Here is a 56,784-nt window from a genome sequence, read left to right as displayed (position 1 = left end):
CGCTCACCGGGACCACCGGACGCGACGTGGCCGCCGTCGGGGCCGGGTTCGCCGATGCCGCGGGACCGGTGTGGCTGACGCTGGTGGGGCTCGGCCTGCTCATCGGCGCGGCCGCGCTGCTCAGCACGACCGCCCGGGCGCGGCGCAGTGCCGGATCGGTCCGGTCGCTGCTCGACGGACCCGACGCCCACCCCGCCGGCGCTTGACCGGGTTCACGCAGCGGGCAGGAAGTCCGGCGCCCCCATCGCCGCGAACAGCCGGGTGTCCAGGAAGGTGGTGAGGGCGCCGATCCGGCCGTCCCGGATCTCCAGCACGTGCACCGCCCACGGTCGCCGGGTGCCGTCGGCGGCCGGCTTGTACTGCGCGAAGGCCGGCTGCCCGCTGGCCCGCACCGGCAGCAGCACCGAGTCGCGGCAGGCGGCGCCCGGACCGACCATCCAGGCGGCGACGTCGGCCGGCCCCTCCAGCCACAGCTCGTACGGCGGCATGTTCTGGGTGACGTCCTGGTGCAGCAACGCGACCAGCGCGTCCATGTCGTACCGCTGGAAGGCGTCGACGTAGGCGTCCAGCAGCTCCCGCTGCTCGGCGTTCAGCGGGTCGAAGACCTCACCGATGCTGGCCGGGCGGCCGGCCAGGGTGGCGTGGGCGCGCTGCAGGGCGCTGTTCACCGACGCGGTGGTCGTCTCCAGCAGGTCGGCCACCTCCGCGGCCGGCCAGCGCAGTACGTCCCGCAGGATGAGCACGGCCCGCTGCCGGGCCGGCAGGTACTGCAGCGCGGCGACGAAGGCCAGCTTGATGGACTCCCGCTGCACGGCCAGGTCGGCCGGGTCCTGGGTGTCGGCCAACACGCCGGCCTCACCGATCGGCTCGACCCAGCTCTCGTGCCCGCGACTGGCGGCGAGCGATCCGGCCACGGGCTGCCAGGGGTCGGACGACAGGTCCATCGGCCGGGCCCGCCGGCCGCGGCTGTTCAGCGAGTCCAGGCACACGTTGGTGGCGATGCTGTACAGCCAGGTCCGGGTGGACGCCCGTCCCTCGAAGCGGTCCTGGGCCCGCCAGGCCCGGACCATGGTCTCCTGCACCGCGTCCTCGGCGTCGAACGCCGATCCCAGCATCCGGTAGCAGTAGCCGGTCAGCTCGCGCCGGTGCTGCTCCAGCTCAGGATCCAGCGCGCCGGTGCGCGGCTCGGCCGCGCGGTCCGTCCCGGTGGTGGTCGACACGGTGCTCGTCATCGGAACTCCAGGGGTCGGTCCTGCTCGGCAGCGGGCGTGCCCAGCGTAGGGGCGACCCCCGACGACCGGCAGGCCCGGTGCGGCCGGGAGCCGGCACACCGGACCGGACCGGTCCGCGACTGCTCCGGCCGACGCCGGAGCGGGCCTCACAGGGCGATGCCGACGTACTTCGTCTCGAGGTACTCGTCGATGCCCTCGGCGCCGCCCTCACGGCCCAGTCCGGAGGCTTTGACGCCGCCGAACGGGGCCGCCGGGTTTGACACGACGCCCTGGTTGATGCCGACCATGCCGGTCTCCAGGCCCTCGGACACGCGCAGCGCGCGGGACAGGTCCTGGGTGAAGGCGTAGGCGACCAGCCCGTACTCGGTGCGGTTGGCCAGGGCCAGACCCTCGTCCTCGGAGGCGAACGTGGTGATCGGCGCGACCGGCCCGAAGATCTCCTCGCCGAACATCCGGGCCTCGGTGCTCACGCCCTGCAGCACGGTGGGCGCATAGAACCACCCGCGATCGCCGATGTTCTTCCCGCCGGTGAGGACCCGCGCGCCGCGGTCCACGGCGTCGGCGACGAGCTCGGCGACCTTGTCCCGGGATCGGCCGTCGACCAGCGGGCCGACCTGGCTGCCCTCGGCGTACCCGGGGGCCACGGTCAGCGCGGCCATCCGCGCCGCGAACCGCTGGGCGAAGTCCTCGGCCACCGACTCGTGCACCAGGAACCGGTTGGCCGCGGTGCATGCCTCGCCGATGTTGCGCATCTTGGCCAGCATCGCGCCGTCCACCGCCCGGTCCAGGTCGGCGTCGTCGAACACCAGGAACGGGGCGTTCCCACCCAGCTCCATCGACACCTTGAGCACCCGCTCGGCGGACTGCGCGATGAGCGTGCGGCCGACCGGAGTGGAACCGGTGAAGGTCAGCTTGCGCAGCCGCGGGTCGGCGATGATCGGCTCGGACACCGCCGCCGAGCGCGAGGTGGTGACCACGTTGACCACCCCGTCGGGCAGCCCGGCCTCGGTGAGCACCGCCGCCAGGGCCAACGTGGTCAGCGGGGTCAGCTCGGCCGGCTTGATCACCACGGTGCACCCGGCGGCCAGCGCCGGGCCCAGCTTGCGGGTGCCCATGGCCAACGGGAAGTTCCACGGCGTGATCGCGTACACCGGCCCGACCGGCTGCTTCATGGTCAGCAGTCGGGTCCCGCCGGACGGCGCGACGGCGTACCGGCCGTGGATGCGCACCGCCTCCTCGGCGAACCAGCGCAGGAACTCCGCGCCGTAGACGACCTCGCCCCGAGCCTCGGGCAGCGGCTTGCCCATCTCCAACGTCATCAGCAGCGCGAACTGCTCGGCCCGGGCGTGCACGAGTTCGAACGCGCGGCGCAGGATCTCGCCCCGCTCCCGCGGATCGGTGGCCGCCCACGACACCTGGGCCGCCACCGCCGCGTCCAACGCCGCCATGCCCTGCTCCGGCGTCGCGTCGGCCACCGTGGTCAGCGTCTCGCCGGTCGCCGGGTTCTCCACCTCGATCCGCTCCGCGGCGGCCACCCACTGACCGCCGATGAACAGATCGGTGGGCACCGCGCCGACGACTCGATCGATCTGCGCGCTGATGTCCTGCGCGGTGACGGCCATGGGAACTCCTCGGGACGGTCGGGCAGCGGAAGGCGCGACGAGCCTACTGAGCCCCCGGCCCGGCGGCGACCCGCACGGATCGGGCGATCTACCATCCGCGGGCATGTCACCGCAGCCGACGTCCATCGCCATCGACGGTTCCAGCCCCGAGGTCGACGCCTCGGCGTGGGTGGCGCCGAACGCCACCCTCATCGGGGCGGTGACGCTGGGGGCCGACTCCGGCGTCTTCTACACCGCGGTCGTGCGGGCCGACCAGGCTCCGATCACCATCGGCGCCGGCAGCAACCTGCAGGACGGGGTGGTCGTGCACGCCGATCCGGCCTTCCCGGCCACCATCGGCAGCGGGGTCAGCGTCGGGCACCGGGCCGTGCTGCACGGCTGCACCGTCGAGGACACCTGCCTCATCGGGATGGGCGCCATCGTGCTGAACGGCGCCGTCATCGGGACCGGTTCGCTCGTCGCCGCGGGCGCCGTCGTGCTCGAGGGCACCGTGATCCCGCCGCACTCCCTGGTGGCGGGCGTGCCGGGCAAGGTCCGGCGTCAGCTCACCGACGACGAGCACCAGAAGGTCGTGCTCAACGCCACCCACTACGTCGGGCTGACCCGGGCCCACCGGGACGCGCTGGCCGGTTGACCGGCGAGCGCGGTCAGCTCACTTCGGTCCGCGGGTGCGACGCAGGTCGAGCAGCACCCACACGCCGAACACCATGAACCCGGCCGCGATGAGCAGCTGCCACCAGTGTCGGCCGGAGAAGAACCACAGCGCCAGGAAGGCGATCCCGATCGCCACGTTGGACGAGGCCGTGAGCAGCAGCCGTCGACGTTCCATGGGTGAGTAGCGGGAGGACGGCGGCGGGATCACGGCGACGAGTCTGGCAGACCGGACTCCCGGCCCGGGCCGGGCAGCTCCGGCAGCAGCTCGGCCCGGCGGGCGGCCACCTCACGCCGGATGGCGTCGAGGACGGCAGTGGCGGCCGGCCGGCGCAGCACCCGGGGCGCCAGCAGGGCGCGGAACTGCAGCACCACCGACACCTCCGCCGGCAGGATGCGCTGCAGGCCCGGCTCCCGGTCGGCCAGGAACGCGGGCAGCATGGCGATGCCCCCGCCGGCCAGCGCCGACTGCAGCTGGGCGTGCACGCTGGTCGAGCTGATCTCGGCGCCGCCGCCGGGGAACAGGTCGCGGAGCAGTTGCAGGTCGTCCACCCGCAGCAGCGAGTCGACGTAGTAGATGAGCGAATGACCGGCCAGTTCGCCGGTGCGGGTTGGGCGGCCCCGGTCGGCCAGGTACTCAGCCGAGGCGTAGATCCCGAGGCAGTACTCGGTGAGCGGCACCGTCTCGATGCGGGGCGACGCCGGGAGGCCCACCCCGATCTCGATGTCCGACCCGACGCCCTGCACCAGCGGCCGGGTGGCGGTGACGAGCTCGACCTGCAGGCCGCGGTGCCGACGGTGCAGGCGGGCCACCACCGGCGCCACGAACCGGGCGCCGAACGCCTCGGGCGCGGCGATCCGGACCAGCCCGGTCAGCGAATTGGACGACCGTCCGCTGCCCGCGTCGCCGGCCCGCTCCCCCACGTCGGCCAAGGCCCGCTCGATGCGTTCCGCGCTGTCCAGCAGGTCGCGGCCCAGGTCCGTCACCGTGCAGCCACCGGCGCCCCGGATCACCACCGACCGACCGAGATCGCGCTCCAGGGCCGAGATCCGCCGCGCGACCGTGGTGTGGTCGACGCCGAGCATGGCCGCCGCGCCGACGAAGGATCCGGCCCGGGCCACCTCCAGCAGCACCACCAGGTCGTCCGCACGCGTCATGCCCTCGTCCCTCCGGTCCCTCGTGTCGCCGTCCCGCGACGCCGAGGGTTGCTGTGCAGGATCGCACAGCACCTGGGTGTCCTTGCCCGTTCCGGACGGGAGCGGTCAGGAGGAACATGTCCGGTCGGACACGCACATCGGCACCGTCGTCGGTCCCTCGCGCGGTGCCCTGCACCGAACGACACGACCGAACGAAGGAGCGCACCGATGAAGGTGGCGTGGATCGGCCTGGGCAACATGGGCGGCCCGATGGCCGGGAACCTGGTGGCCGCCGGGTACACGGTGACCGGCTACGACCCGAGCGAGCAGGCGCAGCGGTCGGCCGCCGAGCACGGGGTGAGCGTCGCGACCGTGCTGGCCGAGGCGGTCGCCGGCGCCGACGTGGTGTTCACCATGCTGCCCAACGGCCGCCTGGTGTCCTCGGTGCTGCTGGACGCGGACGGCGTGCTCGACCACCTGCCCGCCGGGGCGCTGGTCGTCGACTCCTCGACCATCGACATCGCCACCGCCCGTGAGCTGCACGAGGCGGTGACCGGACGGGGCTTCCGCTTCCTGGACGCCCCGGTGTCGGGCGGCGTCTTCGGCGCGGCCGCCGGCACGCTGACCTTCATGGTCGGCGGCACGGGCGAGAACCTGGAGGCGGCGCGGCCGCTCATCGAGGTGCTGGCCGGCCGCGTCTTCCACGCGGGCGGCCCGGGGGCGGGCCAGTCGGCCAAGCTGGCCAACAACATGATGCTGGCCATCAACACCGCCGGCCTGGCCGAGGGCGCCACCCTGGCCGATCGGCTCGGACTCGACCCGGCCGTGTTCTACCAGATCGCCGAGGTCTCCTCGGGTTCCAGCTGGGCCCTGAAGAACTGGTACCCGTCGCCGGGCGTGGTCGAGACCGCCGCGGTGAACCACGATTTCAACGGCGGCTTCGCGGTCAGCCTGATGCGCAAGGACGTCGGCCTGGCCCTGGAGGCCGGGGCCGGCGCTGGCCTGGACCTGCCGTACGCCAGCCGGGCGCTGGCCGACCTGGACCGGCTGATCGAGGCCGGCTGGAGCGGCAAGGACACGGCCTCCATGGTCAAGCTGGTCGACGGCACGCTGCCCGACCCCGGCAGCACGGCCGACGCCACCGCCGACTGACCACCCGCAGACCCCCGGCTCGACCCGCGAGGGCGGGCCCGACATGCACTGTCGGGCCCGCCCTCTCGTCGTCCCTGGCGGTGTGGGTGTGACCCCGGCCTCGTTCGCCTTGACGCCCGTCCGACGCCCGACACTAGGATGACCTACTGTCGGAGCGGTGACTGTTCCTCGGCGCGGAGGTGGACGGTGTTCGAGCTGACCGACGACCAGCGCGCGCTGGTCGAGGTGTCGCGGGACTTCGCCGCGGAGTTCCTCGCGCCGGACGCGCTGGAATGGGACCGCACCAAGCACTTCCCGGTCGACGTGCTGGCCAAGGCGGGCGGGCTGGGCATGGGCGGCATGTACGTCCGGGAGGACGTCGGGGGCAGCGGGTTGTCCCGGCTGGACGCGGCGCTGATCATCGAGGCACTGGCCGCCGGCTGCCCGACCGTCGCCAGCTACATCTCCATCCACAACATGGTCGCCTGGATGATCGACCGGTACGGCAGCCAGGAGCAGCGCGAACGGTTCCTGCCCGAGCTGTGCGAGATGACCGTCCTCGGGTCGTACTGCCTGACCGAGCCGGGCGCCGGCTCCGACGCCGCCGCGCTGACCACCCGGGCGGTCCGGGACGGTGAGGAGTACGTGCTGGATGGGGTCAAGCAGTTCATCTCCGGGGCCGGGGCCAGCGGTGTGTACATCGTCATGGCCCGGACCGGCGACGCCGCCTCCGGGGCGAGCGGCATCACCGCGTTCCTGGTCGAGCGGGACGCGGCCGGGCTGTCGTTCGGGCCGAACGAGGCGAAGATGGGCTGGAACGCGCAACCGACCCGTCCGGTGATCCTCGAGGGCGTGCGGGTCCCGGTGACCCATCGCCTCGGCGGCGAGGGCCAGGGGTTCCGCATCGCGATGAGCGGGCTGAACGGCGGCCGCATCAACATCGGCGCGAGCTCGCTGGGCGGCGCCCAGTCGGCGCTGGACCGCACGCTGCAGTACATGAGCGAGCGCACGGCGTTCGGCAAGCGGCTCGACCAGTTCCAGGCGCTCCAGTTCTCGGTGGCCGACATGGTGACCGAACTCGAGGCGGCCCGGTTGCTGCTGTGGCGGGCGGCCGACGCGCTGGACCGCAAGGCCCCGGACGCGGTGCGGTGGTGTGCGATGGCCAAGCGACTGGCCACCGACACCGGGTTCGCGGTGGCGAACCAGGCGCTGCAGCTGCACGGCGGGTACGGGTACCTGGCCGAGTACGGCATCGAGAAGCTCGTCCGGGACCTGCGGGTCCACCAGATCCTGGAAGGCACCAACGAGATCATGAAGATGGTCATCGCCCGGGACGTGATCGGCCGATGACGGCGCCGGCCGCCCGCGCCAGCACCGACCACCCCTCGCCGGCGCCCGCGTCGCCGGTGCGCTTCGAGGTGGCCGGTGGTGTCGGCACCATCACCCTCGACCGGCCCCGCGCCATCAACGCGCTCACCCACGAGATGGTCGGGCTGATCGACCGCGCGCTGCGCGACTGGGCGGTCGACGACGCGGTGCGGACGGTGGTGCTGACCGGCGCGGGCGACCGGGGTCTGTGCGCCGGCGGCGACATCCGCGCCGTGCACGCCGACGCCGTCGCGGGAGGGTCGGCCTCCGTTGATTTCTGGCGGGACGAGTACCGGCTCAACGCGTTCATCGGGACGTACCCGAAGCCGTTCGTGGCGATCATGGACGGCATCACGATGGGCGGCGGGGTGGGCCTGGCCGGCCACGCCGCGCACCGGGTGGTCACCGAGCGGTCGGTGGTCGGCATGCCCGAGGTCGGCATCGGCCTGTGCCCCGACGTCGGCGGCACCCTCCTGCTGGCCCGGGCGCCGGGACACCTCGGCACCCATCTGGGCCTGACCGCCGGGCGGATGGACGCCGCGGACGCCGTCCTGGCCGGCTTCGCTGATCTGGTCGTGCCGTCCGGGCACCTTCCCGAGCTGCTCGACCGGCTGACCCGGCAGGACGTCCCGACCGCACTCGCGGCCGTGGCCCAGCCGCCGGGACCCGGTGCGCTGGCCGCCGACCGCGACTGGATCGACCGCTGCTACGCCGCGGGCACGGTGCCGGAGATCGTCGCGGCGCTGCGGGCCGCCCCGGAGGCCGGCGCGCGCCGGGCCGCCGAGGCCATCACCACCGCCAGCCCGACCGCGGTGACCGTGACCCTGGCCGCCCTCACCTCGGTCCGGACCATCGGCGCCTCGCTGGAACAGGCGCTCAACCAGGAGTTCTCGCTGTCCTGCGCGGCGCTGCGGCACCCCGACCTGGCCGAGGGGATCCGGGCGCAGATCATCGACAAGGACCGTATGCCCCGCTGGTCTCCGCCCACGTTCGACCAGGTGGACCCGGTCGTGGTCGCCGGCTGGTTCACCCCGCGCCCGGACGCCCCGTTCCCGGACCAGCCGTTCCCCACCTCCGAAGGGACCCAGTCGTGACCGAGTACCGGACGATCCTGCTCGACCGCCCGGAGTCCGCCCCCGGGGTCGGGGTGATCACCCTGCACCGGCCGGAGGCGCTGAACGCGCTGAACCGCGAGTTGATGACCGAGGTGGTCGACGCGGCAACGGCTCTGGATCGCGACCCGGGCATCGGGGCGATCGTGATCACCGGGTCGGACCGGGCGTTCGCGGCCGGTGCGGACATCAAACAGATGCAGCCCCAGACCTACCCGCAGACCTACGTCGACGACCTCTTCGGCGACTGGGACCGGTTGGCGTCGCTGCGGACCCCGCTGATCGCGGCCGTGGCCGGGCACGCTCTGGGCGGCGGCTGCGAGCTGGCCATGCTCTGCGACCTGCTCATCGCCGCTGACACCGCGGTCTTCGGCCAGCCAGAGATCAAGCTCGGGGTCATCCCCGGCATCGGCGGGTCCCAGCGGCTCACCCGGGCCATCGGCAAGGCCAAGGCGATGGACCTGATCCTGACCGGTCGCCCCATGAAGGTCGACGAGGCCGACCGCGCCGGCCTGGTCTCCCGCGTCGTGCCCGCCGCCGACCTGCTGGAGGAGACCCTGCGCATCGCCGCCACCATCGCCGGGTACAGCCACCCGGTGACCGCGATGGCCAAGGAAGCCGTCAACCGCGCGTTCGAGACCACCCTGGCCGAGGGCATCCGCTTCGAGCGCCGGGTGTTCCACGCCGTGTTCGCCACCGCCGACCAGAAGGAAGGCATGGCCGCCTTCACCGAGAAGCGGCGTCCCGACTTCACCCACTCCTGACCACCCACACCCTCCGGAAGGATCACCGTGGACATCGCGGTCCTGATCAAGCAGGTACCCGACACCTACGGCGAGCGCAGGCTGCACGAGACCGACTGGTCGCTCGACCGCGCCGCCACCGACGCCGTGATCGACGAGATCGACACCCGCGGGGTGGAACTCGCCCTCACCCTGACCGAACAGCACGGCGGCGAGGTCACCGCGGTGACCATGGGCCCCGACGGCGCCACCGACGCCCTGCGCAAGGCGCTGGCCATGGGCGCCGCCAAGGCCGTGCACATCACCGACCCCGCGCTGGCCGGATCCGACGCAGTGGCCACCTCCGCCGTGCTGGCCGCGGCCCTGCGGCAACTGGACGTCGATCTCATCGTGACCGGCAACGAGTCCACCGACGGCCGCTCCGCCGCCGTCCCGGCCATGCTCGCCGAACGCCTCGGGCTGCCGGCGGTCACCTCGGTCCGCGCCCTCACCGTCGACGGCGACACCCTCACCGCCGAACGCGTCGTCGAGGGCGGCTGGGCCCGCATCCAGGCGCCGCTGCCCGCTGTGGTCTCGGTGAACGAGAAGATCGCCGAACCGCGCTACCCCAACTTCAAGGGGATCATGTCGGCCAAGAAGAAGCCGGTCACCACCCTGACCCTGGCCGATCTCGGCGTCGACGCCGACCGGGTCGGCGCGGCCGGATCCGCCACCCGCGCCGTGGACGGCGCCCCCCGTCCGCCCCGCACCGGCGGCCACACCATCACCGACGACGGCAGCGCCGGCGCCCAGGCCGCCCGGTACCTCATCGAGCGGAAGGTGCTGTGATCCAGCCCAACCACGAGCCCGTTCACGAGTCCGCCGCACGATCCGCACCGGAAGGGAACTGACATGCCCCAGGCCCTGGTCCTGGCCGTGACCGCCGACGGCGCCCTGCGCCCGGTCACCGCCGAACTGCTCGCCGCCGCCGCCCGGGTCGGCGACCCGGCCGCCGTGCTGGTCTGCGACCCCGCCGAACGGGACACCCTGGTGACCGCCCTGGGGGCGGCCGGCGCGACCACCGTCCTCGTCGCCGCGCCGCCGGCCGGCGCTCCCCTGCTCACCGGCGAACTCGCCGCGCTGACCGCCGCCGTCACCGCTACCGGGGACGTGTCTGCCGTGCTGATCGAGTCGACGTTCGACGGACGGGAGCTGGCCGGGCGGCTGGCCGTCCGGCTGGACTCCGGTGTGCTGGCCGAGTCCACCGACGTCGAACTGCTCGACGGGCAGGTGGTCGTCACCCAGCCCGCGTTCGGCGGCGCCTACTCGGTGCGCTGGACCACCACCCGCGGCGTCCCGGTCATCACCTGGCGCGGCAACTCCATCGAGGACACCGCGGCACCGGCGGACGCCCCGGCCGTCGTCGAACTCACCGTCGAGGCACCGGCTCCGGCGCCGACCGTTCTCGAGGAGCACCACGAGCCGGTCGGCGACCGTCCCGAGCTCACCGCCGCCTCGGTGGTCGTCTCCGGCGGCCGCGGCGTCGGCTCGGCCGAGAAGTTCACCGTGGTCGAGCAGCTGGCCGACACCGTCGGCGGCGCGGTCGGCGCCTCCCGAGCCGCGGTGGACGCCGGCTTCTATCCCGCGCAGTTCCAGGTCGGTCAGACCGGCACCAGCGTCTCGCCCCAGGTGTACATCGCCCTGGGCATCTCCGGCGCCATCCAGCACCGCGCCGGCATGCAGACCTCCAAGACCATCGTCGCGGTCAACAAGGACCCCGACGCCCCCATCTTCGAGATCGCCGACTTCGGCGTGGTGGGCGACCTGTTCACCGTGGCGCCGCAGCTCACCGAGGCGCTCGCCGAACGGTGAGGCACCGGCGCGGACCGTCGCTCAGGTCAGCTCGCCGGCCAGCAGCTCCATGAGCAGGCCGTCGTGCCAGCCGGACCGGTCGGCGTTCCGTTCGTAGGAACGCATGACGCCGACCGGCCGGAACCCGGCCTTGCGGTAGGCGGCAATGGCGGCCGCATTGGCTGCGGCGGGATCGATGACCAGCCGGTGGTGGCCGATGTCGTCGAACAGGTGGCCGGCCAGCAGCCGGATCGCCTCGCTGCCGTACCCCTGGCCGTGGGTCTGCGGATCGAGGAACAGGTCGATGCCGGCGTGCCGGTACATCGGGTCCGTCTCCTCGGCGTACTGGATCATGCCGATCGGCCGACCGTGCACCAGGACCGCGAACTGGACGCAGTCGGCGTCCAGGAACTCGTCGTCGTAGCCCCACCAGCGGGACACCTCGTCGGTGGCCCGGATCCGGCTCAGCGCGGCGTGGTCCTGCGGCGACACCGGACGCAGCACCACCCGGTCCCCCGTCAGCGTCGGTGCCGGCATCGTCCGAGCGTACGACGAGTGGTCGACCGCTGGCCGGGCGTCTCAGGACGCGGTGGTGGTCCGCGCCGGGAACTCGGTGACGGCCTGCCGTTCGAAGAAGTGGTCGTCGAGGTCCTGCACCCGGTCGCCACCCGGACGCAACGCGCCGAGCACCCGCTCCAGCGACTCGCACTGGCCGCCGTAGGTGCGGTAGCCGGGGGAGGTCACCAGCCAGATCCGGCCGGTGGCCCGCTGGGAAGCGGCCACGGCGATGTCGACGACCGACGCCGACTCGTTCCGCTCGGTGTAGTCGACCCAGTCCACCCGCTCCGGCGGCCCCAGCGTCGGGTACACCGCTTGGTCGAGGTCGGCCGGCAGGTACCGGTTGACGTCCGGCGCGATCTGGTCGGGACAGAACAGCACCAGGTCCCCCGGTCCCGCGCCCGCGGCGATCAGCTCGGCCGTGTCCCGGCCCTGGGTTCGGTCGTCGGCGAACGGCAGTGGCACCGACATGCCCAGTCCGAGCAGGCCGACGACCACCAGCGCGCCGAGCCGGAGCCGACCGGACAGGCGAGCGGCGCCCACCGCGGCCAGCAGCAGCGCCGGCACCACCATGGCCGAGGTGTAGCGGATGGCGTAGCCCGAGTGGATGGCCCAGCTGATCACCACCCCGATGAGCAGCGCGCCGAACGAGCCGACCAGCAGGGCGATCGACACGGTGCGCAGCTCGGGGCCGTCATCCCGGCGCCGCCACGGCACGAACGCCAGCACCACCAGGGCCAGCACGACCAGGCTCATCCCGCCGGCCACCCAGCCCTGCCCGCCGCCCCAGTCGCGCAGCGTGTCCGGGAAGGCGGTCCAGTTGGTCCGGTCCGCCCACGGCGTGCCGGTGTGCTCGAGCTGGAACAGGAAGCCGCCCAGCCACGGGCTGAACACCACCAGCGATCCCACCCCGGCCAGCGCGAGCTGGCCGATGAGCCGGGGCCGGCGCCGCCGGATCGCCTCGGCGACCACCCACAGCCCGGCCGCGGCCAGTGTGAACGCCGTCCAGTAGTTGGTGAGCAGCATGATCCCGCCGAGCAGCGAGACCAACACCCACCGGCCGGCCGTGGGCGAGTGGGCCACCCGCAGCGCGGCCCAGGCGAACAGCAGGGTGAGCAGCGCGACCAGCGCGTACATCCGGGTCTCGGTGGCGTACCGGACCAGGAACGGATTCACCGCGACGAGCACCAGCGCCGCCCACCCGCACCGCGGACCGGCGAACCGGCGCCCGACGTGGTAGGCAACCGGCAGGGAAGCCACCGAGAACAGTGACGACAGCAGCCGTACGCTGCCGTCAGTGGTCCCGAACACGGCCATCCAGCCGTGCAGCAGCAGGTAGTACAGCGGGGGTGAGCCGTCCTGCCTCAGGGCATCGAACAGCTCGGGCAGGGGCAGCCGGGCGATGTTGACCGAGAGGGTCTCATCGAGCCACAGCGCCGACCTGCTGAAGGTGCGCACCGCGACCCCGAGGGCGACGACCAGCACCACGGCGACCACCAGAGCCCCCCGGGCACGAGCCCCGCGACCGTGGCGGCCACCGTCCGGTCGCCCGGGGATCCGCGAGTCCTCGATCGAGTCGTCGAGGGCGGACACCTGCGTCATGAACGGCGGCTCCTCATCTCACGGCGGTGGTCGCGGTGGGCCGGGACCGTCCGGGACCGGGCCGCGGCCCGGTCCTCCGGCACTGGCATTGTCACCCGGACCGACCCGGCGACGGCGGCAGGCTGGTGGCCCGCGTTCCGCGCCGTGGTGGACGCCCAACCGTGGCGCCCGGTTCTGTTGTCGTTCGTCACCGCCCGGGTGCTGGTGCTGCTGGCCCTGGCCGTGGCCCAGCTGCTGCCCGCGCCGGTCGGCCGGACGGACCTGCTCGGCTGGGACGCGAAGTGGTACCTGGACATCGCCCAGGACGGCTACGACGGGGTGGCCGCCGAGGGCCGGCGGTTCTTCCCGGCTCTGCCGCTGCTGGTGCGGTTCCTCGGTGGCGGCGGCGACCACCTCGGCCCGGTGCAACTGCTGGTGGTCAACCTGGCCGCGCTGCTGTACGCGTTGCTGGCCCACCGGGTCGCGCTCGACGCGGGGCTGAGCCGGGCCGCGGCGGACCGCGTCCCCTGGCTGCTGGCCCTCAACCCGGCCGGGTTCGTCCTGGTCATGGGATACACCGAGTCGATGTTCGGGGTGCTGCTGTGCGTGGTGCTGCTGGCGTCCCGGCGGGCCCGGTGGCCGCTGGTCGCGGTGGCCGGCTTCGCCGGCGGCTTCCTGCGCCCGACCGGCGTGCTGCTGGCGTTGCCGGTCCTCGTCGAGGCGTACCGCAGCGCCCGGGCGGACGGCTGGCCGGGCGCCCGGCGGGCGCTGCGCAGCCCGCGGTGGCGCCGTCGGCTCGGCGCCCGGACCTTGGCCGTCGCCGCGCCCGTGGCGGGCGCGGGGGCATACCTGCTGTGGTGCTGGTCCCGGTGGGGTTCGGCGTGGGCGCCGTTCACCGCCCAGTCCGACCCGGACCTGCGCGGTGGGCTGCTGGTCAACCCGTGGCACGCCATCGCCGACGCCCTGCAGGTGCTGGCGGACGGCGAGGTGGTCCGGACCGCGCCGGTGCTGCACCTGTTGTGGGTGGCGGTGACGGTGACGCTCCTGGTCGTCGGGCTGCGGTGGCTGCCGCAGTCCTACCGGGTGTTCACCGTCGCGATGGTGGCGCTGGCACTCACCGCGCAGGGGCTCAACTCGTTCGAGCGGTACGCGGCCAGCGCGCTGCCGCTGCTGCTCATCGCGGCGGTGCTGTTGCACACGCCGGTGCGGCGCCGGGTGGCGCTGGGCCTGGGGATCGTCGTCACCGTGGCGTACGCGGTGTGGGCGTTCCTGTACCTGGCCGTGCCCTGATCCGATCATGGGGTTGCCTGACGGGTCGATCACCCGCACAGTCAGCGGCATGGCCACGTATGACGTCCAGGACCGTGTTGCTCTCGTCACCGGCGCCGCCTCGGGGATCGGCCGCGCCGTCGCCACCCTGCTGGCCGCCAACGGTGCCGCCGTGCTCGCCGCCGACCGCGCCGCGGAGGCGGCGGAGGCCGTCGCCCGGGAGATCACCGAGGCCGGTGGGGTGGCCCGCTCGTTCGCCGGGGACGTCACCGACCCCGAGTCGGTCGCGGCGATGGTCGCCGCGGCCGGTGAACTGGGCCCGTTGCGCATCGCGGTGAACAACGCCGGCATCAGCGGCGAGGGCAACGCCATCGGTGACTACTCGCTGGAGGGCTGGAAGCAGGTCATCGACATCGACCTGAACTCGGTCTTCTTCTGCCTGCGGGCCGAACTGCCGGCCATGGCCGCGGCCGGCGGCGGCGCGGTGGTGAACATGGCCTCGATCCTGGGCAGCGTCGCCACCGCGAACGCACCGGGCTACGTGACGGCCAAGCACGGCGTCGTCGGGCTGACCAAGACCGCGGCGCTGGAGTACGCGTCACACGGGGTGCGGGTCAACGCCGTCGGCCCGGCGTACATCGCCACCCCGCTCATCGAGGGTCGCATCGAGGGCGAGCGACTGGAGGCGCTGCGGCTGCGGCACCCGCTGGGCCGGCTCGGCGACGCCCACGAGGTCGCGGCGCTCACCGCCTTCCTGGTCAGTGACGCCGCCTCGTACATCACCGGGTCGTACCACCTGGTGGACGGCGGCTACACCGCCCAGTGACGGGACTGGGCCCGGCGCGGATCCGCGCCGGGTCCCGAGGTCAGCGCCTGCCGGCGACGGCGCGGCTGCGCTGCTCGACGCCCGGTCCGCCGTACGGGTAGTCGGCCGCCCCGGGATCGGACAGGGTGCTCAGCGCGGCGGTCTCGTCGGCGTCCAGGTGCAGGTCGGCAGCGCCCAGGTTGTCCCGCAACTGCTCGACGCTGCGTGCGCCGAGGATGACCGAGGTGACGGCCGGCCGGTCCACCAGCCAGGCCAGCGCCACCTGGGCCATCGAGACGCCGCGGGCCTTGGCGATGCGCTGCACGGCGTCGATGACGTCCCAGGTGCGCTGCTGGGCCGAGCGCCGGTCGTAGGCCTCCATCCCGCGCCCCGGATCCTCGCCGAGCCGGGTGTCGCCGGTGGGCCGGGCGTCGCGGGTGTACTTGCCGGTGAGCCAGCCACCGCCGAGCGGTGACCACGGCAGCAGGCCGAGCCCGGCGTCCTGGCAGGACGGCACGATCTCCCACTCGATCTCCCGGACCAGCAGGCTGTACTGCGGCTGCAGGGTCACCGGCGGCGTCCATCCGTGCGCGGCGGCGACGGCCACCGCCTTCTGCACCTGCCAGCCGGTGTAGTTGGACAGGCCGTGATAGCGGATCTTGCCCGCCTGCACGAACCCGTCGAGCGTGCCGATGGTCTCCTCGATCGGCGTCACCGGGTCCCAGGCGTGCACCTGGTACAGGTCGATGCAGTCGACGCCGAGCCGGGTGAGCGAGGCGTCCAGTGCCTGCTGCAGGTGCCGCCGGGACAGGCCCAGGTCGTTGGGGCCGTCGCCCATCGGGAAGCGCCCCTTGGTGGCCAGCACGATCCGGTCGGTGATGTCGGTCGGCCGGTCCGCGAGCCAGCTGCCGATGATGCGCTCGGACTCCCCCGCCCGGTAGACGTCGGCGGTGTCGACCAGCGTGCCGCCGGCCTCCACGAAGGTGTCGAGCAGCCCGTGTGAGGTCGCCTCGTCGGCTTCCGCGCCGAAGGTCATGGTGCCCAGGGTCAGGCTGGAGACGGCGCATCCGCTGCGCCCGAGGGTCCGGAATTCCATGATGGACATGGTGCCCGGCCCCGATACCGGCCAACCCGGCCGCGCGGTCCGGAGGTGTTTCGCGACTTCCGGCTCGGGCACCCAGAGCGTGACCGTCCGGGACCACGTCGACCCTCCTGGGACGGCGTCGCCCCCCGCCCGACACCTGCACGCCCGACCGACGGCAGAGGAGTCCCCGATGCGCTCGCTGTGGCTGGACACCGACCGACCGGACCACCGCGCCGAGGTCTCCGGTCAGCACTGCGACATCGCGGTGGTGGGCGCCGGGCTCACCGGTCTCACGGCGGCGGTGCTGTTCGCGCGGGCGGGGGCCTCGGTCGCCGTGCTGGAGGCGCGATCGGTCGGAGCCGGCGCCACCGGCAACACCACGGCCAAGATCAGCGTGCTGCAGGGCGCCCGGCTGGCCTCGATCGCCGCCCGTCAGCCGACCGAACGGCTGCAGCAGTACGTCGAGGCCAACCGGGAGGGCCAGGCCTGGTTGCTGCACTACTGCCGTGAGCACGGCATCGACCACCAGATCCGGGACGACCACAGCTACGCGTCCACCCCGCGCGGCCGGAAGACGGTCGACTCGGTCCTGTCGGCGGCCCAGCAGGCGGGTCTGCCGGTCGAGCCGGTCGACGAGCTCGAGCTGCCGTACCCGACGCACGGCGCGGTGCGGCTGCGCGAGCAGGCCCAGTTCGACCCCATGCCGGCGCTGGACACGCTGGCGCGCGAACTGCTGGACCGCGGCGGGCTGCTGGCCGAGGGCACCCGCGTCCGGGAGGTGGGCTGGCGCTCCCCTGCCACGATCCGCACCTCGGCGGGGACGCTGACCGCCGACCGGGTCGTGCTGGCCACCGGCACGCCGATCCTGGACCGGGGCGGATTCTTCGCCCGGCTGGAGCCACTGCGTTCGTACGCCCTGGCGTTCCGCACCCCGGCGGCCATCCCGTCCGGCATGTACCTGAGCGTCGACCAGCCGACGCGGTCGCTGCGGTCCGTGCCGGCGGCCGACGGTTCCGAGTTGCTGCTCGTCGGCGGCAACGGTCACGTGGTGGGGCGGGACGGGTCGACGCAGACCCTGGTCGACGACCTGACCGAATGGACCGCGCGGTGGTTCCCGGGATCGCAGCGCACCCACGCCTGGTCCGCGCAGGACTACCGGCCGATCGACGAGCTGCCGTACGTCGGCCCGTTGATGCCCGGCAACGAACGGATCCTGGTCGCCACCGGGTTCGACAAGTGGGGCATGACCAACGCCGTCGCCGCCGCCCTCGCCCTGTCCGGTGCAGTGCTGGGCGGCTCGATGCCCTGGGCCCGGGCGCTGCGCAGCTGGGATCCGCATGAGGTGCGCGGGGTGCCGTCCGGGACGCTGCTCAACGCCAAGGTCGGCGCCCGGATGGCCACCGACTGGCTGCGCCCCCGCCCGGCCGCGGGCAAGGACGACCCGGCCGAGGGCACCGGGCGGATCGAGCGCGACGGCGTCAAGCCGATCGCGGCCTGCACCGTCGACGGGGTCACCCACCGCCGGTCGGCGGTGTGCCCACACATGCACGGCATCGTGAACTGGAACAGCGCCGAGCAGACCTGGGACTGCCCGCTGCACGGCGCCCGGTACACCGCGACCGGCCGGGTGCTGGAAGGCCCGGTGACGAACGATCTCTCGCCCGCCTGACCCGGCGGAGCGGGTCAGTCGCGGTTGTCGATGGGCAGCAGGCCGAGCTCGCCGAACACCCGGCGCGCCGCACCAGCTCGTCGCGGCAGGAGACGTCGCCGAAAGCCCAGGAGACCACCTGGTCGCCCAGGGCCGCGAGATGTCGGCGACCGAGTCGACGAACCGCTGCGCTTCGGGGTTCACCGCGCTCAGCACCTGGAAGCCGTGGTCGTAGCGCTGCTGACGGTGCTCGGCGGCGTGCGGGTCGGCCATCGGTGTTCCTTCGCGCTGCGGGTGACACGGGATCCGCCGACCCTCTCCTCCGCCGCACACGGACCGGCGATTCGATCACCCGAAGTCCTCCGGTGGGGTGAACTGGCTGACGCTGAAGGTGGCGCCCTGCGGATCGCGCAGGCGGGCCCAGCTCGCCCAGACGCCGTCCTGTGCCCCGAGGACCGTCGCACCGAGCCGCTCGGCGGTGGCCACGGCCGCATCCCGATCGGCGACCGAGAAGACGACGTGCCAGTCCGAGGACTCGTCGCCCTCCGGCGCCCGGATGCCACCGATGACGTCGGCGAAACCGGCCGGCGCGCCGGCCTGCCGCTCGTGGATGCCGGGATCCGACGTCGACGCCAGGTGATCGCCGTATCCCGGGACCTGCAGCATGGCGCCCGCACCCGTGCCCATGTCGGCGGTGACGATGCCGAACACCGCCCGGTAGAACGGCAGGACGGCGTCCGGGTCCGCGGTGACGAGATCGCTGAAGTTCCAGCTGCCCGGGCTGTTGACCAGTTGTGCCCCGAGGCGGCGCCGCGCCTGCCACAGCCTGAAGGAGATCCCGCCCGGGTCCAGGCACCCGACGGACCGGCCGCCCGGCCCGGCGTCCTGGGGTGGGCTGGTGACTGTGCCGCCCTGCGCGATCACGGCGGCGGCGGTGGCGTCCGCGTCGTCGACCGCGAAGTACGTGTTCCACCGGGCGGCGCCGTCCTGCGCCGACGCCATGGCGGCCACGTCCTGCCCGTCGAGCGTGGCGATCAGGTAGGAACCGGGTGCGCCCGGTGGCACTGCCTCGGTGAACTGCCAGCCGAACAGCTGACCGTAGAACCGTTGGCCCGCGCCCGGATCGGGCTGCTCCACGTCGATCCAACTGGTGACGCCGTGCGGGTACGTCTTGGGCGGAGTGGGAGGCGTGGGCGTGGCAGCGGAGGGCGTCGATGCGTCCGTCATGGTCGGCTCCTCGGGCCTGCTCGTCGTCGGTGATCGGTCCTGGCGGCACGGTAGCGACGGGGTCCGACAGTCGCCCGACAGCGCTGCGGAGCGGGTGTCCGGCGGTGTCACCACTCCGAGGTACCCGCACGACCGGCCGCGGCGACCATCGGTGACCAGGCAGTCCCGGATCGGGCGAATTCTCGCGAACCGGACATTCCGCACCCGCGAACGGTCCTACCGTGGTGCGATCCGACCGGACGAGTCCCGGCCCGGCAGCGATGCCGGCGCCCGGAGAGAGGAGTCCCGATGGCCGTCGCCGCCGGATCCTCCTCGTCGCGGTGGCGTCGGGTCGCCCTGCGCGCGGCGGTGGTCGCCGGGTTCGGCTTCGGGATGTGGGCGGCCGGCACGGCCGCGTCCGCCTCGGAAGCGCCGATCACCGGCCCGGTCTCGGGTCTGGTGGCCACCGTCGAGGACACCGCCGACGGCGCGGTGAGCGGGGTCAGTGACACCGTCGACACGGTGAGCGGCACCGTGCGCGACGTGGCCCGGCCGGCTCCCGCCCCGGAGCACCCGGCGCCCGACCGGACCGGGCCGCTCCACGCGGTCACCGCGCCGGTCGTCGACACGGTGACGGACACGGTGGCGCCGGTGGCGGACACGGTCGCGGAGCCGGTGGTCGACACGGTCGCCGAGACAGCAGCTCCGGTCGTCGACACCGTCACCGACGTCGCCGAACCCGTCGTCGACACGGTCACCGACGTCACCGCACCCGTCGTCGACACGGTCACCGATGTCGCGACTCCTGTCGTCGACACGGTCACCGACGTCGCCGCCCCGGTGGTGGAGACCGTCGCCGAGGTCGCCGCTCCGGTGCTGCCCATCATCGAGACCGTGACGGACACCGCGGCTCCCGTGACCGACACCGTCGCCGACGTCGTTGCGCCCGTCGTCGACACGGTGCGACCCATGGTCGAGCCGGTGATCGACGCCGTCGTCCCGGTCGTCGAGCCGGCCCGCCCCGTGGTCGAGCCGGTGATCGACATCGTCCGCCCGGTCACCGATCCCGTCACTGCTCCGGTCGATGTGCCCGCCCCGGTGGTCCCGAGCCGCGATGCCGCGCTCCCGACCGTCGTCGACGCGTCGGCCCTGATCGGGGTCCCGACCGCGACCACGACCGCGATCCCGACCACGACCGCGATCCCGACCACGACGGCGTCCGCGGCACCGATCGCCGCCGACGCCCCGGTCGGCCAGCCGAGTGTCGCCGTGGTGGTCACCGAGCAGGCACCCGACGGCGACTCGGCGACCCCGGTGGTGGACCCCGAGGTCCGCCCGGCGGTCAGCACGGTCATGCCGCCCACGTGGACGCGCGCCGGCCCAGCCGCGCTCGCGCCGTCCTGGCAGCCCGTGACCCAGCCCACCACCGGGCAGCTCACCACCGTGGTCGCCGCTGACCCGACTCCCGCTCCCGTTGGTACGCCGGGTGTTCCGGCGGCGGGGTGCGGAGCCGGCGCCAGCGGCGGTCCGTCCGGCGGCACCTCCGGCTCGGCGACCGCGGCGGTGCTGCCGTCGTCGATCGTCCCCACCTCGACCGGCGGCTCGACCTGCCGGCCGTCCAGCTCCACCACCCCGCTCAGCCCGGCCGTCGAGCCCGGCGTCTCGCCCGACTGACCTCCCTCCGCACCGGTCGCGGCGGTCCGTTCCTCGGACCCCGGATCCGGTGCCGCAGCGTGCCGTCCGCATCTGTCAGCACTCGCTGATCCACGGATGCTGCGCCCGAGTTCCGCGCAGCGCACCCACATACGCTCGCTCAGGGGAGATCACCCACCATGCACGCTTGGATTCCGCGCGGCCTGCTGCTCGCAGGCGTCAGCGCCGGCACGTTCCTGATCGGCGCCGGCATCGCTGCCGCCGACGACCATCCACTCGTCGACGTCGCGATCGACGTCAGCGACACGACCATCGCCGTCCTGGACGGTGGCACCGGCTCGTCCGGTTCCCAGGCCGACAGCCTGGTCCGGCTGCCGATCGAGGTGTCCGGCACGGACATCGACGTGCTGTCAATCCGGGGCACCGACGACGGTGCTGATCGCGCACTGATCGACGTCCCGATCACTGTCCACGACACCGACGTGGACGTCCTGACCGACCAGGACACCGCCACCCCGGCACCGAGCACGCCGTCGTCCGACGCACTGGTGTCCGCGCCGATCACCGTCACCGGGACCGACATCGACGTGCTGACCGACGGGAACGCCGACGCCGCACCGGTTCCGGCATCCGCTGATCCGGGCAGCACCGACGGCCTGATCGACCTGCCCATCACCATCACCGACACCGACATCGACGTCCTGACCGACCAGGACCAGGACACCACCGCGCCGGCGCCGACCACACCGACGGGGTCGGACACGCTGGTGTCCGTGCCGGTCACGGTGACCGACACCGACGTCGACGTCCTCACCGATCAGGGATCGGACACCGCCACCGCGGCACCGAGCACGCCGTCGTCGGACGCACTGGTGTCCGCGCCGATCACCGTCACCGGGACCGACATCGACGTGCTGACCGACGGGAGCCCCGACGCCGCACCGGTCCCCGCTCCCGCCGACCAGGGCGACACCGACGGTCTGATCGACCTGCCCATCACCATCACCGACACCGACGTCGACGTCCTGGCCGACCAGGACCAGGACACCGCTCCGCCGGCTCCGACAGCTCCGACGTCGTCCGATGCGCTGATCTCCGTGCCGGTCACCGTCTGTGGAATCTCCGTCGACGTCCTCTCGGACGGCGCCACCGACTGCGCCGCGCCCGCCGGACCGGCTGACGCGCTGGTGTCCGTGCCGGTGAACGTCTGCGGCATCGGCGTCGGCGTCCTCGGCGACACCACCGGCGACTGCTCCCCCACCGCCGACGGCACCACCGACCCGAGCACCGACGGCGGCCTGATCACCGCACCCATCACCGTCTGCGGCATCACCGCCGGCATCCTCGGCGACACCACCAGCGACTGTGAGGTCGGCACCTCGGGCACCGGGGGCGTCATCGACCTTCCCGTCAACGTCTGCGGCATCTCCGTCGGCCTGCTCGGCGACGCCAGCGGCAGCTGCGTGACTGCGGCCCAGGAGCCCACGGATCCGACCCAGCCCACCGACCCGACCCAGCCCACCGACCCCACCGACCCGACTCAGCCCACCGAGCCGACCGAGCCCACCGACCCGACCAATCCCACCGTTCCCACTGATCCCACCGTTCCCACTGATCCCACCGTTCCCACTGATCCGACCGTTCCCACCGACCCGACTGATCCTGCCCAGCCCACCGACGAGGCACCGGGGATGACCATCGGCATCGCCACCGACCGGGTGCTCCCGGCCGATGACGGGTTCCGCGCGAGCGTCGCCCTGACCGGACCGCGCACGATGCCGGCATCGACGGTGGCCGTGGCGTTCGACGCGACCTCGTCGTCCGGGACCATGCCCGCGGCAGCGATGTCAGCGCCGTCGAGCGACCAGGCCGGGACCGGCGCGCTGGCCGCCACCGGCATCCGCGTCGGCGATCTGACCTTCGCGGCGCTGCTCCTGCTCGCCGGCGGTGCCCTCCTGATGATCCGGAGGCGCCCCTCGACCCGCTGATCCGCTGACCGCGCCGCGGGCATCCGGCCGCTCCGGATGCCCGCGGTTCGCGGCGTGTCAGCGCCCGAACAGCTCGCGCAGTTCCCGCTGGTAGGTGGCCACGTCGTGGTCCGCCGGGTCGTACAGACCCGCACCGTTCTTGCTGCCGAGCTTGTCCTGCGCGACCAACGCGTCCAGCCGCGGCGCCCGCTGGGCGTCGTCCAGGGTCGGGAAGATGCGCGCGGTCACCGCCGCCCAGGTGTCCAACCCGCCCATGTCGGCGATGGCCATCGGACCGGCCAGCGCCCACCGTGGGCCGATCCCGCTGGTGACGATGGCGTCGAGCGCGGCCACCCCGACCACGCCCTCGTCGACCAGGTGCAGCGCCTCGCGGACCAGCGCGGCCTGCAGCCGATTGGCCACGAAGCCCACCGACTCGCGTCGCAGCAGCACCGCCACCTTGCCGGCGTGGCGCAGCAGCGCGACGACCCGATCGGCCAGCGCCGGGTCGGTGTCGGGCGCCGGCACCACCTCGACCAGGGGCACCACCTCGGCCGGGTTGAAGAAGTGGGCGACCAGCACCCGGCCCGGGTTCGGCACGCCGGGCTGCAACTCGGACGGCTGGTAGGTCGACGTGTTCGACGCGATGATCGCGGTCGGGTTGAGCTCGCCGATCTGCCGCAGCAGCGGTTCCTTGATCGCGAGGTTCTCGGTGACGGCCTCGACGATCACCTCGACGTCGCGCACCGCCGCCTCGATGCTGTCGGCCGCCGCGACTCCGGGCAGCTGCTCGGCGACCACCTCCGCCCGCTCACGGTCGGCGTCGAAGACGGTGACGGCATGCCCGGCCCGGGCGAAGACGTCGGCGATGCCGGCACCCATGATCCCGGCGCCGAGCACGCAGATGCAGGTCGGGGCGACCTCGGTGGCCGGGAGGGACGTGGGTGGCTCGGGCGTCGTCGACATGTCAGGGATTGTCGCCGGGCCTGCTGGGTGCCCAAGCACGGGCCTCCGACTCACCCGGCGCGCCCGGCCACCGAACGGCAGGACACGGGAATCTCACCCGGACGCTGGGTAGGTTGCCGACGACACGTCGCCCGGCGTGCGGTCGTTCCCCGGCCCGGGCAGCCGTTCCGACCGCCCGGAGGAAGCACGTGAACGAGTACATCGTCGAACTGGCCGACGTACACCGCCACGTGTCCCGGGAGTCGAGCGACGCCGGCGAGCTGGTGCGGGTCACCCTGCGCCGGCCGTTCGCCGCGGAGACGCACGACCTCTGGCACGCCGTCACCGACCCAGACCTCATCTCCCGGTGGTTCATGCCGATCTCCGGCGACTTCCGCGAGGGCGGCCATTTCGACCTGCAGGGCAACGCCGGCGGCGACATCGAGCAGTGCGATCCGCCGCGGACGTTCCGCGTCACCTTCGGCGACGCATCCAGCGTGGTGACGGTGACCATGCACGAGCTCGCCGGCGACCGGACCGAGCTGGTGCTGGACCACACCGTCCCAGTCACGGTGGCCGGCAGCACGGCCGGCGCCCTGTACGTCGGACCGGGGTGGGACGGGGCGCTGGTCGGCCTGGCCCGTTTCATCGACGGGCGCGCCGAAGGTGACCCCGTGCAGGCGATCAACTCGCCCAAGATGATCCAGTTCTCGCGCCAGTCGGTCGCGCTGTGGGCCGACGCTGCCGCCATGGGCGGCGCCTCGGCGCAGGAGGTCGAGACCGCCCGCCAGGTCGCGCTGGCCCAGTTCGCCCCAGACCCGGCGCTGGGAAACTGACCGGTCAGGACTTCGGCGTGATGACGACGTGCCCGGTCGATGTCGGTCGGCGCACCGTTGACGCCCCTGAACAGCCGGCGATCACCACCCCGGCGACCATGATCTCGGCGGCGATCGGGACCCGCGCATGCGTCCCCCCGCCGAGTCGGCGGTGATCGGGGCGGGGAGCTCGTGGGCTCCACGTCGGGTGACGCTGCGGTCGGCGCGGTCCGGGTTCAACGGCCCGGAGGACGGGCGGGTCCACCTCGATACGATCGGCGGATGAGTCACGCCGACAACCCGGACGCGATCCGCATCGGCGACCGCGAGCGCGAGATGGCCATCGCCATGCTGCACGACGCGGTCGGCGGCGGATATCTGGACCTGCGGGAGTTCGAGGAGCGGTCGCGCACGGTGTACGCGGCCAAGATGCGCGGTGACCTGCGGCCGGCGCTGGCCGACCTGCCGGCCGGCGCAGCGTTCTTCGCTCCAGCCGTCCCGAACACCGCCCTGGGCGCGGCGCTCGGGCCGGCCGAGACCATGGACGTCTCCTGGACCACCGTCAAGAAACGCGGCGAGTGGCAGCTGCCGGCCCGGCTGATCATCAGCGGTTCGATGGGCACTGCCGATCTCGACCTGCGGCAGGCGCTGGTGCCTCTGACCGGGTGCGTCATCGACGTCCAGGCGTCGTGGACCACCGTCAAGATCCGGCTCGGCGATGCGATGGCCGCCCGGACCGACGGCTTCACCGGCGGCTCCCTGTCGGGTGTCAAGGACAAGGCCGGTCCGCCGACCGCCCCGGGTGGCCCGGTGCTGGACATCCGCGGCAACGCGGACTGGACGACGGTGGTGCTGCGCCGCGACTGACCGGCGTGCTGTCGGAGCTGGTCGCCGACTCGCCGCTCGACACGGAGCACTGCGGCTGCTCACCCACGGCACACCGCTCGCCGTGGTGGACCGATCCGGCACCCGACCCGCCGGTACCGGTACCGGTACCGTCATCGGCCGGCAGGTGGGTGAGCGCAGGGGTTTCCGTGAACGGATGACCGACGACACTGTGCGGATAGCCGGAGCTCCTGTGGCGCCCGTAGCGTCCCTGACATGGCTTCCGCCACCCTCGAACCCGGATCCACCAGGATCGCCCGGCCGACACCGGGAGCCCTCGACGGCATCCGGGTGCTCGAGATCGGGACCCTCATCGCCGGTCCGTTCGCCGGTCGCCTGCTCGGCGACCTCGGCGCGGATGTGGTGAAGATCGAGGCACCGGACCGTCCGGACCCGCTGCGCACCTGGGGACAGGCTGAGCGCGACGGGCACCACGTGTTCTGGACGGTGCATGCCCGGAACAAGCGCTGCATCACCCTGGACCTGCGGCAGCCGCGCGGACAGGAGGTGTTCCTGCGCCTGGTCGAGCGGGCCGACGTCGTGATCGAGAGCTTCCGACCGGGAACCCTGGAGCGGTGGAACCTGGGCTTCGAGCAGCTCGCCGCTCGCAATCCGGGCATCGTGCTGGCCCGAGTGTCCGGCTACGGGCAGACGGGTCCGTCGGCCCGCCGGCCCGGGTACGCCTCCGTGGCCGAGGCGGTGAGCGGGCTGCGTCACATCAACGGCTTCCCCGGCCAGGCCCCACCGCGACTGGCTGTGTCGTTGGGCGATTCGCTGGGCGGGATGTTCGCTGCCCAGGGCGTCCTCGCTGCGCTGATCGCTCGCGGTCGCACCGGTCGTGGTCAGGTGGTGGACGTCGCGCTCACCGAGTCCTGCCTGGCCGTGCTCGAGTCGACGGTGCCGGACTACGACCTCGGCGGAGTGGTTCGACGCCCCTCGGGCACCCGGCTCGAGGGCGTCGCCCCGTCGAACCTGTACCGCTCGGCCGACGGCTGCTGGGTCGTCATCGCGGCCAACCAGGACTCGTTGTTCCGACGGCTGTGCGCGGCGTTCGACGAACCCGAGCTGGCCGACGACGCGCGCTTCGCCGACCACGTCGCCCGAGGTCGCAACCAGGACGAGCTGGATGTCGTCGTGGCCGGCTGGGCGGCCTCCCTGGACGCCGATGCATTGCTGGCACGGTTGGACGCTGCTGGCGTGGTGTGCGGTCGGGTGAACACGGTGGCCGAGGTGGTGGCCGACCCGCAGTTCCGGGCCCGGGGCATGCTGGTACCGCACCACGACGACCGGATCGACATCGACGTCCTGGGACCCGGTGTCGTGCCGGTCCTGTCGGCGACCCCGGGAGCCGTCCGGTGGGCGGGACCGCCGCGGCCGGGCTGTCACAACGAGCCGGTCTACGGCGAGCTGCTGGGCATGACGGAACCCGAACTGGCAGAGCTCACTGCGGAGGGTGTGGTGTGACCGGCGAGCAGCGCCCGGCGGTGCCGACGGCGGTGGACATCCGCGAGGTCGGGCCGCGGGACGGGTTGCAGATCGAGGCACCGATCTCCACGGCGGCCAAGCGGCAACTCCTGCAGGCATTGGCCCGGACGGGCGTCCGGCGGATCGAGGCCACTGCGTTCGTCTCCCCGACGGCGGTGCCGGCCATGGCCGACGCTGCTGCGGTCGCGGAGGTCGTCCAGGAGATCGATGCCGGGCGCGCCGCCGGCAGTCCGCCCATCTCCTGGTCGGCGCTGGTGCCCAACCTCGCGGGGGCCCGGCGGGCGCTCGCCGCCGGGTTCACCGAACTCGAGTACGTGGTGTCGGCCGCCGACGGCCACAGCCTGGCCAACGTGCGGCGTCCCACGGCCGACGCCTTGGCCGCCGTGGCCGAGGTGGCGGCCGCAGCGCACGAGGCCGGCGGTCGTTGTGAGGTCATCGTGGCCACCGCCTGGGACTGCCCGTTCGACGGCCGGACACCGGTCGTCCGGACGGCCGAGCTCTGTGCGCGAGCCGTCGAGCTGGGCGCCGACCGGCTGTGTCTGGGCGACACCATCGGCACGGCCACTCCGGGTCGGGTGATCGACCTGCTGGATGCCGTCCGGGCCGCGGTGCCCGCCGTCGACGTCGGCGCCCACTTCCACAACACCCGTGGCGCCGGCCTGGCGTGTGCCTGGGCGGCCGTCACGGCCGGCGTCACCAGCCTCGACGCCTCGACCGGTGGGTTGGGTGGGTGTCCGTTCGCGCCGGGGGCGAGTGGCAACATCGCCACCGAGGAACTCGCTCTGCTCCTGGGCGACAGCGGCGTCGACACCGGCATCGACCTGGATGCGGCGCTGGCCGCGGCCGGTCTGGCCGAGGAACTCGTCGGTCACCCCGGATCGAGCAATCTGCTGCGGGCGGGGGGCCGGTCGCGCCCGCGAGGTCGGCCGCGGTCGTGACGTCTGCACTCGGCGGACATCCGACCGCGCTGGAAGGCTAGGCGGCGACACTCGGCGGGCCTACCGTCATGCACTGTGTCCGGCGCCACAGGCGGCCACGCTCGTGGACCGGCACCCGACTCCGAGGGCACCGTCGCCCTCCACGAGGTACCCAGGAGGCGTCAGGTGCCCATCAGCACGGAGCCGAGGCCCGAGGTGGCGCCATGGACCGGCACTGATGTCGGGCCACAGGTGTGGCTCGCCCACTTCCCGGTGTTGGGCACCGCCGATCTCGAGGAAGCCCGCGACGCCGTCACCCGGATCTACCTCGAGCACGAGCTGACGGCGGCGGACGACCGCATCGACATGACCTTGAACGCGGTGAACGACCACCGCTTCACCCTCGGCTTCCTGACCTACCAGGCGCCCACGCAGCTGGTGATGCCGCCGACCGTCGACTGCTATCACGTGAATCTGACCGTGGCCGGCAGCACGGAGGCATCCCGGACCGACGGCACCCGTGCCGCCACCGCAGCGGGACGGAGCGGGGTGGTGCTGAACCCGCTGCAGCGCAACACGGTTCGATGGAGTCACGACGCTGAACAGCTGATCCTCAAGATCCCGCGGACCAGCCTGGAGCAGCACCTCGGCGACCTGCTGGGCCGCTCGGTGGCGCAGGTCATCGACTTCGAGTTCGGCCTCGACCTGCGCTCGCCCACCGGCCAGACCCTGCTCAGCGCGGTGCGGTTCCTGGCCAGCGAGCTCGACCGGCCCGGCGGTCTGGCCGACATGCCACTGGCCCGCGAGCAGCTGGAGGCGTTCGTCATGACCCAGCTCCTGCACGCAGGGCGGCACCAGTTCACCGACGCGCTCGCCGCCCCGGTCGCGCCGGCTCGGCACGGCCGGTTGGCCCCCGTCATCGAGTACATGGAAGCCAACGCCGACGAGGCGCTCACGCCGACGGAGCTCGCGCGCGTCGGCTGCATGAGCGTGCGGACCCTGCACGCCTCCTTCCAGCAGACTTTCGGCGAGAGCTGCATGAGCTACTTGCGGCGACTACGCCTGGACCACGTCCGGGCCGAGCTGCTGCGCAGCGATCCGATGGAGGTGCGTGTCGTCGACATCGCCTCCCGCTGGGGCTTCCTGCACCAGAGCCGCTTCGCGCAGCAGTACCGCGAGCGCTTCGGAGAGCTGCCGAGCGCCACGCTGCGCCACTGACCGGGCTGCGCACCGCGAGTCGGCGCTGCCCGGTCACGGGTCCGCGCTCCGGGGATGGCCCGCCATCAGCGAACTCCCTAGCGTGTGACGCAGCGACGGAGCGGTCCGACTGAGACCCCAGATCGGAGCAGTCGCAAGCATTCTGGCGAACATCTCAGACGACGAAGGAGTCGGCCGATGACGACCACCACCAGTGCCCGGCAGGCCGGGACCGACGCTGACCTCGAACGGTTCGGCCTGTTCATCGACGGCCGGTCGGTCCCGGCCAGCTCGGGCCGCACCTTCACCTCGCTCAACCCGTATCTGGGACGGCCGTGGGCCGAGTTGGCCGACGGCAGTCCCGATGACGTCGACCTCGCCGTGACAGCCGCCCGGCGCGCCTTCGAGGGCGAGTGGGGCGCGATGACCGGCTTCGCCCGGGCCGCCGTGCTGCGGCGGTGCGGAGACGCCATCCTGGCCAACGCGGAACGACTGGCCCTGCTGGAGGTCAACGACTCCGGCAAGCTGCTCCGCGAGATGCTCGGTCAGCTCAAGGGTCTGCCGCAGTACTACTGGTACTTCGCGGGTCTGGCCGACAAGATCGAGGGACGGACCGTCCCTCCGGTCAACCCGAACTACTTCTGCTACACCACGCGTGAGCCGGTCGGCGTCATCGGCTGCATCACGCCTTGGAACTCACCGCTGCTGCTGCTCACCTTCAAGCTCGCTCCGTTGCTGGCCGCGGGCAACACCTGCGTGGTCAAACCGTCGGAGCACTCACCGGCCTCCACCGTCGCCTTCGCCGAGGTGCTGCACGAAGCCGGTCTGCCCGACGGCGTGTTCAACGTGGTCACCGGTCTGGACCGCTCCACGGGTGAGTCGCTGGCCGGGCACCGCGGCATCGACAAGGTCGCGTTCACCGGGTCGTCGGCGACCGGTGCCCGGGTGGCGCAGGCAGCCGGGGCCAACCTCAACCGGGTCACCCTGGAACTCGGCGGCAAGAGCCCGCAGATCGTCTTCCCGGACGCCGATCTGGACGCCGCGGCCAACGGACTGGTCGCCGGGGTGTTCGCCGCCACCGGGCAGACCTGCATGGCCGGTTCCCGCCTCATCGTGCACGCCGACGTGCACGACGCGCTGGTGGAGAAGGTGGCCGCCCGGGCGAACGCCATCAAGCTCGGCGACCCCACGCAGGCCGACACCGAGATGGGACCGGTGGCCAACGAGCCCCAGTTCCACAAGGTGCTGTCCTACCTGGACGGGGCGCGGGCCGAGGGCGCGACCTTCGCCTGCGGCGGGGAGCCGGCCGGTGAACTGGGCGGTCTGTTCGTCAAGCCCACCGTGGTGACCGGTGTCGGTCCCGAGAACACCATCGTCAAGGAGGAGGTGTTCGGGCCGGTGCTGGCCGCCTACACCTTCACCGACGAGGACGAGGCGCTCCGGCTGGCCAACGACACGCCCTACGGCCTGGCCGGCGCGGTGTGGACCAAGGACGTGCACCGGGCGCACCGGGTCGCCGCGAAGCTGCGAGCCGGCACCATCTGGATCAACGCCTACCGGGTCATCGCCCCCAACATGCCGTTCGGCGGCTTCGGCGCCAGCGGCATCGGACGGGAGAACGGCATCCAGGCTCTCGACGAGTACACCGAGAACAAGTCGGTATTCGTCGAACTCACCGGTGGGACCCGCGATCCCTTCCAGCTCGGCTGATCCGCGGTCGCACCGACTGCCGCTCTGCTGCACCTCCGGACCACTGCACCAGCTTGGCCGGCTCGCCCGAGGCCGGCCCGACCTGCGTCCTTGACGACCCGCGCGCCGGCGAGAGCCCGGCGGCACGAAGGAGACAGCCGTGACCACCGCCAACGAGCGACTCGGACTCGCCCCCACCGATCCTCGACCCACCACGGAGACGCACCCCGTGGAAGACCGTCGCCGCACCAATCCGCTGTTCAACGACCAGCCGATGAAACTCGGGCTGTTCGGGACGAACTGTTCGTACGGGCTGATCATGTCGCACGCCGAGACGACGTACGAGGCGACGTGGGAGCACACGCTGGCCATCGCGCAACGCGCCGACGCGCTCGGGTTCGAGGCGCTCGTCCCCGTCGCCCGCTGGAAGGGGTTCGGCGGTTCGACGAACTTCAACGGCAACTGCTTCGAGACCTACACCTGGGCGGCCGGGATCTCCCAGGCCACCGAGAACATCGCCGTCTGCGCCACTTCGCACCTGCCGACGGTGCACCCGATCGTCGCTGCCAAGCAGGCGACCACGATCGATCGGATCTCGCACGGACGGTTCGGCCTGAACCTGGTCATGGGCTGGGTGCCGCCGGAGATGGAGATGTTCGGGGGTGAGCAGCGCGAGCACGACCAGCGGTACGCCTTCGGGCAGGCGTGGATCGACTACGTCAACCGGCTGTGGACCGAGGAGGGCTCGTTCGACGTCGACGACGAGTTCTTCTCCGGCCGCGACGTCGAGGCCTACCCCAAGCCCTACCAGGATCCACGGCCCGCGCTCATCAACGCCGGGAACTCCAAGTCGGGCGTCGACTTCTCAGCGCGGAACGTCGACATCAACTTCGCCTCGCTGGACACGATCGAGAACATCGCCGCCTACACGTCGATGGTGCGGAACACGGCACGCGACCAGTACCAGCGGGACATCAACGTGATGACCTACGGACTCGTGGTCTGCCGGGACACCGAGGAGGAGGCGAAGCGGGACTTCCAGAACGTGGTCGACCAGGGCGACTGGGGAGCCGCCGGCAACGTCATCAAGATCGCGCTGTCCGGCGCCAGCCAGTCCTTCGACCACGCCCGCGAGATGTCCGAACGGTTCATCGCCGGTTGGGGCGGCTACCCCCTGGTGGGCACGCCCGAGCAGGTCGTGGACGGGCTGCGGCAGCTCCACGATGCGGGCATGGGCGGCATGATCATGGGCATGATCGACTACAACGAGGAGATGAAGTACTTCGGCGACGAGGTGCTGCCGCTCATGATCCAAGCCGGGCTGCGCACGCGATGAGCTGACCTGACCCGGCGCGGCGATCAGCGCCCTTGGTGATCCAGGTGCCGGCAGCGTCGGCCCGCCTCACCGCGATCTCTCCCAGCCCTGCCCACCCTGCCTGACGGTGCCCGCGGGCCGCCGTCGCGGGCGAACGGGCCGCTGACACCGAACGCCGGGCGTCTCTCATGAGAGGCGCCCGGCGTTGCGCTGGTGCGTGGCGGTAGCGGTGGGAGTTGAACGCACGGAGGAGTCGCCCCTCACACGCTTTCGAGGTCTGCGGCTTGACCGTGCAGTGGAGTCTGAGATGCGTCAACGGCGGGCGCCGACCGCCCTAGAGCAAGCCAACGCAACCACGTGGACGCTCGCGATCGAGACTGAAGTTGAGACGGTCGATACGTCCGCTCGGGCCCGCTTGGGAAGCGATCCCGGGAGTCGGGACTCACCTCGTGCCCCAGTGATCGTCAGAGCAAACTATGCAACACTGAGAAGTAATGTCGATCACGGACGACACTCGCCATGGCCAACGCGTGCCAGGCCGGGATTGGTGCGATGTCACCGTGATGTACCGCCACCGCTTCTCCTTCCGACACCGAACCGGTGTACACCATATTGCTGTAGAAGCGAACACCCGCGCCGTCTGGTCGCCAATGGCTAAGTCGCTCATCCGCCCGACGAAATTCCGGCGCAATGCCGACGGCAGAGAAGTCATTGAGGAGATCTGCGAACGTCGCACCTCTGGGGTTAATAGTCACACAGAGATCCAGTAACACACTGGCAATGTAACTCCCGGATCGCTTCTGGGGCCCATCAGAGTAGGGCCCGCCCAGCAAGTGGGTTATTTCATCGATAGGCGCTTCATTGGCAGGGCTAAGACCGATTCCCGCCATCCTTGCATCGTACCGATCACACAGCCATACCGCGACTCTTTCGATGAAACCGATTGCTTCGGACTTTTCGATTCGCGCCAGCGCCAGCGTCGGCGCGAGCAATGACACGGCGAAGCCGTCGGAGACTGGATGACTAGTGCCCGGTTGGAAAGATATCAGTTGTTTGATCGCCAGCTGGGCTCGGCGCACTAGCTCGGCGTCAAATTGATCGTCGACGTCCGACAAGAGGGCGACGAGGCCAATCAACTCGATGAATCGCGAGCACGCGACAGCGTAGGAAGACGGAGATAACGGACTCATGTGAATTGCGGAAAGAAGATTCGCGGGGTTCGTTAGAGCAGGCTCGATTGACGACAACAGCTCGCTCGACAAGCTAGTGAACATTCGGAGGGCAGCGCGTGCATGGGCGGAGGGAGTGGAGGGTGACTGACCGTCATTGATCGCGTATACCCAACTCGCGCGCAGCAAGTCGAGCGCAATGTATGCCGCCAAGTCCAGTCGCCCTGAGGTTCGCAGTCTGTTCGCCAAGACGGCAGCTTCAACGAGCGCCCGAGACTCGCCTAGTCGTCGCTCTTCCGTCGGCGCTGTCGCCGCTTCTAGCGACCCGGCAATTGGAGGCAGCCACGACCGAGAATACCGCTCCAAGTCGCGAACACTCACCTGCCGGCCGTCTATAGCGCCGATCACCGTCAGAAGTTGGCCCTCGCGCGCGCCGGCGAGCGCCGCCTCTGGTGCATCGATCAGCCAGTCGAGCAGGGTCTCCCTATCCCAAACCTCGACGTCTGGTCGACCGGCAGCTCTTTCCTGTTCACGGAAATTCTGCGCTTCGACTGGCGCACCGCCCTTGAGTCGACCGGTAGTGATCAATACTCCAGTTCGCGGAAGATTAGCGTCGAAGCCAGGATGCGCCAAAGAAGTGAGTCGAGCCGAGTCCAATTGAAGTCGCACCGCTTGCCAAGCACCTAATCCGATATCGCCCGCTTTGCTTTGCAACGAGAACTGGTGAGGAAGCCAGTCGCCGCGATTGCCGTGGCCGACGTCCCCGTAGGGCTCCTTGTATCCCTTAGCCACGAAGTCTTTGCCGAATTCGAACTGACCATGAAGGAAGTGAATGTCGGTAAAGCCTCGGGTTGCGAGGAGTGCCATCAGCGGCGCGTCGAACTCGCGTTCAGTTGCGGTGTCGAGGAAGGCGCCGAGCACGTCTCGAAGCAAAGTACTCTACCCGCTTTCTGTCTATCAACTCGTTCATCCGGCGAGCTAGCTCTGGCGACTCGGACTCCTGCTGGCGCAGCTTTTCCGCGGTGTCCGGGTGCAACAATAGTTGGGTTGTTAACCGACCGTCCTCATCGAAATTGAGCTCCGTCTTTTCTATTGCATCGATCAGGCCCGCCAAGCCGGGCTGGCTAGCTTCGACTACATTGCCCGCGCGCTCGGCCGCATCTCCGACCGTTGCAATGAATGCCTTCATTAGCTGCTCTTCGTAGCGCTCGGCGAACTCGTATACGCGCGCGTGTACTTGGTCCAAGTCGCCATCAATCAGTTCGTGCACTGAGATCACCATGTCGGCGCCTACAGAACTCGATACGTTAACGAGCTCCTCCCCTCCCTCCAGCTGAGTTACCATCTCGGGCATCCTTTCGAAGGTCTGGACGGCGAGCTGACCGAGTAGTGGATTCATCTCGCGGGCGAGCGCATGCACCCTGTTGAAAAACCACTCGAGTGAAGCACTATCGTACTCATGCTGATCGGCAACTGACGGGGCCGAGTCGACTTTCGGATAGGCGCCGTCTGAGTGGCCGACCGACTCACCAACTGTCATCGGAGCCACCTTGAACGAGTAGAGAAAGTCCTCACGAACCGGCCTCCCAGCGCTCCGCTACTGTCGCTCCGTGAGCGCCGCCAGTGACGAAGACCCTCGCCGTTGGCGCGTCTACGGTGAGCGGACGCTATACGACAACCCGTGGGTCCGGCTGGTCCGGGTGGACGTCGAGCCGCCGGATGGGCACCGGTTCGAGCACCACGTGGTGCGGCTCCAGCGGGTGGTCATGGTCCTCGCCCTGCGCAACGACGGCACTGAAGCGCTGATACTGCGCCGCCACCGCTTCGTCACCGACCAGGTCGGATGGGGGCTGCCAGGCCGCATCGTCGACCCCGGCGAGGCGCCGGAAGCAACCGCGGCTCGGGAAGCGGAAGAGGAGACCGGCTACCGGCCGACCGACCCGGGGCGCAAGCTGCTCGAGTGGCAGCCCATGGTCGGAATGGTGGACACGCCACACGAGGTGTGGGTGTTCGACCAGGTGGAGCGGGTCGGCCACCCCACCGACGCGGCTGAGGCGGGGATCGTCGGCTGGGTGCCGCTGGTCGACGTCCCGGCGATGATCGACCGCGGCGAGATCCTCGGCGGGGGATCGATCACTGGCCTCCCGCGGTACCTCGTCGATCATCCCGTCCGCTAAGCCGCCGTCCGCAGCCCGGCCAGGCGTCGCTTCTGCCGTTCCGAGCCCGATCGGGTACTCACCCGCTCCGCCTCGCGGACGTGGTGGCTGCCGGCCTCGTGGTCGCCACGCTGCAACGCCACCCCGGCGAGGTTGACGAGAGCGCCGGCTTCGGCCCGTCCGTACTTGCCCCACACTGACGACAGCGAGCCGTGCAGCTCGGGGCCGGCGGCCGAGTCACGCAGTTGAGTCAGCACGTGGCCCCGCCACCGGGCCAGGTTGGCATCGTCGAGCCGCAGGTACGGCGTCGTCGCCTCGTCGCCGGCTGCGGGCAGCGTCTGCTCCGCCATCCGCAGGGACGACCGGGCGGCCGTGCCGTTGCCTGCTGCCGCGTGGACCTCCGCTTCGGCCGCGTACAGCCAAGCGGTCAGCCGCGGTGGGAGTCCGCCCCGGCTCCGAGCGTCGGCGATCAGGGCGGCCGCGTCGCTGGGCCGCTTCACGTCCAGCAGCGCGAACGACTGCTCCCCCATCGCGTGGGCCAGCAACGCCGCGTCGTCGGCCTCCCGTGCTGCCGACTTCGCCTGTTCGAACGTCCGCCAGGCCGACCGCACGTCCCCGGCGTCGAGTGACTGCCAGCCGACCAGCGAGGCCAGGTCAGCGACCACACGGCAGCTCGCCGGCGTTCTTCCGCCCTCAGGCTGAACATCAGCCGGTCCGAGGCATCCCCCAGCAGCGTCCGAGCCTGTTGCAAGGCTGCCGGCGCTCGCAACGACCCGTCGAGGCGGCGGACCAGCTCGACCTGCGTCCTGAGCGCGTCGAGCGCTTGGTCCATGCCGAAGCTCGTCTGCTCCAACGTCGCGTCGAGCGAAAAGGCCGGCGTGGGGTCGATCGGCACGGCATCGGTGGTCCTCAGTGCGCTGCGGCAGGCACGTCGCGATCATCAGGCCGCGCGCCATGACCACTCGACGTCCACCGACCTCGACCAGCCCACGGAGGTCGTCGGTGACTGGCGGTTCCTCGGCCTCGGCTACGCCACCGCGGGTGACGCCGTGCTGGCTGCGCACGCGTACGCCGACCACCTGGCTGCGCAGCAGCTCGCGCGGGAGGCGTCGCCCGGATGACCGAGCGTCGCGACCACCGCCAGCTCGCCCTCTTCGCCGTGCCACTCCAGTCGGCCGGCCCGGCTCCAGCGCCTTCTCGGGTAGCTCGCCGCGGGTCACGGGTGCCCGTCAGGGCATCGCGAAGCGACGCGCCAGCGCCCTTGACGCGCGGCGAGGCACCCGAACACTCGGCACCCGCCGGGCCGGCCGACAGCCCCACGACCCACCCGACTCGGACCACGACCAGGAGGAACCCGCGATGACTGATGTGCCGCGCCGCGCATAGTGCTGACGATCGAGGAGGCAGCCGAACGCCTGGGCATCGGTCGCACGCTGATGTATTCGCTGATGACCTCCGGTGAGGTGGACTCGGTGCAGATCGGTCGGCTCCGCCGCGTCCCGACCGAAGCCCTCACCGACTTCGTCGCCCGACTGCGCCGGACCGGCCTCGTCGCGACCCCGGACTGATCGATGGGCCGCAAACCGAACGGAGCCTCCAGCATCTACCGCGGTGCGGACGGCTATTGGCACGGCCGGGTGACCGTCGGGGTCAAAGGACGACGGACGCACCGACCGCCGCCACGTGATGAGCAAGTCGCAAGCGGTCGTCACCAAGAAGGTGCGCGAGCGGGAAGGCAACGCGACGAGGGCTCAGTGCGACGCGCCGGCAGCTCGTGGACGGTCGAGAGCTGGCTGACGCACTGGGTGGAGAACATCGCCGCTCCCTTCGTCCGGGAGAACACCATCGCCGGCTACCGCGTCGCCGTGAAGTCCACCTCATCCCCGGCCTGGGCAAGCACCGCCTGGAACGGCTGCAACCCGAGCACCTGGAGCGGCTGTACGTGCGGATGATGCGCGATGGCAAGTCGGCCGCGACGGCTCACCAGGCGCACCAGACGGCGCTCAACGAGGCGGTCCGGCGGGGACACCTCAGCCGGAACCCCGCCACGCTGGCGAAGGCGCCGCGACTGGTCGACCACGAGATCGAGCCGTTCACCGTTGACGAGGTGCAGCTGCTGCTCAAGACGGCGTTGATTACGCGCAACGGCGCCCGCTGGGCCGTGGCTTTGGCCCTCGGGCTGCGCCAGGGCGAGGCGCTGGGATTGAAGTGGTCGGACGTCGACCTGGAGGCTGGGACGCTCGTCGTCCGTCGCGCCCGGCTGCGGCCGCGGTGGCAGTACGGCTGCGGCGGGACCTGCGGCCGTCGGTACGGCGGCCAGTGCCCGCAGCGGGTGGCTGAGTGTACCGAGACGGCGGAGACGAAGTCTCGCGCCGGCCGCCGCTCCGTCGGCCTGCCGGACCAGCTGGTAGCGCTGCTGCGACAGCACCGCGAGGCGCAGGACCGGGAGCGGGAGGTCGCCGCCCAGCTCTGGACGGACGGCGACTGGCTCGGCGCCACCCCCACCGGCGCCCCGATCAACTCACGCACCGACTACACCGAGTGGAAGCGCCTCCTGGCCGCCGCCGGCGTCCGCGACGCTCGCTTGCACGACGCGCGGCACACCGCCGCGACGGTGCTACTGATCCTCGGCGTGCCCGAGCGGGCGGTCATGGGGATCATGGGGTGGTCGCACAGCGCGATGGCAGCGAGGTACCAGCACGTGACGGCGCACATCCAGCAGGACATCGCTGGACGGGTCGGCGGGCTGATCTGGTCTCGAGCCGAGTAGCGAACGGCTACGGTTTGCTGGCGATGACACCCCGGGCCGCGTCGAACCGGTTCAACCAGTCTGCAGTTGGAATGGAGACCGACCCGATCAGCCGAACGATGGTCTCGAGGTCAACGGTTAGGTTCCGGGTGAAAACTGGTTCGTGATGGGCGATCCGGTTGCGCAGTAGGCGCAGTGTCTCCAGGTCGCCGTACATTCCTGATCGGATGGCGGCAATCGCCTGGTTCGGGTCCACGTTCGGGAAGACCGCTCGGAGCTCCCGATTCCATATCCGCTTGTCGTGACGGCTGGTCATCATGCTCTGCCAGAACACAAACTTGAGCTCGGGGATGACCTTCCCAGTTGTAGGCATGCCGTCACGGGCTCGCACGAGGTCTACACCAGGCTTGTACGACGTCCGGGGAGATGGCAGCGACCGATGGAAGCCGTCCGACCATGGCCATCGGTGACCGTACTGCTGCTCAATCGCCGCCGAGATCGCATTCCGTAGCACCACTTCGCAGACATGCAGTGGAACGAGGAGCGCAGCGGAGACGCGGGCATTCCACTCGTACAGTTCGAGTGCGACCGCTGGCCCCTTGGAGCCGGCTGCCCTGTCGTACGTGCACATGCGGGCAGGTGACAGCGAACGACGCACCTCCCCGACGTCCGTTGCGCTCGCTCTCAGTCCCACGTACAGTCCCTATCACTCGCTCCGGGTCTTGTTGGCTACGGCCTCCCCCCGGAGACGGTCGAACAAGAGGCGCCCCCCACGGGGGGGGCGCCTCTTCGTCGTCTCGGGAGCCGTGTCGAGCACTAGCGTCGCTCTGTGGTCGTTGCTCCTTGACGCTAGTGCTCGACACGGCTACCGAAGTGCAACACGCCGATGACGCACCCCGTAGGCGCGACAGACCACCCGAACGGGCCTACGACTGAGCCTGAGACGACGAACGCCGGGGGCCCCTTGAGGGGACGTCCCGGCGTTCGTGCTGGTGCGTGGCGGTAGCGGTGGGATTTGAACCCACGGAGGAGTTGCCCCCTCACACGCTTTCGAGGCGTGCTCCTTAGGCCGCTCGGACACGCTACCGCCGAAGAGACTACCGGACCCCGGACGGTGATCTGACCACCGCTGCCCGCCCGGTGTCGACGGGTGCTGACGGTTGTCCCCATGCCCTCAAGTTGTCCACAGGCCTTGCCAGAGTCCTGGTCCAGTCGTAGAATCGAACACATCTACAACTGAGGCGGGTGGTCATGGGCGACAACAGCACGACAGCACCTGACGCTGCGCCGAGCCCGGCCTGCTGGGCCGATCAGGCCAGTGCACCACCCGGCACCGACAGCCTCATCGCACTGGCCGCGCTCGATCCGGTGGTGATCGGCGGCCTGTCCGGCGGGGAGATGGTCGATGCGCTCATCGCGGTGGACCGAGCGCAGTCGTTGCTGGCCGCCCGACGGATGCAGCTGCTGGCGGCCCTCGCGGTGCCGTTCTCCGCCGGCGATCCGATGCGGCTCGCCGCCCGGCTCGCCCGCAAGCACACGCTGTCCGACAGCGACGAGCAGGTCGCCCAGCACGTGCCGCTGGCCGCCGCATCGCTGGCCGGCTCGGCGGTCGCCGCGGCGCTCGGCATCCCCACCGTCACCGCCGGTATCCAGGTCGCCACCGCGCAGGACTTCACCGGCCGGCTCGCGCCCACGCTCGCCGCGCTCGAGTCCGGCCGGATCGACGCAGCCAAGGCCCGCATCGTGCACGAGCACACCGCCACCCTCACCGGTCTGGCGGCAGGCACGGTGCAGCAGTTGGTGCTGCCGACCGCGCATGAGGCGACCCGCAGCGAGTTCCGCGACCAGGTCGCCACCGCCGTGATCATCGCCGACCCGAAGTCCGCGCAGGAGCGCCACGAGGCGGCGGCCGAGCAACGCTCACTGGCGCTGAGCACCGCACCCGACGCCATGGCCAACCTACGCGCCTACCTGCCCGCCGACGCCGGCATCAAGATCGCCCAGATCTGCGACCTCATCGCCACCCAGACCACCGCCCTGCCCGGCGACCGGCGCGGCATCGCCACCCGCCGCGTCGACGCCCTGGCCGACCTGGCCGACCGGCTACTGACGCACGGCCACCTCGACCTGCGCGCCTGGCTCGGCCATCCCCTGCCCGACCCAACCGGGCACCCAGAAGACCATCCGGCCAGTGCGTCCTCGGCGGGCATCCCCGCCGAGGGCACACACTCTCAGCCGTCAGCAGCACCGGGACAGACCGGAACTCGCCAGGGTCGCCGTCCCCACCTCACCGTCACCATCGCCGCCACCACCCTCGCGGGCGCCGACGACCTCCCCGCGCTGCTCGCCGGGTTCGGCCCCATCCCGGCCGGCCTGGCCCGGGCCATCGCGGCGTCCGCCGCGACCATCACCGCCCTGGCCACCGACCCTGCCACCGGCGCCGCGGTCGCCGCCGGCGAGTTGCAGTACCGACCTCGGCAGGATCTGCGCGACCGCACCACCGCCCTGCGACCGACCTGCACCTTCCCGTCGTGCCGGCAACCCGCCTGGCGCTGCGACCTCGATCACCGCGACCGCTACGACCAGGAGCAGCCCGACCGAGGCGGCCCGACGAGTCTCGAGAACCTGCATCCCCTGTGCCGCCGCCATCACCTGACCAAGCACCACACCGATTGGCGCGTGCACCCGGAGCCCGACCAGCTGACCCTGCACTGGACCAGCCCCACCGGACACCACCACACCAGCCGACCCCGGCCCGCGACCGTGCCCGACCCGTGGCTCACGACAGCGGCTCTCGCTGGCGTGCCCGCCGAGATCACCGTCGACGTCCGCACCGGATCGGCCACCCGGGTCCAGGTGCTGGAGCGGCCCGCCCACGCGCGACCGGTGCCGGAGGTGGACCACTCGATCGACATCAGCGACCTGGAACAGGGCCTCGTCGACCTGCTCCTGATCGACGCCATCAACCACCCGGGCGACGCCGCGGTCGAGGAGTCGCTACCGGCCCCGGACACCCCCACCGACGCCACCGGCCCCGAGGACCCGGCCGATGACCGGCCGCCGTTCTGACCGGCCGCCCGGAGGGCCGGGACCGTCAGCCGCGCACCGTCTTCCGCAGCTGGTCCATCAGCCGGATGACGCCGTCGATGGTGCCCGCGCCGAAGTCCGGGAACGGCAGCGCGCTGACCGAGGCGACGTTGTAGTAGAGGCCGTCGCCGATCAGCATGATCGTCCGGGCCAGGTCCGCGTCGCCCACCTCGGCGAGCAGGGCGTCGAACCAGCCGCGCTGCACCCACATCGACGCCTCGGCGATGCGCGGGTGCGACCGCAGCCGAGCCGCAGCGACCAGGGTGTGGTCGTACGGCGAATCGGCCACCGCCGACGTCCGCAGGAAGAAGGCCACCGGCCCCTCGGGCGCCGCGCGCATCGCCGCCAGGTAGTCGGTCGACCGTTCCCGCAACCGCTGCTCCAGGCCCTCGAGCAACGCGTCCCGCGAACCGAAGTGGTAGATCAACCCGCCCTTGGACACCCCGGCCTGGGCGGCGATCGCCTCCATGGTCGCCGCCCGCTCACCCTTGTCGATCAACAGCTGCTCGAACGCGTCGAGCACCTTGGCGCGGGCGACCGGTGCAGGGGGCATGACGGCAACGCTACCGCCGCACCCCTCGCCACCTGCGGCGATCGCCACCGATCCATCCCGTGCCTCTGGTCACTGCGCCGGCTGGGCGCCGCCGCCAGGTCACACAGCGCCTCCGTCCGCCGTGGTCGACCCGACCACCAGGCTGATCCCCGACCCGTCACCAGCACCGTCAGCGTGACCGCCAGCGTCACCGCCAGCGCTGCCACCGCGGGTCGAGGCAGCCGGGCCTGGCCACCGCGTCGGTGCCACCGTCCCCGCCGAGATCGCCTGCGTTCAAGCGCCACGTCGGCGTGCCGCCCCGGGACGCCCGGCGCGCCGCGATCGGCTGAGACGACCGGGACGACCGGCCCCGGCTCACTGCGGTGACCGATCACACCCTCGTTACTACACCAACCAGTTGGTACAGTAACGACGCAGCTGATCGCCGTGAGCAAGGAAGTGCGTCATGTCGTCCCCGTCCCGCGTCGCCCGTCCGGCGCAGGCACCCACCCCCGGCACCGAGTCGTCGGCCCGCGCCGGATGGCGTGGCTGGCTGGCCCTGGCCGCCCTGATGCTGCCGGTGCTGCTGGTCTCCATCGACAACACGGTGCTGACCTTCGCGCTGCCGTCGATCACCGAGCAGCTCCGCCCCGACGGCACCGCGCTGCTCTGGATCGTCGACATCTACCCGTTGGTGCTGGCCGGCCTGCTGGTCGCCATGGGCAGCACCGCAGACCGGGTCGGCCGGCGCCGGCTGCTGTTCATCGGCTCGACCGGCTTCCTGGTCGTCTCCGCGGTCGCCGCGTTCTCCCCGAACGCCACCGCGCTCATCGCCGTCCGCGCCGCGCTCGGCTTCTTCGGCGCGATGTTGATGCCCAGCACGATGTCGCTGCTGCGCGCCATCTTCACCGACCCGCACCAGCACCGGCTGGCCATCGCGGTCTGGTCCGCCACCTTCGCCACCGGCGCGGCCATCGGGCCGGTCGTCGGCGGCGTGCTGCTCGAGCACTGCTCCTGGGGCTCGATCTTCCTGGCCGGCGTGCCGGTACTGCTGCTGTTCCTGCTCGTCGCGCCGTTCGTGGTGCCCGAGTCGCGGGACCCGCACCCGGGTCCGGTCGACCCGGTCAGCATCGTGCTGAGCCTGGCCGCGCTGGCGCCGCTGGTGTTCGCGATCAAGACGGTCGCCGAGTCCGGCGTCACCGACGTGGCGCTGGCCTCGCTCGGCCTGGCCGTGCTGTCCGGCATCGCCTTCGTGCGTCGCCAGCTGCGCCGACCGCTGCCGATGCTCGACCTGACCCTGTTCCGATCCGGCACCTTCAGCGGCGCGGTCACCGCCAACCTGCTGAGCATCTTCGCGGTGGTCGGGTTCCTGTTCTTCGTCTCGCAGCACCTGCAACTGGTGCTCGGTCAGAGCCCGCTGCAGGCCGCGGTCGCGTTGCTGCCCGGGGCGGTGGCCAGCGTGCTGGCCGGCCTGGCCATCGTGCCGCTGGTCCGTCGCGTACCGGTCCGGTACGCCATGGCCGGTGGCTTCCTGCTCAGCGCGGCCGGTTACGGCCTGGTCGTGCTGGTCGCCGACGACCCGACCGCCGCCGCCCTGGCCGCCGCCTTCGTGCTGCTGTCCGCCGGGATCGGTGCGGCCGAGACCCTGTCGAACGACGCCGTGCTCACCGCGGCGCCGACCGACAAGGCCGGCGCCGCCGCGGCGATCAACGAGACCGCCTACGAGCTGGGCGCTGTCCTCGGCACCGCCGTGCTGGGCAGCATCCTGACCGCGTCCTACCGGTCGCACCTGCAGGTGCCGGCCGGCCTGACCCCCGAGCAGGCGCACGCCGCGACCGAGACCCTCGGTGGTGCCACCGGCGTCGCCGCCGGCCTGCCCGCGGGCCAGGCCGCGCAACTGCTCGACTCGGCCCGGCACGCCTTCGACAGTGGCGTGGTCGTCACGGCCGGCCTCGGGGCGCTGGTCACCACGGCCGCCGCGGTGCTGGTCGTGCTCGCGCTGCGGCCGCCTCGGGGCATCCGCACCGAGGCGTGATCGGGTCGGTCGGCCCGATACGGCAGACTCGACCGGACTGCCGACCGCCGACCCTGCCCGGAGGAGACCGCTGATGAGCGCCGACCGCTGGCGGCCCGGCCGGGACCGGCGCGCCGTCCGGCATCCCGGCCGTCCCGGCAGCGCCCGCATCAAACACCGCAGCACCGGCGAGACCCCGCACGTCGTGGTGGCCGGCGGCGGGCTGGCCGGGATCGCCGCGGCCGTCGGGCTGGCCGAGCGGGGTGTGCGGGTGACCCTGATCGAGCCGCATCCGCAACTGGGCGGGCGGGTGCGCGCGTGGCCGGTCGGGGACGGGCGGAGCATGAGCCGCGGGTTCCACGCGTTCTTCCGGCAGTACTACAACCTGCGGGCCCTGCTCCGCCGGTTCGATCCGACGCTGGCGCACCTGGTGCCGGTGCCGGACTACCCGCTGGTGCTGGCCGGCAGTCACACCGACTCGTTCGCGACCATCCCACCCACCCCGCCGCTGAACCTGGCCGCGTTCGTGGCCCGCAGCCCCAGTTTCCGCGCCGTCGACCTGACCCGGGTGGACATCGCCGCCGCGTTGGAACTGCTCGACGTCCGCTTCCCGCAGACCTTCTCGCAGTACGACGGGGAGAGCGCCGCCGCGTTCCTGGACCGGCTGCGCTTCCCCGAGCGGGCCCGGCACCTGGCGCTGGAGGTGTTCGCCCGCAGCTTCTTCGCCCATCCGGCCGACTTCTCGGCCGGCGAGCTGGTGGCCATGTTCCACACCTACTTCGTCGGATCGGCCGAGGGCCTGCTGTTCGACGTGCCCGACGACGACTACGACACCGCGTGCTTCGCGCCGCTGCGCGACCACCTGGAGCGGCTCGGGGTGGACGTGCGGACCGGCCGCCGGGTGGAGGAGCTCGACACCACCGACGCCGCCACCGACGCCCCCGGGTCCGGGCCGCTCACCGTGTGGCTGGACGACGGTGCGCTGCCCGCCGACGCGGTGGTGCTGGCCGCCGACCCGGCCGCGACCCGGTCGATCGTCGGAGCGAGCCCCACCATCGGCACCGCCGAGTGGCGGGCCGGCGTGGCCGCCACCCGGAACGCGCCACCGTTCGCGGTGTGGCGGCTGTGGCTGGACCGGCCGGTCGCGCCGGAGCGGCCGGCGTTCCTGGGCACCAGCGGGTTCGGGCCACTGGACAACGTGACCGTGCTCGAGCGGTTCGAGACCGGCGCCGCCCGCTGGGCCGCCGCCCACGGCGGGTCGGTGGTCGAGCTGCACGCCTACGCCGCCCCCGCGGACGCGGCCGACCCGGCCGTCGGCGCGCAGCTGCGGGAACGCCTGCGCGCCGAGCTCGCCCGCGTGTACCCGGAGACCACAGACGCCGGAACGGTGGCTGACGAGTGGCTGGTCCAGGACGACTGCCCGCTGGTCGGCACCGGCCCGTGGGCCGCTCGGCCGGGGGTGACCACTCCGGATCCGCGGGTGCTGCTGGCCGGGGACTGGGTCCGCTGCGACCTGCCCGTCGCCCTCATGGAACGGGCCACCGTCACGGGGTTCTCGGCCGCGAACGAGTTGCTGTCCGGCTGGGGCGTGGCCGGTCACGACCTGTGGACGGTGCCGATGGCCGGCCGGATCCCCGGTGTCGGCCCGGTCCGCCGCGCCCTGAGCCGGCGGTGATCGGTGTGGACACCACCTCGCTGCAGCAGGCGCTGGCCGCGCCGCAGGCATCGACCCGGCTGCAGGCGGCGCTCGCCGCCGGATCGCGCCCCGACCCGGCGCAGATCGACCTGCTCGTCGAGCAGTGCGCCGTCGAGCCCGACTTCTTCGTCCGGGACATGCTGACCTGGGCGCTGACCCGCCAGCCCGCGACGCTGACGGTGCCCCGGCTGGTGCGGCAGCTCGACCGGGACCGTGCCCAGGCGCGCAGCCAGGCGCTGCACACCCTGTCCAAGATCGGGGATCCGGTCGCGTGGCCGGCCATCACGCCGGCCCTGCTGCAGGATCCGGACGACGAGGTGGCCCGGGCCGCCTGGCGGACCGCGGTGGTCCTGGCGCCGGAGCAGGCGCGCACCGAGCTCGCCGAGCGACTGGTCGGGCAGCTCGGTCGGGGCAGCCGGGACGTCCGGCGCAGTCTCAGCCGGGCGCTGGCCGCGCTCGGGGACGTCGCGCGGGCACCGGTCGCGACCGCCGCGCAGAGTCCAGTCGACGCGGTCCGGACGCACGCCGCGGCCACCCGGCGACTGCTGGACGACCCCGAGGCCGACTTCGCCGACGGCCGCCAGGACGCCCGGCGGATCATCGCGCTGGACGGCGCCCCCGCCGACGGACCGGACGACGCCTCCGGTGCGGACGGTGATCCGTCCGCGCCGAGCTGATCGTCATCCCGTCGCGAACAGCTCCGTCCCGCCGGGATCCCGGACGACCGCGGCGGGCGTCCCGGTCACGTCCAGCTCGACCTGCAGCCAGGCGTCACCTGCTGTGTCGTCCGAGGCGTGGGCCCGGTAGACGTACCGGGTGTTGGTCAGCTCCACGGTCTCGGTCCGGGCGTCGACCAGCCACGGGTGCCGGCGGCGGATCCCGATCAACTGTTGATGGGCGCGGAACGTCCCCGCCCCCCACTCGGCGAGCTGGTCCGGAGCCTCCGGGAACTCCGGCCGGACCGCGTCGTCGCCACCGAGGCGGTCCTCCTTCGTCCCGGTGAACGCATGCTCGTCGCCGGCGTAGATCGACGGGATCCCGCCCACGGTCAGCAGCACCACCGCGGCGAGCACCGCGGCATCCGGGCCGACCGTGGTGGCGATCCGGGTCACGTCGTGGTTGCCCACGAAGGTGGCCGGCCGGAAGACCGTCAGCAGCTCACCGTGTCGCCGCAGCGTCCAGTCGAGCTCGAAGCAGTTGCGGTCGGCCAGGCTGCTCCAGATCGCCTTCCACAGCTCGTACTGGGTCACCGAGTCCAGCCCGGAGGACCGCACGATGTCGGCGTGGTCGCCGTGGATCACCTCCCCGACGAACCAGGCGTCGGGATGCTGGTCGCGCACCCCGGGCAGCACCGCCGCCCAGAACGCCGGGTCCACCGCGTAGGCCGCGTCCAGCCGCCAGCCGTCGGCGCCGCGGTCCAGCCAGTGCCGCAGTACGTCGCCGACATGGTCTCGCACCGCGGGAGTCTCGTGGTTCAGCGCGACCAGGGAGCCGTGACCCTCGAAGACCGCCGGTCGGGGTCCGTCGGGGGCCGACCAGTCGATGCGGAACCAGTCGGCCACCTCCCCGTCCGGCCCCTCGGCCAGCGCGCGCCGCACCAGCGGATGCTCCGCCCCGACGTGGTTGAACACCCCGTCCAGCAGCACCCGCAGGCCGCGCGCCCGGCACTGCGCGATCAGCTCGTCGAAGTCGGCGTCGTCGCCGAGCCGGGGATCGATGCGGAAGTGGTCGACCGTGTCGTAGCCGTGGGTCTGCGACGCGAAGACCGGCCCCAGCGCCAGTCCGGACGCACCCAGCTCGAGCGCGTGGTCGAGCCAGGGCAGCAGGCGCCGCAACCGTGGCGCCGGCTCCACCGGACCGTCGGGCCGGATCGGTGCCCCGGTGAACCCGAGCGGATAGACGTGCCACCAGATGACGTGGTCGGTCCAGGACACCGGATCTCCCTACTGAGTGCGACTCATCAACGCAACTGAGGCTAGCTCAGTGGGCGGTAGCCTGTCGAGGTGAGCCGAGTCGACCGGGCGCCCCGCCGACGGCTGGATCCGGACCAACGCCGGGCCGCCATCCTGGCCGCGGCCGAGGTCGCGTTCCGCGACCAGCCCTACGAACAGGTGGCGCTGGCCGAGGTGGCCCGGGCCGCCGGCGGCTCGGAAGCCCTGCTGTACCGGTACTTCCCGACCAAGGGCGAGCTCTACGCCGCCCTGGTGCGTCGCACCATCGCCGAGATCCACACCCGCCAACAGGACGCCCTGACCGCACTGCCGGACGGGGTCCCCGTCCGGGACCGGGTCCGGGCGCTGGTCGTGGTGGTGCTCGACATGGTGGCCGCCCACCCGCAGGCCTTCGCCGCCTCGATGCTGGCCTCGCACCGCGACCCGGAACCGGCCGCCGCCGTCCGCCGGGAGGCGCGCCGCGCGGACGTCGACCGACTGCGCGACCTCCTCGCCTCGTCGACGACCCGGCGGCACGTGTTCGCCCTGGAGGGCTGGTTCGGCCTGCTCGACGCCGCCTGCCTGCACTGGGCGGGTCTGGGCTGCCCGGCCGACGACCGGGAGCCGCTCATCGCCGCCGCGCTCGGCGCCCTGGAGGGTGCACTGGGCGACTGGGCGGCCTGAGACCCGTTGTCTCCGACGGGGTCAGCCGGGGAACTCGCCCTTGGCCCGCAGTTCGTACCGCCGCTCGGCGTAGACGAGGTCGTCCACCCACAGCCGGGCCGCGGTCCTGCGCATGAACGGCTGCAGCAGCGGCGCCACCCGGCGGGCCAGCGCGAAGCCGTTGCGCGGCGAGTACGCGATGGTCGCCTCGGTGATCACCGTGCGGGGCTGGCCCTGCTCGTCCGGTCCGATCGGCGTGGCGTGCGTCTCCACCACGCTGCCTTCGCCCTCACCGTCGACGATGAGCATGACGATGGTCCTCGAGTCCGGGGTGAAGAACTGGGCCCGCACCGACACGCCCCACGTCCTGGACAGCCGGAACGTGACGTCCACGGTGAGCACGTCGTCGTCGCTGGCGTCGTCGTCCACCGTGAGGTGGCTGAACGAGTAGGGGTGGAACCAGGCGCCGTGCCACGGGTCCAGCCGGTTGGCGATCACGTCCTGCGGCTCGCACACGCCGGTCACCGCCATGACGGCCGGCAGATGACCCTCCACCGGCGGTCTCGGCGGCAGCGTCGGCGCGTCGGTGGGCGTCTCGCCCTCCACCGGCAGCCGCACCCAGGCCAGCACCCCGTCGTCGAGCGCCCGGTAGCTGTTCCAGCCCTTGCGGGCAGTCGCCGACGGATCGGTGTCCGGGGTGCCGGGTCGCAGCGGCAGTCCGTGCCACCGGCACAGCAACGTTCCGTCCACCACCGCACACTGCTCCAGCAGCGCACCCAGGTGCGGGCAGGCGCCCGGGCCGGCGACCAGGTTGCCGGCCGCGTCCCGCCACAGCACGATCTCGCGGCCGTCCACCGTGCGGGTCACCGACTCCTCGGCCGGGATCTCCTCACTGGCCCCCACCACGAACCAGCCGCCGGCGTTGCGGGCCAGCGACCGCTCCAGCGCGGAGGCGATGCGCTGCGGATCGGCCTGCCGCCAGGTCGGCGCCATCATGTCCACGGACGGCTGCGGCAGTCGAGCGATCGGGATGCGCGGCCGCCCGTCCTTGCCGGTGCCGGCCAGCCGGTGCAGCAGTCCCGGAGCCGGGGCGGCATCCGGTCTCGACGCAACCGCCCTGGAGCCCCGCAGCTGGATGGTCATCTCACGCCACCTCCCGATCGACACCTGCCGGGCCGGCCACCGCCGGTCCGGGGCGCGCCTGAGCCCCGGACGGCCCACCGACGAAGATCCGCGCCGCCATCCCGGCCTTGCGCCACGTCGGCACCCGCAGTCGTTCGCCGAACACGTCCCCGTCGGCCTGCTCGATGAGATCCAGGATCCGCGCGTACAGCACCCGGGCGGTTGCCACGCAGCGCGCCGAACGCGGTGGCAGCAAGGGGATCCCGGCATCCGCGGCGCGGTACAGCTGGCGGTTGCGGGCCACCTCGAACGCCATCAGCGCCCGCCATTCGGGCGTCACCCGCCGCTCCGCCGGATCGGCACCGAACCGCTCCAGGTCCTCCTGCGGCACGTACACCCGGCCGTACCCCAGGTCCTCGCCGACGTCCCGCAGGAAGTTCGTGAGCTGGAAGGCCAGCCCGAGGGAGCGGGCGGGCTGCCGGGCGGCCGGGGCGATCGGATCGAGCACCGGCAGCATCATCTCGCCGATGACGGCGGCCGAGCCCTCCATGTAGCCGAGCAGGTCGTCCCAGGTGCGGTAGCTGGTCGTGGTCAGGTCCATGGCCATGGCCCCGAAGAACCGGTCGAAGCACTCGGGCTCGATCTCGACCGCGCGCACCGTCTGCGCCACCGCGGCCAGCACCGGGTCGTCGCTGCCGCCGTCGGCCAACGCGGTGCGGAACGAGCCGGCGAACGCGGCCAGCCGTGAGGTCAGCTCGGCCACGTCGCGGTCCGCGTCGTCCGGCACGTCGACGATGTCGTCGGCCAGCCGGCACAGCGCGTACACCGCGTACACGTGCCGCCGCCGGGACCGCGGCAGCAGCGCCGCTCCCCAGAAGTAGGTGGTGCCGTACTCCCGGGTCAGCTCGGCACAGCGCCGGTAGCCCTCCTGCAGCACCGGATCCCGCACCTCCGCCGCTGACGACGGCGAGGTGCTCACGCCGCCCCCAGGTACGCGTCGACCCGCTCCGCGGCAAGCTTGCCGGAGATGAGCACCATCGGGACCCCCACCCCGGGCACGGTGGCCGAGCCCGCGAAGAACATGCCCGGCACCCGCCGGTCGTGGTTGGCCGGCCGGAACGGGCCGGTCTGGGCGAACGTGTGGGCCAGCGCGAACGGCGTCCCGGCCTCCATGCCCTGCGTCTCCCAGTCGGCCGGGGTGACCAGCTCCTCGGCCACCACCTCCGACGGGTACCCGTGCTGCTGCAGGAAGACGTGCAACCGGTCCCGCATCGGGCCGGCCTCGCGCCGCCAGTCCAGGTCGGCCGACAGGTTGGGCACCGGTTCCAGCACGAACATGGCGGTGGATCCGGGCGGAGCCACCGAGTCGTCCGACACCGACGGCACCGTCACCAACCGGGACGGATCCGGCATCAGCGTCTTCTCCTCGAGCAGCGCTCGGAAGGCGCCGGCCCACTCGTCGCCGAAATGAATGTTGTGGTGGCCGATCTCGGGCCCCGGCCGACCCTTGGCCCCGACGTGCCAGACCACCGCGGACGGCGAGTACCGCGCGGTGCGCAGCCGCCGCGGCGCCGGCAGGTCCGGCAGCAGCCGGCGGTAGGCCACCGGCAGGTCGAGCGTGCAGACCACGGCATCGGCCGCGATCCGCTGCCCGCCGGCCAGCGCGACCCCGGCCACCCGGCCGTCGCCCCGGCGCAGCACCTCCTCGACCGACGAGCCGAGACTGAGCTCCCCACCCGCCTTCTCGATCGCGGCGGCGAGCGCGAGCGGGACCGCGTGCATCCCGCCCTCGGGGTACCAGACCCCCTCGACGCTGTCCATGTAGGTGATCACCGCGTAGAGGGCCAGCGCCGACTCCGGCGACAGTCCGGCGTAGAGCGCCTGGAAGCTGAACAGCTTGTGCAACCGGGGGTCCCGGAAGAACCGGCGCACCGCCGGGCCGAGCCGGCCGAACCCGCCCAGCCGCACCAGCCGGGCCGCGGCGACCGGGTCGGACAGCAGACCCAGCGGCGAGTCGAAGTTCCGGTCGATGAAGTGCGGCATCTCCACCCGGTACAGCCGGCGCAGCCACTCGACGAAGTCGTCGAACGCAGCGGCGTCGACACTGCCGCAGGTCTCGGCGATCTCGGCACGCATCGCGTCCCGGCCGGCCCGGACCCGGATGGTGCTGCCGTCGGCGAAGCTCGCCCGGTAGGCGGGGTCGAGCCGCCGCATCGGCAACACGTCGTCGAGCTCGGTGCCGACCGCGCGCAGCGCGTCGGCGATCAGGTCCCGCATGGTCAGCACGGACGGGCCGGGGTCGAAGGTGAAGCCGTCGCGGTGCAGCACCCCCGCCCGGCCGCCGGGGACCGGCTCACGCTCGACCACGGTGACCTGGTGCCCGGCGCCGAGCAGCCGGCAGGCCGCTGAGAGACCAGCCAACCCGCCACCGACGACCACGACCCGGCTCATCGGTCACGCCAGGCGACGCGGACGGCCATGTCCTGCAGCGGACCGACACCGTCGGGATGCAGCGCCCGGTCCTGCAGCGCAGTGAGCGCGCGGCGGACGTGCGCGTCGATCATGTCCTCCACCGCGCCCACCACCCCCTGCTCCATCAGGGCGGCGCGCAGCGTGATCAGCGCCTCGTCGTCGAACGCGGGGGTGCCCGCCGCGGCCAGGGCGCGCCGGGCCTCGGCGCCGCGCAGCCGCGCCTCCGCCAGGGCCAGGATGGTCGTGGGCTTGCCGGTGATCAGGTCGTCCCCGGACGGCTTGCCCGTGGCGACCGGGTCGCCGTCGATGCCCAGCAGGTCGTCGCGCAGCGCGAACGCCTCGCCGATGGCCTCCCCGTACCGCAGCAGCGGTACGACCACCTCGGGTCCACCGCCGGCCGCGACCGCCCCGAGCTGCAGTGGCCGCTGCACGGTGTACCGGCCGCTCTTCATCCGGGCCACGGCTCCGGCGAAGTCCAGGTCCCGCCGGTTGGCCGCGGTGCCCACCAGGTCGCGACGCTGCCCGGCCACCAGCTCGATGACCAGCTGGCGCCAGATCCGGCGCATCCCGGCCGGCAGCGAGGCGACCAGGGCGTCGGCCTCCGCGTGGGCCAGGTCGCCGACCAGGACCGCGATGCTCTCGCCGAACCGCTGGGCGCCGCCGACCGCACCGGCGGTGACGTGCAGCCCGGCGGCCCGCTCGTGCGCGGTGGGCCGGCCCCGGCGGGTGGCCGACTCGTCCATCACGTCGTCGTGCACGAGCACGAAGGCGTGCAGCAGCTCCAGCGCCGCGCTGACCCGGACCGTCTCGTCCCGGCCGTCGCCGCGGACCGCGCCACCGGCGGCGACCCAGCCGAGGTGGCACATGATGGGACGGAACCGCTTGCCACCCCCGTCGAGCAGGTCACCGAGCAGCCGCGGCAGGTCCTCGGCGCCGAGCACGTCGACGCGCGGTGTCGTCGGCACGGTCCGCCGGTCCGGAGCCCCGTCGAGCGCCCCGTCCAGCGCCCCGTCCAGCATGGCGTCCAGCGCACGGTCCGGTGCCTCGGCCTCGGCCCACAGCGCATCCAGTTCGTCCCGGACACGGCGCAGGCAGGCGTCCACGGCGAGCAGGTGAGCGGGCACGTCGGCACCGGAGCCCAGGTCGACCGGATCGCGGGGCGGCTGCCGGTCCAGCACCGAGACGGGCATCACCGGGATGCCCGGACCGCCGTCCGCGCCGTCACCGGCGTCAGCACCGACCATGGCGACGGTCCGCCGCCCCTGCCTGCCGTCCCGCATGCATCACCGAACCTTCTCCTCGTGCGGACCCTGCCGGACCGCCACCGATGGGGTCCGCAGGTGTTCCTCGCCGGTGACCACTGCACGTACCGGCCGACCCGCCCGATCGGTTGCACGGATCCTGCCTCGTGGGAGGGCCGGACCGCACCGCCGGACGAGTCGTCCAGCCGGGCGTCCCTGCCCGAGTGCGGCGCGACCCATCGGGAGCACCTCGGGTCCCGACGCCCGATCATCCGCAGACTCGGCCACAGAGGTACCCCCGACCGACTCGTCCGGAACAACTGCCGGACCCGGACCCGCCACCCTCCCGGGGCCGGGCGAGCGGTCGATGCTGAGATCAGGTAACTTCCGGCCACCGTGACCACGCCCGTCGTCGGCGGGTCACCAGCACCGTTCCCCCCAGCGTCGAGGAGAGCGTCACATGCGTGCAGCCGTCCTGCGTGAACTGCCCGGCGAGTTCGCCATCGAGGAGATCACCCTCGCCGACCCAGGGCCGCACGAGGTGCGGGTCCGCATCGTCGGCTCCGGCCTGTGCCACTCCGACCTGCACGTGCTCAAGGGCGCGCTGCCCTACCCGGTACCCACCGTTCTGGGCCACGAGGTGTCGGGCGTCGTCGAGCAGGTCGGCGACCAGGTCCGGTACGTCGCACCCGGTGACCACGTCATCGCGTGCCTGTCCACGTTCTGCGGGCACTGCCGGGAGTGCCTCAGCGGCAAGCCGCACCTGTGCCACAACCCCGAGACGCTGCGCGGCGAGCACGAACCGCCGCGCATCTCCAACGCCGGCGGCGAGCGGATCTCGCAGTTCGCCAACATCTCGGGCTTCGCCGAGGAGATCCTGGTGCACGAGCACACGCTCGTGAAGATCGACCAGCGGTACGACCTCGGCACCGTGGCCATCCTCGGGTGCGCTGCGGTCACCGGCATGGGCGCCGTGTTCAACACGACCCAGGTGGAGGCCGGGGCGACGGTCGCCGTGATCGGCGCCGGCGGCATCGGCCTGCACGCCGTCCAGGCCGCCCGGATCGCGGGCGCGGGCAAGGTCATCATCGTCGACACCAACCCGGGCAAACTCGACCGCGCCCGGATGCTCGGCGCCACCCACGCCGTGGACGCCAGCTCGACGGACGCCGTCGAGGCGGTCCGGGAGATCACCGGCGGTGGCGTCGACTACTCGTTCGAGTGCGTCGGTCTGGTCGGCACCGCCGAGCAGGCCTACGACATGCTCGGCTGGGCCGGCACCGCCACCATCGTCGGCGTGCTCCCGGCCGGCTCCAAGGTCTCCCTCAGTTCGCTGGGTCTGTTCCAGGAGCGCCGGTTCCAGGGTTGCTCCATGGGCTCGAACCGGTTCCGCTCCGACATCCCGCGGTACCTGGACTTCTACGACCGGGGCCTGCTCGACATCGAGGCCATGATCTCCAAGCGCATCACGCTCGACGAGATCAACGAGGGTTACGCCGCGCTCGAGCGCGGCGAGACCGCGCGTTCGGTCATCGTCTTCGACCACTGACGTCCTGCGGTCACGGGGCCGGCGCGCCGCCGGCCCCGCGGCGGCCGGCGAAGAAGTCGAGCAGCAGTGCCGCGCACTCCTGCTCGAGCACACCGCCGCGGACGGACACCCGGTGGGTCAGCCGGCGGTCCCGCACCACGTCCCAGAGCGACCCGACGGCCCCGGTCTTGGGCTCCCAGCAGCCGAACACCAGCCGGTCGATCCGGGCCGCGACCAGCGCCCCGGCGCACATCGTGCACGGCTCGACGGTCACCGCCAGCGTGCAGCCGGCCAGGTTCCATCCGCCGCGGGCGGCGGCGGCGGCGCGCAGGGCGACGATCTCGGCGTGCCCGGTCGGGTCGCCGGTCGCCTCGCGCACGTTCGCGCCACGCCCCAGTTCGGCGCCGTCCGGGCCGTGCACCACCGCGCCGATCGGCACGTCCGCCCGGGCGCCCGCGGCGGCGCCGCGCGCGACCGCGAGCGCCGACCGGACCAGGGTCTCGTCGTCGGCCAGGGTCACCGCGATCGGCTCACACCTTGTCGAGCACGGCCGAGAACTGCTCGCCGAAACCGCACCGCTCGGCGATCATGGCCAGCTGCTCGTCGGGGTACAGGTCGTCCTCGTCGACGATGAGCTGCATCTCCTGCTCGGAGACGCCGAAATCGGCCAGCACAGCCAGGTCGCCCTCGGGCCACGGGTCGTCGTCGGCCTCGTCGTCGTCCGGGGTGGGGACGTGCAGCAGGTCGAGCACGTCGGCCGCGATGTCGTAGTCCAGCGCGGCGGTGGCGTCGGAGAGCAGCAGTCCCGCTCCCCCGGGCACCGGACGGACCACCACGAAGAACTCGTCGTCCACCGCCACCAGGCCGAACACCGCGCCGGTGGACACCCGGCGCAGCGCGGTCAGCAGGCCGTCCAGGTCGTCCAGCAGCTCCTGGGCGAGCAGGGAACACTTCCAGGCGCCGTCCTCGCGGACCACGGCCACTGCGAAACCGTCGGTGTCCCCCGTGCTGCTCACGGCGGGAACGTTACGGGCTCCCCCGCGCCGGGGCGAGGCCGGTGGCAGTTCCCGGGAGATCCGTCACCGGCGACCCCGCGGGACCGGCGACGATCTTGCCCGGGCGCCGACCCCATGCCTGCGCCGAGGGCGCAGACCCGGTGATGGGGGCGACGCCCCGGCGCGGTGGATCGAGACCCCACTTCGGTGACGCATCATGGGTTGCAGCGCGCGGCGGGCGCGCCGGTCGGGGGACGCCACACGAGGAACGACCGGTCCGAGTCGGGCCGGAGGGGGAGACCATCATGACCGTAGGGAGCGGCTCCCGGGCGGGCTCGTCCGGGCCCGGCGCTGCGACCGCGAGCTCCGAGGGGGGCGCCGTGCTGGATCCGTCGCTGCTGCCACCGGCCGTGTGCGTGCTCGGGCTGGGCCTGATCGGCGGTTCGGTGCTGCGGTCGGCCGGCGCGCACACCGAGGTGTTCGGCTGGTCGCCGACCGAGCGGACCCGCGGCCTGGCCGCAGCCGACGGCCACGCCGTCGTCGACGAGCTGGACGCGGCGCTGGAGCGGGCCCGGAGCACCGACGCCCTCACCGTGCTGGCCGGACCGCTGACCACCTTCGAGTCGGTGCTGCGCCGGGTCGACGCGGTGGCGCCGACGCTGGCTCTCACCGACGTGGGCAGCGTCAAGGCACCGGTCGAGGCCCTGGTCGCCGAGCACGCGCCGCACGCCCGGTTCGTCGGGTCGCATCCGATGGCCGGCACGGCCGAGTCCGGCTGGGCGGCCGGATCGGCCACCCTGCTGCACGGCGCCCGGTGGGTCACCACCCTCACCGAGGACACCGACCTCGCCGTGTGGGCGGCGGTCACCCAGCTGGCCCTGGGCATGGGCTGCGTGGTCGTCCCGGCCGAGGCGGAGGCGCACGATGCGGCCGTCGCGCGGGTGTCCCACCTGCCGCACCTGCTGGCTCTGGCCCTGGCCCAGGTCGGCGCGTCCGGCGGCCAGGCCCCCGCGGCGCTGGCCCTGTCGCTGGCCGCCTCGTCGTTCCGGGACGGCACCCGCGTGGCCGGGACCCGGCCGGAACTCATCCGGGCCATGTGCGAGGGCAACCGCGAGGCGCTGCTCGACGCGCTCGACGACGCACTGGGGATCCTCGGGGTGGCCCGCGGCTCGCTGGCCTCCACCGGGTCACTGGCCAAGCTGGTGGCCGCCGGGCACGAGGGCCGGGAGCATCTCGACCACCGCACCGACGGGCTGGGCCGGGTCCTGCTGCGCGGTGACGACCTCGTCGACCAGCTGCTGGCCATCGGGGCGGCCGGTGGTCATGTCGACGGACTGCGCCGGGACCCGGACGCAGCCGGCTCCGGCTCCGGCCAGCCGATCGGGCTGCAGGTCAGCGGCTGGTTCCCGGAGGACTGAACGCGCAGCCGATCGACGGTCCCGGGGCGTGGTGGTCCGGCCCGAGCAGACGGCTCGGCCCGTACCCTTCCCCCATGGGCACCTCCGACGTTCCCGCGCGCCCTGCGGCGGGGCCGCACTCCCGGCTGGGCGGGTTCCTGTCCACGTACTGGACCCGCGGCACGCC

At 72.3% G+C, this 56,784-nt stretch carries 52 protein-coding genes, 1 tRNA gene and 1 pseudogene (2 of these 54 running past the window's edge); 32 read left to right on the top strand and 22 right to left on the bottom strand.

The genetic code is table 11. The features are described 5' to 3' along the window. Window positions 1-206 carry the end of an MFS transporter gene (locus JL106_RS12090; RefSeq protein ID WP_328842186.1) on the top strand. Its footprint begins 1,309 nt before the window's first position, so the window shows 206 of its 1,515 coding nt (coding positions 1,310-1,515); its start codon lies off the left edge, out of view; the stop codon is at window positions 204-206. Between the two features lie 6 nt (window positions 207-212). Here JL106_RS12090 and JL106_RS12085 read toward each other — a convergent pair whose 3' ends face one another. Then, window positions 213-1,232, bottom strand: a complete 1,020-nt coding sequence (locus tag JL106_RS12085; protein ID WP_205260972.1) for a sigma-70 family RNA polymerase sigma factor — start codon at window positions 1,230-1,232, stop codon at window positions 213-215. A gap of 146 nt (window positions 1,233-1,378) precedes the next feature. Beyond that, window positions 1,379-2,854 (bottom strand): NAD-dependent succinate-semialdehyde dehydrogenase, encoded by a 1,476-nt coding sequence (locus JL106_RS12080; protein WP_205260971.1) that lies wholly within the window; start codon window positions 2,852-2,854, stop codon window positions 1,379-1,381. Window positions 2,855-2,957: 103 nt separating this feature from the next. On the opposite strand from JL106_RS12080, the gene JL106_RS12075 reads away from it, so the two are divergent. Further along, window positions 2,958-3,488 (top strand): gamma carbonic anhydrase family protein, encoded by a 531-nt coding sequence (locus tag JL106_RS12075; protein ID WP_205260970.1) that lies wholly within the window; start codon window positions 2,958-2,960, stop codon window positions 3,486-3,488. 18 nt (window positions 3,489-3,506) lie between these two features. Here JL106_RS12075 and JL106_RS12070 read toward each other — a convergent pair whose 3' ends face one another. Both JL106_RS12070 and JL106_RS12065 read right to left on the bottom strand, forming a co-directional pair. Beyond that, a complete protein-coding gene (locus JL106_RS12070) occupies window positions 3,507-3,716 on the bottom strand; it encodes a hypothetical protein (RefSeq protein WP_205260969.1) in 210 nt (69 codons plus the stop codon). Next, window positions 3,713-4,663, bottom strand: a complete 951-nt coding sequence (locus tag JL106_RS12065; protein WP_205260968.1) for a LysR family transcriptional regulator — start codon at window positions 4,661-4,663, stop codon at window positions 3,713-3,715. The genes JL106_RS12070 and JL106_RS12065 overlap by 4 nt, the downstream gene beginning before the upstream one ends. Here JL106_RS12065 and mmsB point away from each other — a divergent pair. From mmsB to JL106_RS12035, 6 genes are all read left to right on the top strand, one after another. Next, window positions 4,574-5,794 (top strand): 3-hydroxyisobutyrate dehydrogenase, encoded by a 1,221-nt coding sequence (gene mmsB, locus JL106_RS12060; RefSeq protein ID WP_328842183.1) that lies wholly within the window; start codon window positions 4,574-4,576, stop codon window positions 5,792-5,794. The genes JL106_RS12065 and mmsB overlap by 90 nt on opposite strands. 186 nt (window positions 5,795-5,980) lie before the next feature. Next, on the top strand, window positions 5,981-7,123 hold the full coding sequence (locus JL106_RS12055) for an acyl-CoA dehydrogenase family protein (protein ID WP_328842181.1): 1,143 nt from the start codon (window positions 5,981-5,983) through the stop codon (window positions 7,121-7,123). After that, window positions 7,120-8,235, top strand: a complete 1,116-nt coding sequence (locus tag JL106_RS12050) for an enoyl-CoA hydratase/isomerase family protein (RefSeq protein WP_205260965.1) — start codon at window positions 7,120-7,122, stop codon at window positions 8,233-8,235. Before JL106_RS12055 ends, JL106_RS12050 begins: the two co-directional genes overlap by 4 nt. After that, window positions 8,232-9,017 (top strand): enoyl-CoA hydratase, encoded by a 786-nt coding sequence (locus JL106_RS12045; protein WP_328842179.1) that lies wholly within the window; start codon window positions 8,232-8,234, stop codon window positions 9,015-9,017. Before JL106_RS12050 ends, JL106_RS12045 begins: the two co-directional genes overlap by 4 nt. A 27-nt stretch (window positions 9,018-9,044) precedes the next feature. After that, window positions 9,045-9,824 (top strand): electron transfer flavoprotein subunit beta/FixA family protein, encoded by a 780-nt coding sequence (locus JL106_RS12040; RefSeq protein ID WP_205260964.1) that lies wholly within the window; start codon window positions 9,045-9,047, stop codon window positions 9,822-9,824. A 63-nt stretch (window positions 9,825-9,887) separates the two neighbouring features. Further along, window positions 9,888-10,847 (top strand): electron transfer flavoprotein subunit alpha/FixB family protein, encoded by a 960-nt coding sequence (locus tag JL106_RS12035; protein WP_205260963.1) that lies wholly within the window; start codon window positions 9,888-9,890, stop codon window positions 10,845-10,847. 21 nt (window positions 10,848-10,868) lie between these two features. Here the strand turns inward: JL106_RS12035 and JL106_RS12030 are convergent, their stop codons facing one another. Beyond that, complete coding sequence (locus JL106_RS12030) at window positions 10,869-11,363, bottom strand: GNAT family N-acetyltransferase (protein WP_205260962.1); 495 nt, start codon at window positions 11,361-11,363, stop codon at window positions 10,869-10,871. Window positions 11,364-11,405: 42 nt separating this feature from the next. Next, window positions 11,406-12,986, bottom strand: coding sequence for a glycosyltransferase family 39 protein (locus tag JL106_RS12025; RefSeq protein WP_205260961.1), 1,581 nt, complete (start codon window positions 12,984-12,986; stop codon window positions 11,406-11,408). A 177-nt stretch (window positions 12,987-13,163) separates the two neighbouring features. On the opposite strand from JL106_RS12025, the gene JL106_RS12020 reads away from it, so the two are divergent. Beyond that, window positions 13,164-14,255: a hypothetical protein gene (locus tag JL106_RS12020; RefSeq protein ID WP_205260960.1), complete on the top strand. Its 1,092-nt coding sequence runs from the start codon at window positions 13,164-13,166 to the stop codon at window positions 14,253-14,255. 49 nt (window positions 14,256-14,304) lie between these two features. Continuing rightward, window positions 14,305-15,060 carry an SDR family NAD(P)-dependent oxidoreductase gene (locus JL106_RS12015; RefSeq protein WP_205260959.1) on the top strand — a complete coding sequence of 252 codons (756 nt, stop codon included), beginning with the start codon at window positions 14,305-14,307 and terminating at the stop codon, window positions 15,058-15,060. 40 nt (window positions 15,061-15,100) lie between these two features. Here JL106_RS12015 and JL106_RS12010 read toward each other — a convergent pair whose 3' ends face one another. Further along, the gene (locus JL106_RS12010; RefSeq protein ID WP_205260958.1) at window positions 15,101-16,135 is read right to left on the bottom strand and encodes an aldo/keto reductase; all 1,035 of its coding nucleotides are present in this window, start codon (window positions 16,133-16,135) and stop codon (window positions 15,101-15,103) included. A gap of 178 nt (window positions 16,136-16,313) precedes the next feature. On the opposite strand from JL106_RS12010, the gene JL106_RS12005 reads away from it, so the two are divergent. Next, window positions 16,314-17,792: an FAD-dependent oxidoreductase gene (locus JL106_RS12005; protein WP_205260957.1), complete on the top strand. Its 1,479-nt coding sequence runs from the start codon at window positions 16,314-16,316 to the stop codon at window positions 17,790-17,792. 327 nt (window positions 17,793-18,119) lie between these two features. Here JL106_RS12005 and JL106_RS12000 read toward each other — a convergent pair whose 3' ends face one another. Beyond that, window positions 18,120-18,998, bottom strand: coding sequence for a VOC family protein (locus tag JL106_RS12000; protein ID WP_205260956.1), 879 nt, complete (start codon window positions 18,996-18,998; stop codon window positions 18,120-18,122). 288 nt (window positions 18,999-19,286) lie between these two features. On the opposite strand from JL106_RS12000, the gene JL106_RS11995 reads away from it, so the two are divergent. Both JL106_RS11995 and JL106_RS11990 read left to right on the top strand, forming a co-directional pair. Then, window positions 19,287-20,651, top strand: a complete 1,365-nt coding sequence (locus JL106_RS11995) for a hypothetical protein (RefSeq protein WP_205260955.1) — start codon at window positions 19,287-19,289, stop codon at window positions 20,649-20,651. A 158-nt stretch (window positions 20,652-20,809) separates the two neighbouring features. Beyond that, entirely contained in the window at window positions 20,810-22,618 is a 1,809-nt protein-coding gene (locus JL106_RS11990; protein WP_205260954.1) for a hypothetical protein, read from the top strand. A 57-nt stretch (window positions 22,619-22,675) separates the two neighbouring features. Here JL106_RS11990 and JL106_RS11985 read toward each other — a convergent pair whose 3' ends face one another. Continuing rightward, window positions 22,676-23,563 carry a 3-hydroxyacyl-CoA dehydrogenase family protein gene (locus JL106_RS11985; protein ID WP_205260953.1) on the bottom strand — a complete coding sequence of 296 codons (888 nt, stop codon included), beginning with the start codon at window positions 23,561-23,563 and terminating at the stop codon, window positions 22,676-22,678. 188 nt (window positions 23,564-23,751) lie between these two features. Between JL106_RS11985 and JL106_RS11980 the strand changes: the two genes are divergently transcribed. From JL106_RS11980 to JL106_RS11950, 7 genes are all read left to right on the top strand, one after another. Beyond that, a complete protein-coding gene (locus JL106_RS11980) occupies window positions 23,752-24,378 on the top strand; it encodes an SRPBCC domain-containing protein (RefSeq protein ID WP_205260952.1) in 627 nt (208 codons plus the stop codon). A 261-nt stretch (window positions 24,379-24,639) separates the two neighbouring features. Next, window positions 24,640-25,224: a DUF1707 SHOCT-like domain-containing protein gene (locus tag JL106_RS11975; RefSeq protein ID WP_205260951.1), complete on the top strand. Its 585-nt coding sequence runs from the start codon at window positions 24,640-24,642 to the stop codon at window positions 25,222-25,224. Between the two features lie 234 nt (window positions 25,225-25,458). After that, window positions 25,459-26,706, top strand: coding sequence for a CaiB/BaiF CoA transferase family protein (locus JL106_RS11970; RefSeq protein WP_205260950.1), 1,248 nt, complete (start codon window positions 25,459-25,461; stop codon window positions 26,704-26,706). Beyond that, window positions 26,703-27,665 carry a hydroxymethylglutaryl-CoA lyase gene (locus tag JL106_RS11965; RefSeq protein ID WP_328842171.1) on the top strand — a complete coding sequence of 321 codons (963 nt, stop codon included), beginning with the start codon at window positions 26,703-26,705 and terminating at the stop codon, window positions 27,663-27,665. The genes JL106_RS11970 and JL106_RS11965 overlap by 4 nt, the downstream gene beginning before the upstream one ends. A gap of 165 nt (window positions 27,666-27,830) precedes the next feature. Next, a complete protein-coding gene (locus JL106_RS11960) occupies window positions 27,831-28,862 on the top strand; it encodes an AraC family transcriptional regulator (protein ID WP_205260949.1) in 1,032 nt (343 codons plus the stop codon). 177 nt (window positions 28,863-29,039) lie between these two features. Next, a complete protein-coding gene (locus tag JL106_RS11955; RefSeq protein ID WP_205260948.1) occupies window positions 29,040-30,551 on the top strand; it encodes an aldehyde dehydrogenase in 1,512 nt (503 codons plus the stop codon). A gap of 139 nt (window positions 30,552-30,690) precedes the next feature. Further along, window positions 30,691-31,866: an LLM class flavin-dependent oxidoreductase gene (locus tag JL106_RS11950; RefSeq protein ID WP_205260947.1), complete on the top strand. Its 1,176-nt coding sequence runs from the start codon at window positions 30,691-30,693 to the stop codon at window positions 31,864-31,866. Between the two features lie 443 nt (window positions 31,867-32,309). On the opposite strand, the gene JL106_RS11945 is transcribed toward JL106_RS11950, so the two are convergent. Both JL106_RS11945 and JL106_RS11940 read right to left on the bottom strand, forming a co-directional pair. Then, window positions 32,310-33,935: a hypothetical protein gene (locus JL106_RS11945; RefSeq protein WP_205260946.1), complete on the bottom strand. Its 1,626-nt coding sequence runs from the start codon at window positions 33,933-33,935 to the stop codon at window positions 32,310-32,312. Continuing rightward, a complete protein-coding gene (locus JL106_RS11940) occupies window positions 33,904-34,554 on the bottom strand; it encodes a hypothetical protein (protein ID WP_205260945.1) in 651 nt (216 codons plus the stop codon). Before JL106_RS11940 ends, JL106_RS11945 begins: the two co-directional genes overlap by 32 nt. A gap of 70 nt (window positions 34,555-34,624) precedes the next feature. Here JL106_RS11940 and JL106_RS11935 point away from each other — a divergent pair, with 70 nt between their 5' ends. After that, window positions 34,625-35,191 carry an NUDIX domain-containing protein gene (locus tag JL106_RS11935; protein WP_205260944.1) on the top strand — a complete coding sequence of 189 codons (567 nt, stop codon included), beginning with the start codon at window positions 34,625-34,627 and terminating at the stop codon, window positions 35,189-35,191. Here JL106_RS11935 and JL106_RS11930 read toward each other — a convergent pair. Continuing rightward, window positions 35,188-35,835 carry a hypothetical protein gene (locus JL106_RS11930; protein WP_205260943.1) on the bottom strand — a complete coding sequence of 216 codons (648 nt, stop codon included), beginning with the start codon at window positions 35,833-35,835 and terminating at the stop codon, window positions 35,188-35,190. The two genes, JL106_RS11935 and JL106_RS11930, sit on opposite strands and share 4 nt — an antisense overlap. A gap of 165 nt (window positions 35,836-36,000) precedes the next feature. Between JL106_RS11930 and JL106_RS11925 the strand changes: the two genes are divergently transcribed. The 3 genes and pseudogenes from JL106_RS11925 (at window position 36,001) to JL106_RS11915 (ending at window position 37,940) form a co-directional block, all read left to right on the top strand. Beyond that, entirely contained in the window at window positions 36,001-36,291 is a 291-nt protein-coding gene (locus JL106_RS11925; protein ID WP_205260942.1) for a hypothetical protein, read from the top strand. 264 nt (window positions 36,292-36,555) lie between these two features. Further along, complete coding sequence (locus JL106_RS11920; RefSeq protein WP_328842167.1) at window positions 36,556-36,738, top strand: helix-turn-helix domain-containing protein; 183 nt, start codon at window positions 36,556-36,558, stop codon at window positions 36,736-36,738. A 3-nt stretch (window positions 36,739-36,741) separates the two neighbouring features. Beyond that, window positions 36,742-37,940 (top strand): annotated as a pseudogene (locus JL106_RS11915) (tyrosine-type recombinase/integrase). A 7-nt stretch (window positions 37,941-37,947) separates the two neighbouring features. Here the strand turns inward: JL106_RS11915 and JL106_RS11910 are convergent. Beyond that, entirely contained in the window at window positions 37,948-38,550 is a 603-nt protein-coding gene (locus tag JL106_RS11910) for a hypothetical protein (RefSeq protein ID WP_205260940.1), read from the bottom strand. A 366-nt stretch (window positions 38,551-38,916) separates the two neighbouring features. Continuing rightward, window positions 38,917-39,006: transfer RNA gene (locus JL106_RS11905), tRNA-Ser, on the bottom strand. A gap of 164 nt (window positions 39,007-39,170) precedes the next feature. Here JL106_RS11905 and JL106_RS11900 point away from each other — a divergent pair. Further along, window positions 39,171-40,988, top strand: a complete 1,818-nt coding sequence (locus tag JL106_RS11900; RefSeq protein ID WP_205260939.1) for an HNH endonuclease signature motif containing protein — start codon at window positions 39,171-39,173, stop codon at window positions 40,986-40,988. A gap of 25 nt (window positions 40,989-41,013) precedes the next feature. Here JL106_RS11900 and JL106_RS11895 read toward each other — a convergent pair whose 3' ends face one another. Further along, a complete protein-coding gene (locus tag JL106_RS11895) occupies window positions 41,014-41,559 on the bottom strand; it encodes a TetR/AcrR family transcriptional regulator (protein WP_205260938.1) in 546 nt (181 codons plus the stop codon). Between the two features lie 445 nt (window positions 41,560-42,004). Between JL106_RS11895 and JL106_RS11890 the strand changes: the two genes are divergently transcribed. The 3 genes from JL106_RS11890 to JL106_RS11880 all read left to right on the top strand — a co-directional run bounded on the left by JL106_RS11890 (window position 42,005) and on the right by JL106_RS11880 (window position 45,925). Next, on the top strand, window positions 42,005-43,573 hold the full coding sequence (locus JL106_RS11890; RefSeq protein ID WP_205260937.1) for an MFS transporter: 1,569 nt from the start codon (window positions 42,005-42,007) through the stop codon (window positions 43,571-43,573). A 73-nt stretch (window positions 43,574-43,646) separates the two neighbouring features. Continuing rightward, window positions 43,647-45,227, top strand: a complete 1,581-nt coding sequence (locus JL106_RS11885) for an FAD-dependent oxidoreductase (RefSeq protein ID WP_205260936.1) — start codon at window positions 43,647-43,649, stop codon at window positions 45,225-45,227. A 5-nt stretch (window positions 45,228-45,232) separates the two neighbouring features. Beyond that, window positions 45,233-45,925: a HEAT repeat domain-containing protein gene (locus JL106_RS11880; RefSeq protein WP_236007503.1), complete on the top strand. Its 693-nt coding sequence runs from the start codon at window positions 45,233-45,235 to the stop codon at window positions 45,923-45,925. A 3-nt stretch (window positions 45,926-45,928) separates the two neighbouring features. Here the strand turns inward: JL106_RS11880 and JL106_RS11875 are convergent, their stop codons facing one another. Continuing rightward, a complete protein-coding gene (locus tag JL106_RS11875) occupies window positions 45,929-47,182 on the bottom strand; it encodes an alpha-amylase family protein (RefSeq protein ID WP_205260934.1) in 1,254 nt (417 codons plus the stop codon). Window positions 47,183-47,251: 69 nt separating this feature from the next. On the opposite strand from JL106_RS11875, the gene JL106_RS11870 reads away from it, so the two are divergent. Then, window positions 47,252-47,863 (top strand): TetR/AcrR family transcriptional regulator, encoded by a 612-nt coding sequence (locus tag JL106_RS11870; RefSeq protein ID WP_205260933.1) that lies wholly within the window; start codon window positions 47,252-47,254, stop codon window positions 47,861-47,863. A gap of 21 nt (window positions 47,864-47,884) precedes the next feature. On the opposite strand, the gene JL106_RS11865 is transcribed toward JL106_RS11870, so the two are convergent. From JL106_RS11865 to JL106_RS11850, 4 genes are read right to left on the bottom strand one after another with little or no spacing between them, the layout of a single operon-like run. Further along, window positions 47,885-48,985, bottom strand: a complete 1,101-nt coding sequence (locus JL106_RS11865) for a DUF5914 domain-containing protein (RefSeq protein WP_205260932.1) — start codon at window positions 48,983-48,985, stop codon at window positions 47,885-47,887. A 1-nt stretch (window position 48,986) separates the two neighbouring features. Continuing rightward, window positions 48,987-49,943, bottom strand: coding sequence for a phytoene/squalene synthase family protein (locus JL106_RS11860; protein WP_205260931.1), 957 nt, complete (start codon window positions 49,941-49,943; stop codon window positions 48,987-48,989). Continuing rightward, the gene (locus JL106_RS11855) at window positions 49,940-51,415 is read right to left on the bottom strand and encodes a phytoene desaturase family protein (RefSeq protein ID WP_205260930.1); all 1,476 of its coding nucleotides are present in this window, start codon (window positions 51,413-51,415) and stop codon (window positions 49,940-49,942) included. The genes JL106_RS11860 and JL106_RS11855 overlap by 4 nt, the downstream gene beginning before the upstream one ends. Continuing rightward, entirely contained in the window at window positions 51,412-52,716 is a 1,305-nt protein-coding gene (locus JL106_RS11850) for a polyprenyl synthetase family protein (protein ID WP_205260929.1), read from the bottom strand. The genes JL106_RS11855 and JL106_RS11850 overlap by 4 nt, the downstream gene beginning before the upstream one ends. 421 nt (window positions 52,717-53,137) lie before the next feature. On the opposite strand from JL106_RS11850, the gene JL106_RS11845 reads away from it, so the two are divergent. Next, window positions 53,138-54,226, top strand: a complete 1,089-nt coding sequence (locus tag JL106_RS11845; protein WP_205260928.1) for a Zn-dependent alcohol dehydrogenase — start codon at window positions 53,138-53,140, stop codon at window positions 54,224-54,226. 10 nt (window positions 54,227-54,236) lie between these two features. Here JL106_RS11845 and JL106_RS11840 read toward each other — a convergent pair whose 3' ends face one another. Together JL106_RS11840 and JL106_RS11835 are read right to left on the bottom strand one after the other, a co-directional pair. Beyond that, window positions 54,237-54,725, bottom strand: a complete 489-nt coding sequence (locus tag JL106_RS11840) for a nucleoside deaminase (RefSeq protein ID WP_328842158.1) — start codon at window positions 54,723-54,725, stop codon at window positions 54,237-54,239. Between the two features lie 10 nt (window positions 54,726-54,735). After that, the gene (locus JL106_RS11835) at window positions 54,736-55,221 is read right to left on the bottom strand and encodes a tRNA adenosine deaminase-associated protein (protein ID WP_328842157.1); all 486 of its coding nucleotides are present in this window, start codon (window positions 55,219-55,221) and stop codon (window positions 54,736-54,738) included. A 284-nt stretch (window positions 55,222-55,505) separates the two neighbouring features. Here JL106_RS11835 and JL106_RS11830 point away from each other — a divergent pair, with 284 nt between their 5' ends. Next, a complete protein-coding gene (locus JL106_RS11830; protein ID WP_205260927.1) occupies window positions 55,506-56,618 on the top strand; it encodes a prephenate dehydrogenase in 1,113 nt (370 codons plus the stop codon). 74 nt (window positions 56,619-56,692) lie between these two features. Continuing rightward, window positions 56,693-56,784: the start of a hypothetical protein gene (locus JL106_RS11825; RefSeq protein ID WP_205260926.1), read on the top strand. It continues 1,339 nt past the right edge of the window; 92 of the gene's 1,431 nt are visible here — the first part of the coding sequence; its start codon is at window positions 56,693-56,695; its stop codon lies off the right edge, out of view.

This window comes from Nakamurella leprariae (assembly GCF_016918035.1).
GTDB classification, from domain to species: Bacteria; Actinomycetota; Actinomycetes; order Mycobacteriales; family Nakamurellaceae; genus Nakamurella; species Nakamurella leprariae.
The sequence above is the reverse complement of the archived record's forward strand: the minus strand, read 5'-3'. Positions and strand labels throughout refer to the sequence as shown.

Excerpts from the sequence above, each read along its gene's own strand:
- JL106_RS12000 (WP_205260956.1), bottom strand. The coding sequence starts at position 18,998 with ATGACGGACGCATCGACGCCCTCCGCTGCCACGCCCACGCCTCCCACT.
- JL106_RS11985 (WP_205260953.1), bottom strand. The coding sequence starts at position 23,563 with ATGTCGACGACGCCCGAGCCACCCACGTCCCTCCCGGCCACCGAGGTC.
- JL106_RS11900 (WP_205260939.1), top strand. The coding sequence starts at position 39,171 with ATGGGCGACAACAGCACGACAGCACCTGACGCTGCGCCGAGCCCGGCC.
- JL106_RS11910 (WP_205260940.1), bottom strand. The coding sequence starts at position 38,550 with ATGTGCACGTACGACAGGGCAGCCGGCTCCAAGGGGCCAGCGGTCGCA.
- JL106_RS11845 (WP_205260928.1), top strand. The coding sequence starts at position 53,138 with ATGCGTGCAGCCGTCCTGCGTGAACTGCCCGGCGAGTTCGCCATCGAG.
- JL106_RS11855 (WP_205260930.1), bottom strand. The coding sequence starts at position 51,415 with ATGAGCCGGGTCGTGGTCGTCGGTGGCGGGTTGGCTGGTCTCTCAGCG.
- JL106_RS11865 (WP_205260932.1), bottom strand. The coding sequence starts at position 48,985 with ATGACCATCCAGCTGCGGGGCTCCAGGGCGGTTGCGTCGAGACCGGAT.
- JL106_RS12015 (WP_205260959.1), top strand. The coding sequence starts at position 14,305 with ATGGCCACGTATGACGTCCAGGACCGTGTTGCTCTCGTCACCGGCGCC.
- JL106_RS11925 (WP_205260942.1), top strand. The coding sequence starts at position 36,001 with ATGCCGAAGCTCGTCTGCTCCAACGTCGCGTCGAGCGAAAAGGCCGGC.
- JL106_RS11890 (WP_205260937.1), top strand. The coding sequence starts at position 42,005 with ATGTCGTCCCCGTCCCGCGTCGCCCGTCCGGCGCAGGCACCCACCCCC.
- JL106_RS11830 (WP_205260927.1), top strand. The coding sequence starts at position 55,506 with ATGACCGTAGGGAGCGGCTCCCGGGCGGGCTCGTCCGGGCCCGGCGCT.
- JL106_RS12080 (WP_205260971.1), bottom strand. The coding sequence starts at position 2,854 with ATGGCCGTCACCGCGCAGGACATCAGCGCGCAGATCGATCGAGTCGTC.
- JL106_RS11940 (WP_205260945.1), bottom strand. The coding sequence starts at position 34,554 with ATGACAGTTGGTGAGTCGGTCGGCCACTCAGACGGCGCCTATCCGAAA.
- JL106_RS11885 (WP_205260936.1), top strand. The coding sequence starts at position 43,647 with ATGAGCGCCGACCGCTGGCGGCCCGGCCGGGACCGGCGCGCCGTCCGG.
- JL106_RS12085 (WP_205260972.1), bottom strand. The coding sequence starts at position 1,232 with ATGACGAGCACCGTGTCGACCACCACCGGGACGGACCGCGCGGCCGAG.
- JL106_RS12075 (WP_205260970.1), top strand. The coding sequence starts at position 2,958 with ATGTCACCGCAGCCGACGTCCATCGCCATCGACGGTTCCAGCCCCGAG.
- JL106_RS12025 (WP_205260961.1), bottom strand. The coding sequence starts at position 12,986 with ATGACGCAGGTGTCCGCCCTCGACGACTCGATCGAGGACTCGCGGATC.
- JL106_RS11970 (WP_205260950.1), top strand. The coding sequence starts at position 25,459 with ATGGCTTCCGCCACCCTCGAACCCGGATCCACCAGGATCGCCCGGCCG.
- JL106_RS12050 (WP_205260965.1), top strand. The coding sequence starts at position 7,120 with ATGACGGCGCCGGCCGCCCGCGCCAGCACCGACCACCCCTCGCCGGCG.
- JL106_RS11990 (WP_205260954.1), top strand. The coding sequence starts at position 20,810 with ATGCACGCTTGGATTCCGCGCGGCCTGCTGCTCGCAGGCGTCAGCGCC.
- JL106_RS11975 (WP_205260951.1), top strand. The coding sequence starts at position 24,640 with ATGAGTCACGCCGACAACCCGGACGCGATCCGCATCGGCGACCGCGAG.
- JL106_RS12005 (WP_205260957.1), top strand. The coding sequence starts at position 16,314 with ATGCGCTCGCTGTGGCTGGACACCGACCGACCGGACCACCGCGCCGAG.
- JL106_RS12030 (WP_205260962.1), bottom strand. The coding sequence starts at position 11,363 with ATGCCGGCACCGACGCTGACGGGGGACCGGGTGGTGCTGCGTCCGGTG.
- JL106_RS12035 (WP_205260963.1), top strand. The coding sequence starts at position 9,888 with ATGCCCCAGGCCCTGGTCCTGGCCGTGACCGCCGACGGCGCCCTGCGC.
- JL106_RS11955 (WP_205260948.1), top strand. The coding sequence starts at position 29,040 with ATGACGACCACCACCAGTGCCCGGCAGGCCGGGACCGACGCTGACCTC.
- JL106_RS11895 (WP_205260938.1), bottom strand. The coding sequence starts at position 41,559 with ATGCCCCCTGCACCGGTCGCCCGCGCCAAGGTGCTCGACGCGTTCGAG.
- JL106_RS12065 (WP_205260968.1), bottom strand. The coding sequence starts at position 4,663 with ATGACGCGTGCGGACGACCTGGTGGTGCTGCTGGAGGTGGCCCGGGCC.
- JL106_RS11850 (WP_205260929.1), bottom strand. The coding sequence starts at position 52,716 with ATGCGGGACGGCAGGCAGGGGCGGCGGACCGTCGCCATGGTCGGTGCT.
- JL106_RS12010 (WP_205260958.1), bottom strand. The coding sequence starts at position 16,135 with ATGGAATTCCGGACCCTCGGGCGCAGCGGATGCGCCGTCTCCAGCCTG.
- JL106_RS11995 (WP_205260955.1), top strand. The coding sequence starts at position 19,287 with ATGGCCGTCGCCGCCGGATCCTCCTCGTCGCGGTGGCGTCGGGTCGCC.